Below are 56,752 nucleotides of genomic sequence, written 5' to 3'. Positions count from 1 at the left end.
CGTGTTACGTTTGACGATGTAGCCGGTGCCGACGAGGAAAAAGCGGAACTGGTTGAGGTGGTTGAGTTCCTGAAAGACCCTCGCAAGTTTGCTGCCGTGGGTGCCCGTATTCCTAAAGGGGTTCTTCTAGTCGGTCCTCCAGGAACAGGTAAAACTTTGCTTGCCCGTGCCGTAGCTGGGGAAGCGGGAGTACCATTCTTCAGTATCTCTGGTTCCGACTTCGTTGAAATGTTCGTGGGTGTGGGTGCGTCCCGTGTTCGCGATTTGTTCGAGAATGCCAAGAAAAATGCTCCGTGTATCATCTTTATTGACGAGATTGACGCCGTTGGTCGTCAGCGTGGAGCAGGTTTGGGTGGCGGACACGACGAGCGTGAGCAAACCTTGAACCAATTGCTTGTTGAAATGGACGGCTTTGGCGCTAATGAAGGAATCATCATGATAGCGGCAACCAACCGACCAGACATTCTGGACCCGGCGTTGCTTCGTCCAGGTCGCTTTGACCGTCAAATTACGGTTGATCGTCCGGATGTGAAGGGCCGTGAAGCCGTACTGAAAGTTCATGCGCGCAACAAACCGCTGGGCGACGATCTTAACTTGGACGTTATTGCCCGCCGTACACCTGGATTTACTGGTGCTGATTTGGAGAACCTGTTGAACGAAGCAGCACTCCTTACAGCTCGTAAGAATAAGAAACAAATCAACATGCTCGAAGTTGATGAGGCAATCGACCGCGTTATTGCAGGACCAGCGAAAAAGTCACGCGTGATTAGCGATGATGAGAAGAAATTGGTTGCTTATCACGAAGCAGGTCATACCATCGTAGGTTACCATTTGAAAAATGCGGATATGGTACACAAAGTAACCATCATCCCTCGTGGTCAAGCAGGCGGTTATACCGTCATGCTGCCAAAAGAAGATCGTTACTTCGCTACCAGCGGCGACTTGCTCGATAAGATCGTGGGACTGCTTGGTGGTCGTGTTGCGGAGGAATTGGTACTGGGCGATGTAAGTACAGGCGCTCATAACGACTTCCAACGCGCGACAGCGATTGCCCGCAGCATGATTACCGAATATGGAATGAGTCGTTTGGGTCCAATGCAATTTGGACGTACACAAGGGCAAGTATTCCTGGGCAGAGATATTGGTCACGAGCGTAACTACTCGGAACAAATCGCTTATGAGATTGACCAGGAAATGCAACGAATCATCACCGAGCAATATGATCGTTGTAAGGACTTGTTAACCAAACATCATGATCAATTGGCTTTGGTTGCTGAAACCTTGATGCGTGTGGAAACACTTGACGCTGAGCAAATCAGACAGTTGATTGAGAACGGTAAATTGGATAAAGAACCAACGAATGACGATGTTGTGATCAATATCCAACCAAAAATCGAACCAACAGAAACAAAACAAGACGATAACAAAGAAGTCTAATATTGACTTGATTAAACAAACATCCCGTGCCACTTTTGCCAGTGAATCGGGATGTTTTGTTCATGTGGAGGGAACTATGAGTCTTGCCAAAGTGAAGCTAGCAGCGTTTGACATGGATGGGACTTTACTCAATGAAGATTCACATATGACGGACGCCACGAAGGAAGCATGCGCGTTACTTCAACAACAAGGCTGTAAATTGGTGATTTCTACGGGCAGAACGTATTTATCGGCCAAGCGCCCAACCGATAATTACCCATTTGACGGGTACGTGTGCAGCAATGGCGCGACGATTTATGAACAGGATGGGACTCTTGTCCAAAGTGTATTGCTTCCAATCGAAGTCGTAATGGCGACCGTAGCAGAACTGCGCGGCAAAAAAATCTATTACGAATTGCATGACGCCGAGAGCAACCGTTGGATGGTAGCTGAAGATCGTGACGAAATTGAAGCGATATTGGAACAGGCCACCTGTCATGATGGATTGTCGCTACGGAAGTTCTCTTTTTACCATGTTTCTAAATCTGTGCCGGAGAAGGAATTAATGGAGAGTGTTATTTCGGGAGAGCGGCCCATCGTGAAAGTTTTTGTCTGGCATACCGATTCGGATGAGCTGATGGGTGTTCGACAAAAGCTGGCTCCTTGGGAACAATCGGCCACCTTCACATCATCAAGCTGCAATAATTTCGAAGTGATCGCAAGCGGTGTAAGCAAAGCGAGCGGATTAGCGTATTTCTTTGACAAGTGGGGCATTACCGCTGAAGAAACGGTAGCTTTTGGGGATTCGTTTAACGATACGGAGCTATTATCCGCCGTTGGGTATCCTGTCGTGATGGCCAATGCCGACGATTCAATTAAACCTCTAGGCAAATATACGGCTCCTGATCATCGGGAGAATGGGGTCGCCCAGTTTATTCATCAGCACTTGTTGTCAAACAAGTGATGCTGACTTTCTGACAACATATCCATAATTGACTTTACAATGATGCACAGCTTACAATGACCGTACAAACTGACTGTAAGAGTCACCAAGGAGGTTAATGAGATGGAAGCCTTGGCGTTGGAGAAGAAAGCTCAACGGAATGCTGAGCTGAAAGAACGACTCCTGCAATTGAAAAAAGAGCGAAACGCTATTATCCTCGCCCATTTTTATCAACGTCCAGAAATTCAAGAAGTAGCTGATTTTATTGGGGATTCGTTCGGTTTGGCTCAAAAGGCGAAGACGACGGATGCGGATGTTATTCTGTTCTGTGGCGTTCACTTTATGGGAGAAAGTGCAAAAATTCTCAATCCCCAAAAGACCGTCATTATTCCGGATGAGCGCGCTGGTTGCCCAATGGCTGACATGGTAAATGTAGAAGGTCTGCGTAAGATGAAGGCGCAACATCCGAACGCCAAAGTAGTCGCGTATATCAATACATCAGCTGAAGTGAAGGCGGAGACGTATATCTGCTGCACATCCTCTAATGCCAAGAAAGTTATTGAGTCGATCGATAGCGATGAGATCATCTGGGTACCGGATAAGAATCTAGGGCATTACGTGTCCCAGTTCACCGACAAAAAGATGATTATTTGGGAAGGCTACTGCAATACACATGACCAGCTTTCCGTTGAAGATATTGTTACCTTAAAGGCGCAACATCCTAACGCATTAGTGGTCGTTCACCCGGAATGCCGACCAGAGGTTGTTGCCTTGGCTGATTATGTAGGGTCCACTACCGGAATCCTGAAGTTCTGTCGTGAATCTGCCCATAAGGAATTTATTATCGGGACAGAGGACGGGGTACGTTTCATGCTGGAAAAAGACAGCCCGGACAAAACCTTTATCTTTGCATCCAAGTATTTGGTATGCCCGAACATGAAGGTCAACAACCTGAAAAAATGCGTAGAAGCATTGGAAAATATGAGCCCAGAAATTTATGTGCCTGAGCATGTGGCAGATGCGGCGCGCGCTTCATTGGAGCGCATGCTGGAAGTAGATCCTTCTTAGAAGGTAGCGAATCGCAAACTAGAAAAGAGCAGACCTTCCGCTAACCACGGAGTCTGCTCTTTTGAATTATTCGGGCATTGGAGTTGGGGTCGGCTTGGAATAGCCGGTTTTATATTGATCATCGATGGTGTTGCGAATTTCTTTGAGTGATTTGCCTTCTTGTTTCATCTTCGCCGAAATTGCGGCAATCTCCATACAAGTTCCGCAACGAGTGCCGTGATCATCCCAGACGACAGAACCGTCTGCTTGCACTTCTTTTACAAAACAGTGAGCGTTATGTTCATGACCGGCACTATCTGCGCAACCGCAGTAGCAAGGCATCCATTTCAACACGTCGAGATTATCGCCGGCGATTCGGTAAACCTCTTTAATTTGTGGATCAACTGTATTCAGGAAGTTTGGAAGCTGTTTGATGGAAGCGGTAGTTTCTTGCAGGTCACCATTCGGAGCGTGCTGCTGGTGGCCTGGTTGACTTGTGTTTTGATGAGTGTCATGGCTTGTACTCGATTGGTTTCCGGGAGTGCCACAACCCGCCAATATAAGGAATAGCGAGAAAAGGAATAGATAGAGTGGACGGACAGGCTTCATGTAAGATACCTCCTTTATGAGGAAAATTATAACATAGGAGGCGGACAAGTTGTTGTAAATCGTAATGAGTCTTATTTACTTCTTGGGCGCATATAGGTATAATGAGTGAGTCTCTTTTACACGTCCCATTTACTGGTCTGTAGATGAGGAGAACCTGGAAGATTATTCGGTTGGAGAAATGACTCAGATATAGATAGCTGGAAGGATGAATGGATTCATGAAACGATTATTTCCCGTAATGGTGAGTATACTTGTTGCTTTATCTACCGTCATGTTAACCGCTTGCGGCAATACCGCCACAACTTCGGGGCAATCAGCAAGCAACGGCAGTCAAAAATTAGTGGTCTATACCTCATTTTATCCCTTGTACTTTGTGGCGTCTCGCATTGGCGGGGACGAGGTTGAAGTGAAAAACGTAGTGCCGCCGGGTGTGGAGCCGCACGACTTTGAACCGACAACGAATGATATTGTGGAAATGTCAAAAGCTTCATTAGTCGTTTACAGCGGGACTTCATTTGATGCCTGGGTGGATAAAGCCATCAGTACGTTTGATACGTCCAAAATGAAAGTCGTCAAAACCACAGAAGGGCTGCCATTGCTCTCATCGCCTGTACATGAAGGAGATACAACCGGAGAAGAACACAACCAAGATGGTCTTGACCCGCATGTATGGCTCGATCCGACTCTCTTAAAAGCAGAGGCCAAAAAAGTTGAAGATGCGCTCATCCAGGCAGACCAAGCCCATCAAGCCATCTATCAACAAAACTTTGATAAGCTGTCGAAGGATTTGGATCAACTGGATCAGGAGTTTGCCGCAATGGTGAGCAAGTCTCCTCGCAAAGAATTTATGGTTTCACACGCCGCCTTTGGATACTTGGCCCATCGATACGGGCTGGAGCAGGTAGCCATCTCGGGAATCAATCCGTCAGATGAGCCATCTCCAGCGAGAATGAAGGAATTAATTGATCGTGTGAATGCGCATCACATTAAAACGATATTTTTTGAAACGCTAGCTTCTCCCAAAATTTCTGAAGTGATTGCCAAAGAAACAGGGGCACACACAGCAACGCTGAATCCACTGGAAGGCTTAACCGAAGAACAGCAAAAAGCTGGCATAGATTATTTGTCCGTCATGCGTGAGAATTTAACGGCGCTTCAAAGCGCTTTACAAGAATAAGGGGGATACCCCTACCAAAAGGGAAGTTGATCGTATGGAAGGAACTGAGCGTGAGATTATCCGCTTGTCCTCGTTATCATTCCAATATGAAAACGGGAAAAAAGTGTTGGAGGACATTAGTTTCTCTTTGTATGAGGGAGATTTTCTGGGGATTGTCGGTCCGAACGGCTCTGGTAAATCTACCTTGATGAAATTAATTCTGGGTTTGTTGTCGCCGACAGAAGGAAGCATTGAATTGTTTGGGCAACCCACCCAGAAGTTCCGCGATTGGGTAAAAATCGGGTATGTCGCTCAACAAGTTGCCCATGGTGCAGGTGGATTTCCGGCAACAGTCGAGGAAGTGGTCGCCTCTGGTCTAGTTGGCAAGGTTGGGTTGTTCCGTCGGTTAAAACATTCGCACTACCACAAAGTCCGAGATGTTGTTGAACGAGTAGGACTCTTGCCCAAATTGCACGAGAGGATTGGCAACTTGTCGGGTGGCCAGCTGCAGCGAGTATTCATCGCCAGAGCGCTAGTATCCGATCCGGAGTTGCTAATTCTGGATGAGCCAACGGTAGGTGTCGATCAGGAATCAATCGAGCAGTTTTATAGTCTGTTGCGTTCGCTTAAGGAAGACAACCGCATGACGATGCTGATTATCAGTCACGATGTGAGCGTCATGACACAATGGGTCAACAAAGTGGCTTGTTTGCAACGTCGCATCCATTTTCATGGGTCTACGGATGAGTTTGAGCATAATCAAGACAAGATTTTTCAAAGTATGTACGGAGAGTCAGTCCGTCTACTCGCCCACAACCATTAATTGAGTGAGAAGTTGGGAGTTGTGAGGAAGGAGATTATATGTTAGCAGATTGGTGGAATTACGAATTTTTGCGGTATGCCTTGTTTTCAGGGATTTTGATCGGGTTGATTTGTCCCATTTTAGGTACGTTCCTGGTCGTTCGCCGTTTGTCGATGATGGCGGATGGTCTTTCCCATGTGACGCTCTCGGGTGTAGCGGCAGGTTTGTTGCTCTCGAAGAAAGTTGCATTGTTCAGTAACGTGAATCCCCTGTATTTTGGGATGCTCTTTTCTGTGATTGGTTCTTTATTTATTGAGCGGCTTCGCAAGGTATTCAAGGCGTATCAGGATTTGGCGATCCCAATTATCTTATCAACGGGACTGGGATTGTTTACGGTATTGATCAGTATCGCCAAGGGATTTAACGCCGATTTATACTCCTATTTGTTTGGGAAAATTGTAACGGTGACGAAGGATGATCTATTAGCCTTGATTGGCGTAGCCTTCGTTGTCATGGCGACTTTTTTTCTCATTTACAAGGAATTGTTTGCTGTATCGTTTGATGAGGAGTTTGCCCGAGTATCGGGTGTCGCGCGAAAAGCGATTAATTTATGGTTTATGATTCTCGTTGCCTTAACGATTGCAGCTTCCATGCGGATTGTCGGGGTTCTGTTGATTTCTGCTCTCATTACATTGCCGGTAGCCGCAAGCTTACAGATTGCTCGAAGTTTTCGACAAGCGATTCTTTATGCCGTGCTGTTTGCCGAAACTGCTGTGCTTTCTGGACTGTACTTTGCCTATCTATGGGATTGGGCATCTGGCGGTACGATTGTTTTGATGGCTGTATTTATTCTCATCGTGGTGCTGACCGGCAAGAAACTGAAAGCGTCATTTCGGTAATGAGAGGAGGACGACCATGAATCTGGAAGAAGCTTTACGAATCATGAAAGATCGTGGTTTTAAATATACAGGAAAACGAGAAGAGATGATTCGGATTTGCGCGGCCGAGAAGCGCTACTTGTCGGCGAAGGAGATAATGGAGCAGATGAAGGAGAATTACCCGAATCTGAGTTTCGACACGGTATACCGGAATCTCTCTACTTTTGTGGAATTAGGGATTCTGGAGGAGACGGAACTGGAGGGCGAGGGCAAGTTTCGACTGGCCTGTTCACATGGACACCATCATCATCTGATATGCACGTCGTGTGGGAAAACGACTGAACTGGAAGCTTGTCCGATGCGTGAGGTCGGGGATTTGCCTTCGGACTTTCAAGTGACGGGGCATAAATTCGAGATCTATGGAAAATGTAATACATGTGGCTAACCGAACGGTCATGTCCGTTTTCCCCTCTCATCCCCCTAATCCCCTCTCATCGGGGGATCGAAGCGTCGGGGGACTGAAACGTGTTGAAATACAGATGATCCCAGCTTGACAGGAATAATATACACAAGTATCATATAAGAAACGACATATGTAAGCGCTTAATATAACGGCGTGTTACTGGATAAAACCGGGCATGAGCCAAGAATGATCTTTCCTATTGAAAAGATTTTTCTTGGCTTTTTTGATCGTGTAGGAAAGTTTAAGCGCTTTAAAGCGCTGGACTTTCCGGAACGGAAGGAAAGCATCCGCTAAAGAAGAATTCGACGACATCTCCGAGAGTGCTTCGTTAATAGCTTTTCTTATCGTCTGGAGACCTTAGATTTTATACTTTGCTTGGTGGTGAGATTCTGATGGCCTGTGATAATGCGTACAAAATTGAACGAGCTTTTAACAATAACGTGGTCCTGGCGAAAGAATCTCGGACGGATGTGGAGATCATTCTTCTCGGAAAAGGAGTCGGATTTGGAGCCAAGCCTGGTGACCAGCTGGAAGCCGATGATCACCGAATTGAAAAAAAGTTCCGTTTGGAAAATGAGAGCCATATCCAGCAATATCGTCACCTGATCAATCAAGTGGATGAATCGATTATTGGCCTTTCAGAGGAGATCATCGCCATGGTCGCCAAGGATTTAAGCCCTAATCTGAATGAACACGTTCATGTCGCTTTGCCAGACCATATCCAATTTGCGATTCAACGCTTGCAGAATGGAATGGAGATTACCAATCCGTTTCTGTATGAAATTCAGACCCTTTATCCCAAGGAATTTGCCTTGGCCCAGAAGGCATCGAGAATGATTGAAGAACGATTCTCTGTCACGATTCCGGAGAGTGAAACGGGCTTTTTGTCCCTACACATACATGCGGCAGCCAGTGCATATCCTGTCTCTAAAACCGTCAAAGTGACCAATCTGATCAAAGAGCTGGTGGAACGAGTTGAGAAACAGGTTGGCACACCCATTGAAAAAGAAAGCATGGATTATGTGCGATTAATTACGCATTTGCGATTCGCAGTGGAGCGTATTCGTCAAGGAAAAGCCGTCGTAAACCCTTTGCTGGATCGCATCAAGGAAATCAGCGGGTCTTCTTATAAACTGGCCGAATCATTGGCCAAGTTGATTGCCGAACGCTTGGAAGTGGATGTTCCGGAAGACGAAGTTGGGTATATCGCGATGCATCTTCACCGTTTAAATCAAGTGAAAAATACAGCTAAATAACAGGCGTGTTACTAGTTGGACTAGGCATGAGCCGAGAGCAGCAAAAGAAGGAGAATGGTATTCTTTTGTTATTCAAGGCTCATGCTTCTTTTATTTACCGACAAATCTGGGAGTTTTGACGAAGAGAGAGAATATAAAGAGTATTGGTGAGGAGGCGGTACAAAATGTTTGGCAAGTTGTTTTCCAAGGCGAAAGAGAAAGAAATAACGGTGTTCGCCCCATTAAGCGGTGAAGCGCGTTCACTCGAACAAGTGCCTGACCCGATGTTTGCCCAAAAAGTGATTGGCGATGGGGTAGCCATTCAACCCTCTGAAGGAATATTGGTCGCACCGGCAAAAGGGAAGATTGTCCATGTGGCAACCACCCTGCATGCGATTGGACTCGTAACCGACGAGGGACTGGAGATCCTCTGTCATATCGGGATAGATACCGTGAAAATGGATGGGCAAGGGTTTACGTCCTATGTAAAAGCTGGGGATACTGTTAACCTCGGGGATAAACTGATTTCGTTTGATTTGCAACTGATCGAAAGCGCAGGATACGCAACCATCACTCCCATCATTATTACGAATGGAGACAAGGTGGCGGCCAACAACCAAGTGACCCAAGGCAATGTTCAAGCAGGACGCGACCACATCATGAAAATCAATCTGAAATAGAGGGATCGATATGGGATACAAGCTGTATAAGGGAAAGGTAATTGCGGAAGATCGGATTATTGAACAGGGAGTTCTCGTTACTTCCGGTGGACAAATTCATTACGCGGGAGCCGAGAGCGGTTATACATTGCGAGGCGATGAAAAGGTCGTTGATTACTCGTCTTACTGGATTTCCCCTGGATTAATCGATATCCATGTACACGGTGGAGTAGGCTTCGATGTGATGGATGGGACAGAAGAAGCCTTGGTATCCATTAGCCGAGGTTTAGCCAGCTTTGGGGTTACCGGTTTCTTGCCCACGACTATGACGGCGCCGCTTTCCGATATCCAACAGGTCCTGGAACTGATTAAAGAGACGAAGGCCAAGCCGATTACAGGAGCGCAAATTCTCGGGGTGCATCTGGAAGGCCCATGGATTAGCGACCCATTCAAGGGGGCCCAAAACGAGAAGTATATCACGCATCCTACATCAGAGCAGGTTGCCGAGATCATGAATTGGCTGGGAGACTTGGCCACAGTGGTAACAATTGCTCCCGAGATACCAGGCGCGCTCGAAGCCATTCGAAAACTGACAGAGCATGGAATTATCTGTTCCATTGGTCATACCAACGCCACGCATGAGCAGGTGACACAAGCTGCTAAAGCGGGTGCTTCCCATTTTACCCATGCGTTTAACGCGATGAGGGGTCTGCATCATCGGGAACCCGGCGTGGTTGGAGCGTTAATGGGAATGCGCCATATGACATGTGACGTTATCGCTGATTTGGTTCACTCGCATGCTTGCATGCTGGATATTTTGTATCAGTTAAAAGGGCGGGACAAACTGCTCTTGATCAGTGACGGAATGCAAGCGGTTGGATTGCCGGATGGGGAGTATAGCTTGGGTGGTCAGGCGGTTTATGTCCGTCAATGTATCGCTCGACTAGCTGATCATACACTTGCAGGCAGCACCTTGTCATTAAATCGTGCTGTCCACAATATGGTGGAAGTGATTGGACTTGAATTGCAAGACGCTATCTATATGGCCTCTACCGCTCCAGCCAAGAAGCTAGGCATTGACCGAACGAAGGGCAGCCTTGTCGCTGGAAAAGACGCGGATATCACTGTGCTAACACCTGATTTCCAAGTCGTTGAAACGATTGTCAAAGGCATGACTGTTTACAAGGAGGCATAATAACGTGATTCGATTAATCGTGGCAGAGGACTACAACCAGTTAAGTCAGCAAGCTGCGCAAATAGTTGCCCAGCAAATTAAGCAAAACCCCGCCTCGGTTATTGGGTTTGCTACCGGAAGCACTCCGTTGGGGTTATATCAGGAACTGGTTGCGATGTATCAGAAAAAAGAACTTTCATTTGATCACATAACGAGCTTTAACCTGGATGAGTATATCGGGTTAGACCGCAATCATCCTCAAAGCTATTACCGTTTTATGTGGGATCACCTATTCTCCCATGTTGGAGTGGAAGATAGACGGATTAATTTTCCGCCGGGAATCTTTCAGAATGAGCAATCGATTTGTGAACGATACGAAGCAGAGATGGCCAAGTGCGGCGGAATCGACCTGCAAATCCTGGGGATCGGCGTCAACGGTCATATTGGATTTAATGAGCCAAGTGATTCATTCACACTTTCAACCCATATCGTAGAGCTGGCGGAAGAGACGATTCAAGCCAACGCTCGCTTCTTCGATAACGAAGAGGAAGTGCCTCGGTATGCGATTACCATGGGGGTCCGCAGTATCATGCAGGCCCGCTCCATTCTTTTGCTAGCCAGTGGCGAGAATAAAGCGGAAGCGATTCAGAAAATGTTTACGGATAAAGCAGATCCCCAAATACCTGCTTCCATCCTGCAGCTGCACGCCAATGTAACGTTAGTCGTTGATAAAGCAGCAGCCTCTTCATTGCCGGAAGGCTCACTTGCCTAGAAGCACGATCATATCGCAGATGAGTGTCTCTTCATTCAAGTAGAGATACTTACTGATAAAACAACTTAAGAGGAGGTCTTTCGTATGTTGGCTTTTCTTCAGAAGATTGGGAAGTCTCTGATGCTTCCCGTAGCAACCCTGCCTGCGGCTGCCTTATTGCTTCGCTTCGGTTCTATTGACTATGTGAAGGAAGTTCCGCTTGGTTCGTTCGGAGAATTTCTCAATCATTACATCGCCCCGTTCCTTGCAGCGGGTGGTGACGCCATTTTTTCTAATCTAGCACTTATTTTTGCTGTTGGTATCGCAATCGGTTTAGCAGGAGATGCAGTAGCGGCATTGGCGGCAGTCATTTCGTATCAGGTACTTATTGCTGTTTTATCTAAAGTTCCAGCTGCCATGCCGTGGATTGCTGACGACGCCAAACTGAACATGGGAGTACTAGGTGGTATCCTCGCAGGTAGCGTAGCAGCCTATATGTACAACCGTTACCACGATATCAAGCTTCCAGACTGGTTGGGCTTCTTCGGTGGCAAACGCTTCGTACCGATTGTTACTTCCGCATCGATGGTCGTGATCGGGTTGATATTTGGTCTGATCTGGGGTCCAATTCAAGTGGGTCTTGATACATTCGGTAACTGGATTGTGAGTTTGGGTGCTGTCGGTGCGGCGTTATTCGGCTTCTTTAACCGTTTGCTCATTCCATTTGGACTCCATCACGTATTAAATGCGATTGCCTGGTTCCAAATTGGAAGCTTCACAGATGCGACAGGCCATGTCGTGAACGGTGACTTGCATCGTTTCTTCGCTGGGGACAAAACTGCGGGTATGTTCATGACTGGATTCTTCCCGATCATGATGTTCGCTCTTCCAGCAGCGGCATTGGCGATTATTCACTCCGCCAAGCCAGAGAAACGCAAGATGGTTTCCTCCGTATTCGTTGGGTTAGCGCTTACCTCGTTCCTGACTGGTATTACAGAGCCAATTGAGTTTGCTTTTATGTTTGCCGCTCCGTTTCTCTATCTGGTTCACGCCATTTTGACTGGTGTGTCTGCTTATATCGTAACAGCGCTCAACATTAAGCTTGGATTTGGTTTTTCGGCTGGTCTGGTCGATTACTTGGTGAACTACAAACTTGCGACGAATCCGCTCTTGATGATTCCAATTGGTTTGATCTTTGCGGTAGTTTACTACTTCCTGTTCCGTTTCCTCATCACCAAATTCGATATCAAAACACCTGGTCGCGAAGATGATGACCTCACAGAGGATGAACAACAAGGCGGTGGCAGCTCTAGCTTGAAAGACAAAGCGGCAGGTGTTCTAGCAAGCATTGGCGGCAAAGATAACATCAAAGACATCGACGCCTGTATCACTCGTCTGCGGCTGGTGCTTAAGGACGATAAAGTTGTAGATGAAAAAGCGCTTCGCAATCTTGGGGCCGCCGGTATCATGAGGCTTGGTCAAGGCAGTGTCCAAATCGTGTTCGGTACTCAATCGGAAATGCTGAAGGACCAAATTAAAAAATTATAAAAGGGATGATTTCCATTTATGAAACGTTTACTGGATTGCAAAGCATCTGATTTTGCGCGAATGAATGGGCAAGAGCTGAAACAGTCGATCCGAGCGTCTGAAGGAAGGGTATTGCTCGCAGAAGTGATTTGTTCGGTTACCCCTTTATTGTCCGGCGTTACCAATGCAGAGATGGCGTCAGCATTTGGTGCGGATATGATCCTTCTCAACTTTTTCGATGTGTTTGATCCAATGATTGCGGGATTGGAAGTTGAGGATCCGCAGCAGACGATTCATCAATTGAAGCAATATGTGGGACGTCCAGTAGGATTGAACCTCGAACCGATTGATCCTCAAGCGAATCGGGTTGAGGAGTTAGTCAGTTTGCCAATTGGAAGAACTGCAACAGCGGAGACGTTCCGTGAAGCGAAGAAACTTGGGTTTGATTTTGTCTGCCTGACGGGGAACCCCAAAACGGGAGTTACCAATCCAGAGATCATAAAGGCAATCTCCACAGCACGCTCCGAGATGGGAGAAGAAACGTTGATTCTGGCTGGAAAAATGCACGCTGCCGGTGTCGCGGGAGAAGCCGGAGAGGATATCGTAAAGGAAAAGGATATTGTTTCCTTTATTGAGGCAGGAGCAGACGTAATCTTATTGCCTTCTCCAGGAACTGTTCCCGGGATTACTCTGAATAACTGTCAGAAACTTGTGAAAATGTCACATAAGCACGGAGCACTGACGATCCTCGCGACAGGAACGAGTCAGGAAGGGGCTGATGAAGCAACTATTCGTCAGATCGCCCTTTACAGCAAGATGGCTGGGACGGATCTATATCATATCGGGGATGCGGGATATGCGGGGATTGCGATTCCAGAGAATATTATGCAATATTCCATTGTGATTCGCGGCAAGCGCCATACGTATGTCCGAATGGCCTCCTCGGTTCGTCGATAGGTGTCCCAAACCCACTCAACCAAGCGTGCGCTTAAGGTTGAGTGGGTTTTCTTTTAGATTTGGGTCGCGATAGTATCGTGCAATTGTTCGCCCGATAACGGTTCCAACAAGAGCAGTTCCTCATACGGATTGATACAGGGAAGGCCGAAGTAGTGGGCAAAAGCTGGTTCTGTTTTGAGGCCGTCTTGCTTGAGCTGGCGAATTGCTGACCATGCTTGATTGCCCAATTCTAGCGTGTTCTTAGCCAATTCAAGTAGCCGAGCCTCGATCACCATATGGCGGTAGGCGTTTTGTTTCGTTACGGGAACGGCTTGACCGAATATCTCGATGGGCATGTTTTGATAAGTGAAATTGGCAATCACGGTAGGCTGTCCGCTGACCTCGACTTCTCGAAGGATTATATCCGGCATTTGCCCAAATTCGGTTTCCAGCGTCTTTGTGAACTGCTCAACATCATGCATCTCGCAAATGATATCAAGATCGCTGTTCTCTACCTGCAGCTGGAGGGGAAAAGTCCCGGTTAGAACAGGCGTGAATTCCTTAAGAACTTCAAGAATACGAAGTTCTTGCAGCACGTGATAAGCCCGTTGTTGACCGGAATCACCCGCAAGTAGATATGTAGGATCAAACCAGTTGGGAAGCATCGAGATCGTTCCTTTCGTTGGTCAAATGGCTGAATCTTTTTCACTTGGTGCTGATTTGCTATAATAATGGCAATTAACCCTATACCGGACAGAGAGAAGGTAAAAAGGATGATCCCTCGTTATATAGTCGATTTTGACCTGGATCACCTGCCGCGTATCAAGACAGATGTCGTGGTGGTTGGTGCGGGAATCGCTGGATTATATACGGCCTTACAGGTAAGTGAATTTGCGAACGTAGTCTTGATTAGCAAGAAGGGACTAGATGACAGCAATACTAGATGGGCACAGGGCGGGATCGCCGCAGTGACAGCCAAATCGGATTCACCGGAGCTCCACCGTCAGGATACATTGATCGCCGGAGCGGGTCTCTGTTCGTATGAAGCGGTAGATGTTTTGGTTCATGAGGGACCCGAGAGATTAAAGGAATTAATCGAGTACGGAACGCAATTTGACAAGGATTCACAAGGACATTATGAGCTTACCAAAGAAGGCGCTCATAGCCAACGGCGTATTTTGCATGCGCAAGGTGACGCAACGGGAGCCGAGATAGTCCGCGCCTTGTCACACCGAGTGCTCGAGACGAAGAATATTACGGTATTCGAGAATCACTTTACGGTCGATGTGGTCACCGCCAATGATGAGTGCGTCGGGGTTATTGTAATCAAACCAGATAACGAGATGGTTTTTATTGAGTCCTATGCGACGGTGTTGGCAACTGGTGGAGCGGGTCAGTTATATCGTTACACGACCAACCCAGATATCGCCACTGCTGATGGAATCGCGATGGCCTATCGGGCTGGAGCGGATATCAAGGATGTGGAGTTTATCCAGTTCCATCCGACCGCTTTATACTACCCAGGCGCACCGCGTTTTCTGATCTCGGAAGCTGTCCGTGGAGAGGGAGCGATCCTTCGAAATATGAACGGAGATCGGTTCATGCAGAAGTACCATCCGCAAAAAGAACTGGCACCACGAGACATTGTGGCAAGGGCGATTGTCGCAGAGATGGAGTTGACTAACTCTTCATTTGTTTATCTGGACATTACCCATGAATCGGAGGAGCTGATCAAGCATCGTTTTCCAACCATATATAAAACGTGTATTGAGTACGGATTGGATATGGTGACCGATTGGATTCCGGTTGCTCCCGCCTGTCACTACATTATGGGGGGCGTGGCTACTGATTTGCACGGGGAGACTTCCACGGCGAGATTGTTTGCGTGTGGAGAAGTATCTTGTACGGGTGTGCATGGAGCCAACCGTCTGGCGTCCAATTCGTTATCGGAGGCAGTCGTATTCGGACACCGAATCGTGGAGCGAATCAAAACGCTATCTCCGAAAATCTCCATTCCATCCTCCATCCCACATGAACCCCAAGCTCCAACGAATCGACCAGAGAAAAAAACACCAAGTACGATAGAAACGCGGGTCAAGCTTCAAAAGCTGATGCTTCGTCATGTGAGCTTGAAGCGCGAGGAAAAAGGCTTGTTAAAAGCGATCAGCGAACTGGAAAAAATGCAACGTTTTTACCACTATGATTATCACGACCGACAATCGCTGGAGTTTCTCAACCTGCTGACAGCTGCTACTCTAACCACACGCGCAGCTTTGAACAGGGAGGAGAGCCGTGGAGGACATTATCGCGCGGACTTCCCGAATCGGGATGATCTCGTCTGGCGTAAACATACGGTTCAGTCGATTCAATACGGAATACGAGAGGAAAGTGATTCTTCTGATGTTGAATAAACGAGAGCTTCGACGCAAAATCGAAGAATGGTTGGATGAAGATATTGGCTTTGGAGATGTTACAACGGCTAGCACGATTCCCGCAACGGAGCAGGGCAGAGGAATCCTTTATGCCAAGGAAGACGGCATTGTGGCTGGGTTGCCGATTGCCGAATTGGTATTCGAGGTAATCGATCCCACTTTGAAGTTTGCTCCCCAGGTAGAGGAAGGTGTAGCCGTTGCCAAAGGACAAGCGATTGCTGAAGTTAGCGGTTCGGTGCAGTCCATTTTAACAGGTGAACGCCTTGCCTTGAATCTGTTGCAGCGTTTATCCGGAATTGCGACGCGAACCAATGAATTCGCCAAGGCGATCGAGGGAACGAAGGCAAGAGTGGTGGATACGCGCAAAACCACACCGGGACTTCGAATGTTGGAAAAATACGCGGTTCGAGTTGGCGGGGGACATAATCATCGCTATGCGTTGTACGATGCCGTCATGATCAAGGATAACCATATCAAAGGCGCGGGGGGAATCACGCAGGCTGTTCAAGCGGCCCGTCAAGCCATTCCGCATACCATGAAGATCGAGGTTGAAACAGAATCCATGACGCAGGTAGAGGAAGCGCTGGCTGCGGGTGCGGATATTATCATGCTGGACAATATGTCTGTGGAGCTGATGAGAGAAGCGGTGCAGCTGATTGCAGGACGGGCAGTAGTGGAAGCGTCCGGCGGGGTCAATCTGGATACAATCCGTTCCATTGCCCAGACGGGTGTTGACGTCATCTCGGTTGGAGCGTTAACGCATTCTGTTCGCGCGCTTGATATAAGTCTGGATCTCAACCAGCGGAAGCGGTAAGTAAGAAGAAGGATTCGACAACACTATGAGAAGCTTCGATAAGGAGCTTTTCTGATAGAGTAGGGGTAGAGCCAATGCTACTGGTAATGGATATCGGGAATACCAATATCGTGCTCGGTATGTACGAAGGGGAATCGCTTCGGTTCCACTGGCGAGTCGCAACCGATCGTAACAAAACAGAAGACGAGTACGGGATGCTGATCCGCAGCCTGTTTATAAGCGCAGGCTTGGAATTCAAGCATGTTGAGGGAGTCATTATCTCTTCTGTTGTTCCTCCATTGAATTTTACTGTGGAGCGTATGTGTGTGAAGTATTTTCAGAAGAAACCATTAGTCATTGGCCCAGGCATCAAAACTGGCTTAAATATCAAATATGAATACCCAAGAGAGGTAGGAGCCGACCGGATCGTCAACGCCGTAGCGGCCATTCACGATTATGGGACACCGCTTATTATCGTGGACTTCGGGACAGCGACCACTTTTTGCTATGTAGATGAACAAGCTCAATATTGGGGTGGAGCTATTGCTCCGGGAATTAATATCTCAACCGAAGCGCTATACAGTCGAGCAGCCAAACTTCCACGGATCGAGATTGCCAAACCATCCAGCGTCGTAGGGCGAAATACCGTTGCCGCCATGCAATCGGGCATCTACTATGGCTTTGTTGGGCAAGTGGAAGGGATTGTTCGTCGAATGAAAGCGGAATCCAAAACCGAGCCTAAAGTAGTAGCCACTGGCGGTCTGGCCTCATTATTCTCGAATGAGACAAGCAGTATTGACGTAGTCGACCCTAACCTGACGCTAAAGGGACTCCGTTTAATCTACGAACGCAATAAATAACCAAACGACTTAAGAGTGATAGATTGTTGAATAATAAACGATTAAAGGGAGCTGAGGCTCTCTTTTTGTTATTTATAGAAAATAATGGTTGTTCAAATCTTGAAAAGAGGTATAAAATTACTATTAAATAAGGAAAATATACCCTTTACAGGTGCATTTCATTAAGGGACGGAGAGGAAGTTAATCGTGAAGACTAAAAGTATGGTGACTAAAATCATTCTATTATCAGCTATCATGATTCTCATCATGACGGTGATTAGCGGTCTCTTGTCGTACCGAAGCATGTTGGTAGCTGTGCAGAAGACCATTGCCAGCTCAGCGATCACCACTGCGCAAAATATTTCTAAAGGGATTGATCCCGATAAATACGAGAAGTTCCTGTCCAATCAGGTGGAAAGCAATGAATACTGGGAGATTCGGGATGTGTTGAATGACTACCGCCTAAAAAACGGTGTATTATATGTCTATACTGGCGAAGTAACAGCAGAAGGCAAGCTTCGCATTCTCGTTGACGGATCACCAAGGGATTCCAAAGAGGCTTCAGCCATTGGCGAAGTAAGCTCAGTTGATGCAAGTGGAAGTCTGGCACCAGTACTAAACGGAGAACCTATTAGCACCGAAATTGTAGAGGATCAACAATACGGTAAGTACTTATCCGGTTTTGCTCCGATTCACAATAAACAGGGAAAGGTAGTTGGAATCCTTGGTGTGGATATAAGCGCCAATGAGGTAGATGCCATCGGTAATCAAGTCATTGCAGGAAGCCTTCCGCTGATGATTGGCTTTATGTTAATCGCGACGCTCTTATACATCGTCGTGTTCAATTACATTCTAAAAAGAACCTTTAAACCATTGCGGGGCCTGCAGGAAACAGCTGAACGAATTGCCCAGGGTGAATTATCTGAAGAATTAATTCAGAAGGACCATGGCAGACGGGATGAAATTGGTACGCTTATTCATTCGTTTAACAAGATGATTATCGATTTGCGTATATTCATCATCAAGTCCAAGGATGCGTCCATGCAGGTCGCCGCCGCATCCGAAGAGTTGACCGCTAGTTCGGAAGAAAGCTCAAAGGTAACCGAGCAGATTGCTGCCTCAACAGAGCAGCTTGCAGCAGGTTCAGATCAACAACTGCGAAGCGTTAGTTATGCGGTTGACTGCATTCAGAACTTTTCGAATAATGCTAACCATATCATGAACAGCAGCGAGGAGATGTCCCAATTAGCAGACTCTGCTTCACACACCTCAAGTGAAGGAATTCACTCCGTTTCTGAAGTGTTGCATCAGATTAAGAAGATTAAAGCCGTGAGTGAAGAAACGAATCTCATGATTAGTAATCTGGGGGATCGCTCAGAAGAAATCGGCGCGATTGTCAACATGATTACCGATATCGCCAATCAGACCAATTTGCTTGCCCTGAACGCAGCCATTGAAGCAGCCAGAGCGGGAGAGCATGGCAGGGGGTTTGCGGTTGTAGCAGACGAAGTACGCAAGCTGGCGGAGCAATCTGCGAAGTCGGCTCATCAGATTAACGAATTGATCGGAATCATTCAGACGCAGGTGGAACAAGCTATTAGGGTTGGGAACCAAAATGCCGAAGAAGTGGCACACGGACTGGAGAAAACACATCAGGCCAACCAATCCTTCGTTCAAATCCAGGCAGCGATCAATAGCCTGACGGTGAAGGTGAAGGAAGTCTCGTCCGCTGTAGAGAAACTCAATTTGGGTAGCCAACAGCTTATATCATCGACCAATGAGATTACACAGTCGGCAGAGGAAGCGGCAAGTGCCACACACCAAAACGCAGCAGCAGCCGAACAGCAGCTTGCCTCCATGGAAGAGATTTCGTCATCGGCAACGTCGCTCTCACATTTGGCAGAGGAGCTGTCTGCAATGATTTTACATTATAAGGTGTAGAAGATTAAGAAAATTATGGACGAAGCTGGCCCTTATTTAGGGTCAGCTTCTTTACTTTTCGGAAGATAACTAATGTTTAGTTATTGTAAATAAATGTTTTGATGAACTTAAAAAGTGGTATTAAAAAACGGTAAGAAGGAAAAGGTCAATCCTTATATACCCTAAAAACAGTAAAGTAGTGGAGAGGAGTTCAACATGAAAACCAAGAGTATGGCGACCCAAATGATTCTACTATCAACCATCATGATTCTCATCATGGCGGTGATTAGCGGATTCTTGTCGTACCGAAGCATGTTGGTAGCCGTGCAGAAAACTGTCGCTAACTCAGCGATTAACACTGCGCAGAATATTTCCAAAGGGATTGATCCTGATAAATACGAGAAATTCCTGTCTAATCGGACTCAAAACGATGTGTACTGGGAGCTTAGGAGTTCGCTAAATGACTACCGCTTAAAAACCGGAGCGCTATTTGTTTATACAGCAAGTTTGGAATCAGATGGAACCCTACATATTCTCGTTGATGGACAACCAAAGGATTCTAAAGTGGCTACATCTATTGACTCACTTAGTTCTGGTACGACAGCCGAAATGATACAGCCAGTATTAAACGGGGGATCTACCAGTACCGATATTGTTGATGATCCAGAGTACGGAAAGTATTTATCCGGTTTTGTTCCGATCCACAATAAGCAGGGACAGGTAATCGGGATCCTTGGTGTAGATATAGGCGCTAAGAATGTAGATACCATTGAAAATAATGTAATCGCAGGGAGCCTTCCGCTCATGATTGGGTTTATGTTAATCGTTACTATTGTATCTATAGTCACCTTCAGTATCATTTTAAAGAGAACCATGCAACCTTTGAGAGACTTGCAAGAAACGGCTGAACGAATTGCCCAGGGTGAACTATCCGAAGAATTTATCCAGAAGGATCATGGAAGACGAGACGAGATTGGCGCCCTTATCAATTCGTTTAACAAGATGATCATCGATTTGCGCAGGTTTATCATCAAATCCAAGGATGCGTCCATGCAGGTTGCGGCTGCATCTGAAGAGTTAACGGCCAGCGCGGAAGAAAGTACGAAGGTAACCGAGCAGATTTCCGCCTCTACACAGCAGCTTGCAGCAGGTTCAGCTCAACAATTGCGAAGCGTCACTCATTCGGCCGATTGGATTCAGAACTTGTCCAATAACGCCAACCATATCATGAACAGCAGCGAAGAGATGTCCCAATTAGCGGACTCCGCTTCACACGCTTCAAGCGAGGGGATTCACTCTGTTTCTGAAGTGCTCCGTCAGATCGAGAAGATTAAAACGGTAAGTGAAGAGACGAACCACATGATCAGCAATTTGGGAGATCGCTCCCAAGAGATCGGGACAATCGTCAACATGATTACCGATATTGCCAATCAGACCAATTTGCTGGCCTTAAACGCAGCCATAGAAGCAGCAAGAGCAGGAGAGCATGGTCGTGGATTTGCGGTTGTAGCAGACGAAGTACGCAAGCTAGCCGAGCAGTCAGCGAAGTCGGCGCAACAGATTAGCGACTTGATCGCAATCATCCAGAATCAGGTGGAACAAGCCATTCAGGTTGGAAATCAAAATGCCGAAGAAGTGACACACGGACTGGAGAAAACAGATCAGGCCAACCAATCCTTCGTTCAAATTCAGGCAGCGATCAATAGCCTGACCGTGAAGGTGAAGGAAGTATCGTCCGCCGTCGAGAAACTCAATCTTGGTACGCAACAGCTTGCATCATCAACCGATGAAATTACACAGTCGGCAGAGGAAACGTCAAGCGCTACACATCAGAATGCGGCTGCCTCCGAACAGCAGTTGGCCTCCATGGAAGAGATATCTTCATCCGCAACGGCACTCTCCCATTTGGCAGAAGAATTGTCCGCAATGATTGCGCATTATAAGGTGTAGACGTTTTGAACTATAATAAACTTGATTCCATTATGTGATTCGAGCGATGAGACAGTGCCCCTTACTTTACCCAATTTAGTGAACAGTAAGCTTAAGGAGTGGTAGAAATGGCGCGTGTTTTATTTATTAACGGTGGATCCGAGGGACATATCAATCCAACTATTGGAGTTGTGCAAGAACTCATTTCGCGTGGGGAAGAGGTCGTGTACTTTTCGATAGAAGCTTTTCGGGAGCGTATTGAGAAGACGGGTGCTTCAGTACGAACATTTGACGATCAAAAATTTATAAAAGCCTTTATCTCAGGTGGAAGAAATTATTTACTTGAGAGAATCAACGGTCTTTTGCTTACGGCAGATATCGTCATACCAAGCGTTCTTGAACAGATCAAAGATGAGCATTTTGATTACATCATCCATGATTCCATGTTTGGTTGTGGACATTTACTTGCTCAAATTCTTAAGCTTCCCGCAATCAACTCTTGTACTTCTTTTGCGCAGACAAAAGAATCTTTCGATAAAATGTTGGAACAGCTTTCTAAAAAAATTCCTACAGAAATAGTTAAACCAATAGAAGATGAATTTCAAAGGCTGACGAAAATGGTCAAGGAAAAATATGGTGTGGAGATCCGTTCTCCTTACGAAGTGTTTTGTAATCCTGCACCACTTACAATCGTTTATACAACAAGGGAGTTCCAACCTGATGGAGAAGCATTCGACCAAACGTATAAATTTGTAGGTCCATCCATCACTTCACGATTCACTCAAGAAAACTTCGACTTTACTACGATCAAGGGAAAAAAACTAATTTACATTTCACTGGGGACAGTCCTTAACCAAGCAATCGATTTCTATAAGCTTTGTTTTGAGGCGTTTGAGAACACTGATCATACGATTGTCATGTCTATTGGGAATAAAACCCAAATTTCTGATTTGGGGGAAATCCCTAAAAACTTCATCGTAAAAAATTATGTTCCACAAACTGACGTACTGCAACATACTAGATTATTTATTACACATGGTGGAATGAACAGTACCAGTGAAGGCCTCTATTACGGGGTTCCGCTGATTGTACTTCCACAAAGCGCGGATCAGCCGATAATTGCGGGGCAAGTCGCTAATATTGGAGCAGGCATTCAATTACAAATGCAAAGCTTGACCGCAAATCAACTGCGTGAAGCCGTAGATCATGTGTTAAACCTTTCATCTTTCAAGAAAGCTGCTGCAAATATTGGGGAATCCTTTCGGAAATCAGGTGGGTATCATCAAGCTGTTGATGAGATACTCGGCAGCGTTGATGTGCTAAATGACCGGCAACAAGTCGATAGAATAAATGAATCCACTAACAAGAATCGAGAGTAAAGTAAAAGAGGTAATTCAGAAACAGTTGCTTTTGTTCCTGAATTACCTCTTTAATTCTAGTTAACTTTTCCGGTAAACTCCTGCACCCAATAGCCATTGTAATAGCCAATTCCAATGGTATCAAAGTTGGGGTTTAAGATATTTTCCCGATGTCCTTGACTGTTCATCCAATCATTCATTACCTGTTGGGCGCTTTGTTGACCCATGGCGATATTTTCACCAGCATAACTAGAGGAAATGCCATACTGCTTCATCATGTCAAAAGGACTACCATAGGTGGGGCTGTTGTGATCGAAATAATGGTTCGTTGACATATCAACCGCTTTATCATTGGCCACTTTAGAGAGAGTGCTGTCAAGCTGCAGTGGCTTCAGACCAGCTTTGGCACGCTCCTGATTCACGATAGTAAACACTTGTTGAGCATAGGTTCCAACTTCTGGTGTTTGCTGTACAGGCTGTTGTACAGGCTGTTGGTTTGTTTGTGGCTGGCTGACTACTGTATTGTTAACTGGCTGGCTATTCGATTGCTGTGGTACATTAAGAGTCATCCCCGCGAAGATCAGGTCGGGATTGCAGATCTGCGGATTTGCCCAAAGCAATTGATAGAACGGGACGCCTTGATTCTGGGCAATATTCGATAATGTGTCGTTAGGTTTCACCTGATAAGTAGCGGCGAATGCGGACGTCGTGATGCTTGACAACGCCAAACCTAATGCAATGGCCATGAGAGGTTTTCTGGAAAAACGCTTTTTCATGGTTCTACTCACTCCTTTTTGTTACCTACGAGGTTAGGTGTCGGATTCGGATTGAGGATACAAACCTACGCTGCGTGAGCGATTCACCCCTAGCAGATCGGTCTATCGGCCAAATCTGCAAAAATTCTTTCCCCCGCACTACTCGATTTTTAAGTAGTTTCGGTCATGACAAAAAGGATAACAGATAATATATTGGGAATAAACGTAATAATGTTGTCAATTGCGGTTGGTTTTTCCACTGGAAGAAATCAACCTTCCGTTGCTGCTTGCTCACTCAACTTATGCTCTTGAACCGCTTTTAACCCGCCTGTGATAAGGACAAACATACAGATATACATCAGAGAAACCAAAATTTCGAGAACTAGCGCCCACATGATTAAACTGTTTGAAGGATTGTCGTCTCTTAACAGCATTTGGTTCAAGTACCGATAGATCATCTGTCCGATGTAATAGAACGGGATGAGGTTTAGGAGGCGTTTTCCGTACATCTTTGTTTTGTCATCCATTTTGGTCAGGAATTTTGCCATGTCCGAGTAAACGGTCCATAACCCTATAAGATTATAGAGGGGAACGATGATGCGGGCTAAAGCATCCCCTGGGGTAACGGGATAGTTCCAAGCGATTTGGCGAAAATCCTTGTGAACATGATAAATCCAGAACAGAAAAAGGATAACCGTCAACCAACCAAGCACAAAGTTGAACACCCCCAAAGATGCGTCTATCCATCCTACATAATCAAAATAAAAGAGTTCATCCCACACCGCGATGACACTGCCGATGAGGCTTAAACAAGAACAAATTGCGCCTACAATCAATAATAAAAATAGAAATTTTCCAATTCGTTCGGACTTTGTTTCCATTAATCTACTTGCATCTCCTTTTTGCTCATGGCAAGTTTTTCAGAAAGGACAAGGCTTCTTCCAGTGTCTCGACTGGTATGATCTGCAAATGGAGACTGTGCTCCTTCGCATATTGCTCGGCTTCTTCCTGATTGCTTACTACCCCAAAGGGAAAACTCCCCTTGTCTTTTGGAACGAAAAAATAATCAACTCCACTTTGTGCCGCGGTCTCTACCTTTTCCCGAATACCTCCCACCGACCCGACGGTACCGTCTTGTTCCAGTGTGCCTGTGCCCGCGATGGTATATTTGCCACCTCGAGAAAAATCCTCAAGGCTCTCCTCTTCCACCAATCCGATTCCGGCCATCAAGCCAAAAGAATTTCCGACATATTGAGCAGACTTCTCCATAATGCTCGCATACTTGGAGTTGACTGATTGAGATGAATCTACCGAATAACCGGAAACTTGTAGCGCATTGGTAACCACCGTTTCCTTGGAAATCTCCTCTTCATTCTGTAACTCTTCGTTATTGCTTGACTCGTCTCGAGAAGCTGGCTCAAAGCTAACCTGTTCGCGATCATAGTGAAAGGTTATTAGAAGCTTTTCGAGGTAGTTTCTCGCCACTCCACCCTCCACATAGGTCATGTACACGTGGCCTTTAATTCCCAATTCTTCGATCTTCACAATATGCCCAGGAGCTATAAACTTCTCGTAATGTGGAAACATCAAGGTGATGGTCAAAGCCAGCGGGACAGCCAGCAAGGTAAAGGCCATCCACTTTTCTTTTTTGTTAAATCGCATGGTTTATACTTCCTTCAAGATGGAGTCGCACACCGTAAATACATACTACATTTATACAGGAATAGAAAATAATTGTAAATGAAGCTCTCGTGACTTAAAACTAAACACTCAAAATATTTACTTTAGGAGAGGTGTTGAATATAATTGTGTTAACGCATTTATATAATTGGTTAACATTTATGGAGGGAAGTATTTCATGAGTAATACAAGTCAGAGATTAAAGATGTCTATTTTATCCGCAATGTTTGCCGTCATTACAGGAATATTGGCTCAAATGGTCATTCCATTGCCGTTCATTCCGATCACTGGACAAACCTTAGCGGTGGGCTTGACTGGTACGATTTTAGGAAGCCGATATGGGGCTCTTTCTATGTTTCTTTATCTTTTACTAGGGGCAATCGGACTGCCTGTTTTCACAGAAGCTAGTGGAGGGTTTTCGATCATCGTAGGGAAATCTGGCGGATACATAATTGGGTTTATCTTTGCTGCTTATATTATTGGCTTTATTATTGAGAAAACTCGCGCTTCTTTTACAATCGCATTAGTGGCAAATGTGATAGGTATGCTGGTCACTCTGTTATTTGGAGTGGTTCAATTAAAATATGTCCTTGGTATCCCATGGGATAAGGCGATGGCATTTGGTGTTTATCCATTCTTACTCGTTGGTGTAGTGAAAGCTGCTTTAGCTTCCTATATAGGTATAGAGGTTCGGAAAAGAATAGTGAAATCATAACGAAGCCAAAAAGACTGCTTCCCTTATTCAATTGGGATGCAGTCTTTTTTTGTCCCACTTCCTCTTCGTATGCTAACAACAAACGTTTCATCAGGAATGGAGGGACACCAGATGAAGCTGCCAGCTATTCATCCAGTTCGGGCCATTGGTATCTTGCTGTTGGCGGGGACTGTGGCGTTGGGGTCTTATCAGGTTTGGAAGCCGTCAACGTTTACGTATATCAAGCTAAAAGAAGGAGTGACTGTAGAGGGGGGAAGCAAGCTTACAGAAGAGGTGGTTGAGCCCGCAACGATAACAACGCAGGAAGTCTGGCAAACCAATCGGAATCCCGTCAGCGGCTTCATTGCCTGGTCGGCAAGGGAACAAGCCATCGGAAGTACGACCACCAGAAGACTGATAGGGGGAGTGCCTTTATTAACGAACGACTTGAATCGGGAAGGGGAAGATGAGCTGAATTCCCACTTGGACAAATCCATGACAGGGATGAGCATTCCAGTTGATAACATTATCGGGGTCACGCCTTATTTAAGTGTGGGGGATAGGGTGCATGTATACGCGTCCTTTGAGGATGATCAAGGAGCTCACTCCGGTCTTCTTTTACGCTCGATGCCGATCCTGTCGTTACAACGTGAGGCACAATCGGAAACCCCCAAGCTGGTTGGCGTGACAATCGGACTTCGTTTGGAGCAAGCGGTTCTTCTGACGCACGCTCTCCACTACGGCAAAATTCGATTGGGAAAAGCCTCCGTCGATGAATCGCTCCTCCCCGGGATTGGAGATGTAGCCTTCGCAAATGCCTTGATGAAGACCAAGAAACGTTGGAGCTCACAGGAGGTGGAACAATGAACATCGGAATTGCTCGTAAACGACTGCTTATCATGAACGCTCATCCACATATGAATCGTGACTTGTACACGAATCTCGCAACCAATCCTAATTTCGAAATCATTCATGAAGCGACCAAAGTGGAAGAGGTGTACGCTTTAATCCAATCAGCTGATGTTCATCTCATTTTGGTCGAAGGACCTCTTGGAGCGGAGACGATCACCATGTGCCAACAGATTCGGGTCCAGTACCCGCATATTACCTGCGTGGCAGCCTGTGTTTCTTCTGATTTAAATTGGGAGCCTTTGTTGAGAGGCTTGGGGGTCTGGGTTCTGCCAAAGCCAATCCAGCTTCATCAATTGGAATGGCTTGCGAGCACTCTCCCACATCCTACCCAATCACAATCAGCAACTCAACAGCAGGCTTCATCCCTCAACCTTCCCGATCATCACTCCAAAACGAAGCAATTTATTACGGTCTACGGTCCCAAGGGTGGTGTGGGGAAAACCTTTTTGTCACGGGAGCTCGCCATGTTCTTTACACAGCAACAAGTCAATGGCAGGCCGTACAAGGTGCTTGCGGTTGATCTCAATCTCGATTTGGGGACATTCGCGACTACCTTGAATCTACCGCGCATCCCCAACATACACACCTGGGCGCAGGAGATTAACCAGCAGTTGCACAAGCTAGCGGCTCGAGATGGACGCCCCATTGATTTGGTAGGCCAAGAAGAGTGGCGGGAGTATAGCATGCGCGCCACGATTAACCCCGAAGATATTCAAAAACACGTTGTTCTGCATGAGGAGTCAGGGCTTCATATTCTAACCTCGCCTCGTGAGATTCGCGATAGTTTCGAGATAAAAGACTACCATCTCTATGTCATGCTGGAGACGTTAAAGCGAAGCGACTACGATGTGGTTCTGCTCGACACAGCCCCCGATACGACGGATGCGACGATTCAAGCGTTGTTTTTTGCTGAAAAAGTGATTATGGTTGGCAATCCTCTCGTGGATGCGATTGAAAATATTCACCGCATGTTAAAACTGCTCCGTGAAGCCAATTACCCGGAGGAACGCATTCAAATTTGCATTAACCGCATGCAGCGAAAGGAAATGTACACCTTAGAGGAGATTCGGGCTTACTTCCAGCTGCACCCCAGTAAGAAAATGTTTACCATTCCCGACGACGAAGAGGTGAAACGCTCCATTAACGCGGGAAAATCGTTAATGCTATCGACCGGAAAATCCCAAGCCAAAGATGCCTTGTTCACACTGGGACAATCCTTTCTTTTACAAGGCGAAGAGGATTCGAAGACACACGTGAAGTCCAAACAACCCTCCTGGTTCTCCAAGTGGGTCAAACCATTCAAGAGAGGTGGAGTTCATTGAATTATGGTCGCAGGGCATTACTTGGGACACCTGAAGCAAGTTCCACGTTGGGTTTGCGCCAATCGCTCAGCGCCAATGATCGAGCCCAACATAAATCAGCGGATTGGCTAACAGACACTCACTCCACCAATCAGGTTGAGCAAGCTAGTTACGTGTCGAGTGAGATGACCTCACAGATAAAAGTCAAAATAGTGGAGAAGTACGGAAGAAGGCTGTGGGAGGAGAAAGATCAGGTCGGCTTAATTGAAGAGGTGAAAAAAGACCTTAGGCTGTTGCTGGAAACCCATGCGGTTCTCTCAAACCTGCAAGCGGAAGCAGAAGTAAACCGATTGTTGCATGAATTGACCGGCTGGGGACCGCTTGACCATTTGCTAGAGGACGATGATATAACAGAGATTTTGTTACACCGCTATGATTTCGTGGTCGTGGAGCGTCGAAGTACGGGACGATTGGAAAAGTTATCGTATCCGTTGTTCCAAACGGAAGAACAGCTGCTTCATACGATTGAGCAGATTGCCGCCACGATGGGACGTGAATTTAATGAAACGAAGGCGGAGTTGCATACACAGTTGCCGGACGGATCTCGTATTGCTGCAACTCACCGAATTATCACGCCAGATGGCCATTCCTTAACCATTCGTAAACATCGCTCCTTATTGAAGGAAGCCGATTATTTGCGGTTGGGGTCGATTTGCGAGCCGTTGCTGCAATTCCTTCGTTGGGCAATCGGGCTAGGGAGAGCATCCGGGCTGGTCAGCGGAGGAACTGGTTCAGGTAAAACTCATTTGTTGAATCTGCTTTCTCAATTTATTTCAGAGGGGCTAAGTGTCATTACGATTGAGGATGTACTGGAGCTTCAGCTTGCTCATCCGTACGTCCGGAGATTTTTGGCCAAACCGATGAATCACGAAGGAAAAGGCGGTTTTTCGATTCGGGATTGCGTACGGCTCTCGCTTCGCAAACGACCCGATATCATCATTGTCGGCGAGACGCGGGGTGGAGAGATTGTCGATATCTTATGGGCGATGAACACCGATCATCCAGGAAGCTGGTCAACAGCGCATGCCAATTCGCCTCGAGCGTTAATTGATTCGACCCTGCCGATTTTGTTTGGAAAAGCAGACGAGTCGTACAACTCACAGGAGAGGAATCTAATGATCGGATCTGCGCTGGATTTGATTGTGCAAGTGAAACGCTTTGAGGAAGACGGCAGCCGCAAAGTAGTGGCCATCACAGAAGTCGTAGGTACTGGGGAATCCCATGAGGAGCTGATCAAGAGAACGTGTAATGTCAAGCAAGTGACTCCTAATCGAGTTTACCTGCAGGATATTTTCTTGTACGAACCACTGGGGATTGAGAACGGCAAGGTTATTGGACAGTATCGATGGACCGGTTACAAGCCGGAACGCTTAATCCGCAAGTGGCTCTCCCATGGGTTAACAGTTGAACAGATTGATCAAGTATTCTTTCCCGAGCCCATTCTCATGTAAGGGAGTGTTGACATGAACCAAGGACTCTTTCTATCCATCGCGGCGGGATTATGCAGCGCAGTATCTTTCTTTCCCACCCCTAAAATCCGCTGGGCCAGAACAACTCCAAGCCGCATACAAACCAAACTAAAACAACGACTCCAGCCTGAGCTGACTGGGATTGATGCGCAACATTATTTATTGGTGACCGGGGCGATTGGCGCCATTGCGGTTATTTTAAGTCATGCCATTCTGGATTCGTGGCTGCTTTCGCTGCTTTTCGGCGCCATTGGAATTCCTATAGCAGAGCGATTGGTGATGATCAAGAAAAGGCGGCAAAAGGAACGCTTTGAAGAGGGAAATATCCGCGCATTGAGAGTCATGGCTAGCTCCCTTCGAACCAATCCATCCTATATTCGTGGTTTTGAAGCGGTAGTAGATAGTCTCTTTGTTCCTGCACTTGTACGGAATGAGTACCAGCATGTTTTAAAGCTGCTCAGAGGACAGGTTCCATTGGAAACGGCACTCCAAGAGATGCACAACCGCACGAATTCCTCCGATATTTCGTATCTCTACACCATCTTGCTTGTTCAAAAAGAGTTAGGCGGAGATATGGCACGAACGCTTGATTCCGCAGCCTCCACTATTCTTCGACGAAAACAGACCCAGCGCAAACAAAAAGCGGCACTGTCTCAATTGCTTTCGCAAGTCAATCTATTAACTGTGATGCCATTTGTATTTGTGACGGCACTGGTTGTGAATAACCCTCATCACTTCGATCCGTTGACCGAGTCGCTTGGAGGCAGATTGCTGATTCTTGGAGCATTTCTCACAATCCTCGGGGGAGGAGAGCTCATCCGGTATTTAGCCTTGCGACCGATGAACAATCAGGGGGGAGTTCCCAAATGATCGTGAGTTTGCTCCTGTTTTTTGGCATCCTCCTTGTGTTCCTGCCATCCAGTTTTCTCGTCATTCACCAGAACAAGAACGATCTCTTCTCCAGGATTCATATTGAACAGCAGAAACAGCTTCAAGCCTCTTTTAGACTTCATGATCATTCCAAATTCCAGTTCTTAAGCTTGTTGAAGGACCCGGAGCGGATGAAAAAAATTGCCCGATATGTCGGATTTGATCAGCAAAAGATTTCGCTTTGTCTCACGCGTTTAGGTTGGAACATGACGGTGCAAGACTTGCTTTTGGCCAAGCTATTAGGATGTGTCTGTTTACTCCTATCCGTAGGCTATTCCATTGTCTCCGTATATGGAGGCAGTCATCTCGGGTACGGACATTTTTTGCTGATAGCGTTCTGTGTTCTTCTGTTTCTATTTCCTACACAAATGATAGAAATAGCGGATCGACAAGCGAAAAAGGAGATCAAGAACCAGACACCCATCTTTTTTGGCATCGTTCTTTCGCTGCTTGATGCGGGAATGCCCATACATTCGGCTATTCGGGCAACCGCCAAACGATTCGCAGGAAGGTTAGGTCAAGAGCTTATGGCCTTGGAAACAACAGAAAGAAGCTACGGCAATTGGCGGATTGCGTTGGAAGAGTTTGCGTTCCGCTGGGATGTGGATGAGCTGCTAACCATTGTCTCCGATATCAATCAGTCATTAACCAAGGGAACGACAGTGGCTCATCGGCTTTCCCTCCATATTGAAGAACAAATCAAACAGCAGGAAGACGAGGCGACCGAATATATCAACCGAATCAGTGTTCGCTTTATCCCGTTCGTCATTGTGTTCATGGGAGTACCGTTGCTTTTTCTTGTCATGGGCCCTTCGTTCAAAGGAATTTTGGGGCAGTTGTAAATAATTTTGCGGGAAGCTCTGTCTTTTGCGAAATTCGTAGTAGAGAGCAGTTAAATGACTTAGAGGAGGAATGTTTATGCAGGCAATTCGAGCGTATTGGCATCGTTTTATCCATGAGGAGGATGCTGTCACCATTGTGGAGATGGTCATCATCGTAGCAGTTATTTTGATTTTAGTGATTCCCACCTTGGGGGAATTAGGTACAGCGGAAGATACCAAATTAAAAGAGCTGAAAGACTCGATCAGTAAATGATTGAAGGTCATTTGGTAGTGCTGCTGGCAATCGCAGCATGGTGGGATTGGCGTTTTAGAAGAGTCCCTAATTTTCTCGTTGCGGTTTTGGGATTGAGTGGACTGTTGTTTCGCTGTCTGTCCGGCAGCGGATGGGTTGCATGCGAAGGAGCAGCCTTGGCTTTTGCTTTAACCATTGTACCTGTTTTATTGAAGCGAATGGGAATGGGAGATCAGAAGCTCTTGATGGCGGTTGGTACGTGGATTGGCGGACACTATGTTTATGTGTTGTTTCTGTTGTCCTTACTGGTTAGTCTCACGCCTCTACTAATCTTTCCTAACCGATGGAATGTACTCTATCAGAATATGTACAGTCTCGCGGTGGGATGGGTTGGACATAGGAGAGTGTGGTTACCGACTGTAAAACAATCGGCATGCTCTCTTCCCTTTGCGATCTCGATCGGCTTTTCCTACTGTCTATTGCTTATGGGGGAACGGTATTTATGAAGGGATTGAATCAGCTGAAGCAGGAGCAGGGAAGCCAGGTTTTGGAGTTTATTTTGGTAGCGCCGCTTGTCTGGCTGTTGTTTTTATTTGCTGTTGACCAATTTACGATTATGTACAACAAGCAACAAGCCTTATCTGCTGCCTATGAAGCGGGCAGAATTGCTTGCGTACAGCCTAACGCGGGATTAGCCAGGTATCATGGATCACAAAAAGGAAGAGAGCAACTTCAACAAGCGATTGGCATGGAATCAGGAGAGGTGACGATTTCCCCGAGGGGACAATGGCAGAAGGGAAGTCATTTAATCTCCAATGCGCAAATTCAGTTTCGCCTGCTTGCTTCCGGTCAACCCTACGTTGTCAAAGAGTCGTACTCGATGATGATTGAGAATGCGGAGGACAAATCACAATGATTCGAGTTGCATCTAAATATCGGATAGCGGAAGAGCGTGGTGCAACATTGATAACCATGCTTTTTTTCTTAACCGCATTGATTGGCCTTCTCTCGATTTTATTGCTTGCCGAGCAGGCCAGTCTTACAGAAATGAGAATGCAGCAAACGGCAGACCTTATTACCAAAGGTGCAAGAAGTGCAGGTGAATGGGAATACAAGACGCCTTCTGGAAGTTGGAAGAAAACACTGATTGCTACAACTGAAGAAGCGAATCAGGTACACGCTGACATCGTACGAGGAGCAAGAGAGGAAGCGGAAATCCTCTATCAGATGAACAAAGAATCGTTGCAACCTGATTTGCATACCGTTCGAATAACTCATCAGAATGGAGAAGAGAAGGGACTCTATTCACGCGGTATATATCGAGTTGCTATATCTGTCCAGAAAAAGATAGAACTGCTTACGTCCTCGATTGAAGTATTGTTCAAAAGGATTTCACAATCTGGCGTGTATGATAGTTAGCTGGCATTGGGTCCATTCTTTTTTGTCCTAAATCCCATGATAGCTTTGAAACAGGAAATTATTGGGATAGGAGAGGAAAGGATCATGCCTTCAACAGTCATTGAACGCTACAAGCGAATTTTACAAGGAGTACAAAAAAGATTCTCACCCTATGAATTCGATGATGTCCAATATCGCAAGAAGAAAGTGCAAATGGTCATTCGCTATGCGGTAGAGAACGTGTGTAAATGGACGCCGGAAGAGGCGAGGGAAATGCTGGATGTTCAGCAAGTGAAGAAATTAAAGCTGCATCTAGTAAAGGAGTTTGTTGAGCAACCAATTGAAGCGAAATCGGATGATATGTACTATTTGGTCGATTATGCGTACCCCTATTTGCCTAAACCAAGTGAGTACGAGAAAGTCATATGGGTATACCAAGAAGTTTTATCTGGCAAACGCAAACACTTTCCTCTTCTCTACTTTCAAAGCATAAAAGGTGAGGAGCGGGCCAAAATTTGTTTTGAGTATATGTGCAAGGAGCTGCTCCAAATCAAGGATATCTACTTAATACCACGGATTTTTGCCAAGACGGAGCAGGCGTACCGAATTTTGCGGACATACAAACTCAAGATTCTACTCGATTCCCTATATTTTTCACCTTTTGACCTGATTACAGATATATATCCAGAGTTAGCCCAGCCTTCCTTGTGGGAAGAAGCAAGCGCCATTTATTCTTGCTAAAAAAATTTGCAGCAGCGACTGTCTTTTTCTACCGTAAAGATAGTTTCATCCGCTTATAAGCAAATGAAACGGCCGTAGTTTATGGTGAGGAAGGAGGAGTTGCAAATGGCAACATCAGTTGAGGCTCACCAAACAAGTACTTCACTTGTGCAGGTGCTTTTGGAACGGCGAGTTCGGTATCAAAAGCACAAACCAGGCAAGCATCTTTCACTGGAAAGAATGCCTGAAGGAGTTTTTCAAATCGATTCGATCCATCAATTTGGCAATCGGATCGTAATCAATGACGGAATCATCGTCATGGAGGCTGCTCCTACCGTCATGATGCGTAGAGGAAGAATTGCTCTTCTTTTACCAACTGGAGAGGAACTCTATCTCGTCATCGAGTAGACCTCTTCATGCCCGCTTAGTGTTAATGAATGCTGGCGGGCATTCAAAATATTGCCAAATATTCAGAGAATAAGAAAATCACCATGTCAAAATATGTAATATAATGGGATAAATGTTAAAAATAGGGGGTTATTCATTGTGTTAGTAAAGGGAGCTGAGGAGCTAGTAGAACGTTGCTACGAAGATGTATCACAATTGCTAAGTTTGTCAGAGCTTAAGGAAGTTTTTATCAAATACGTATTTGAAGACTATCAGGATCTGGCGGTAGCCGAACTTGGACTGGATGGTTTTTACGATCACCTAGAAGATATTCAACTAGTTAATTGCCGTAAAGACTTTGATCATGTTGTCGAAGAATGGTACCTTAAACATTTCCAAGACTCTGGCGCAAAGGAATATGATGATTTTTTATTTCAACTAGCCAAGGAAGCAATTGCCACTTTCCGCTCCCAAACCAGGGAGGAGCTTGTTGAAGACCTTTCATGCCTTCTCACATCTTCCAATGGATTTATGTCTAGATGGAAAGTAGCCAATGAGCAGACTACGTCTATGTATTTCCGGTATTTACACCGACTTGGCATTAGAAGCTATCAAGATATTCAACTGTTTGTAGAGACATGGTTAATGGAGTATCCCGAAGCTTTTAATCAGGAGACTCAGCAGCTTTTTCAGAGAGAGGCGAGAAGAGGAAGGCCGAACAATCCGGGACTTTATAAACTGCTAGAGAGAATTCAGGAGTTGAAACCCAACTTGACCAAGAAAGAAAAGGAACGCATAAGAAAAATCTACTATTACCATCGAAAGTCATTAACCACCCAAGCAATGGTAGAGAAATTCAAGCAATATATGAGATTAAAGGCATCTGTAGAAAATAATTCAATTTCTTAACACAACAGACGTCAAATGAATAATGATCTTAATCGGTTTATACAAGTTTTCCGTGATCTGGAACACAAAGAGTTTATGCCATCGGTAGAAGAAGAAAAACAACTGGAAGCCTTAAAGCAAAAGCTTATCTATACCCAGCAAACGAGCTTATCCAATAGCTTTATTCAACGAACAATCGCAATTGCGAGCCTTTATCCTCAGACAGGATCAAGCTTTATAGCAAGTAATCTGGCCTACTACCATGCTTGCAGTCAGATTCAAACAACCCTGTGTGAACTCCCATCCATTTCTCCTTACTTTTACTTCGCATTAGATTTTGCTAAAAGAGGTCATTCAACTAAATCCGGAATGATTATTCCCTTGCAGCAAGGATTACTACGTGTGAAACCTACTCCGCCCTTATTACCACTACATAAACAATTATCTCAAGCTGAATTAACAAACTGGTTTGTCCAAAATCACAAGGGGTGCTCTTTCTTCATTATTGATATCTCAAACGCTTGGCAAAGTGAACAGGCAATCCAGATTGGGGAATGGGTTGATGAGGTATGGTTCGTTTTAGACGATAATATCCCGCGATTGGCTAGTGTGATTATGTCAGAAGAAGTACCAAACATCTGGGCTTTATATGGCGACAAGGTAAAACTTATTGTGAATAAATGGAACGACAAACTCAAGCGAGCAGGCGCCATCAAACAAGTCGAAGGCACATTGTCGCTATGGCATCAAGAGGGGAAGCGGCCTGGTATCGATATCGTCATGCCTTTAGTGGATCGGATGCAAATTAGCCATTGTTACTTGGAAGGCAGAATCTTTCTTGAGAAGTATCCAGACTCATTAGGAGTGTTTGAACCATTAGTTAATACGATCGGAATTGGAGGGGGGCTATGAAAAAGAGGACGTTGTTAATCATTAGCGTCACAGCACTCATACTTGCCTTGGGATGTTTCTATGGAGCAACTCGTTATCTTGATGACAAAATTCAACACAAACTTTACGCAAGTGTTGTAAAAGTGGCGCCGGGTAAGGAAATTCAAGCATTTGAACCAATATCCAGAGAGGATCTTATCGTGGTTCAAGAGCCAGTGGAAACCATACAAAAGGGTGCCTCAACAACCGTTGATGGCATCATTGGGAAATACCCTATTCAAACTATTTATGAAGGGGAACAAATCATTTCGCAAAAGGTAGAGGATACCTATCTTCTTCCGAAACCCAATGAGGCTCGGTATGAATTCTCGCTTACTTCCATTATGCCAATCACCGAGCTGAGAAAAGGGGATGGAATCAAGGTATGGGTACGCTACAAGCCAATTTCCGAATTGGAAAAGCTGCCGGAACCCACTTTCTTTAAAAAAGAGAACGCAACAGCTAGTTTGTTGTTCGATAGTCGGCTCGTAACCGTGAAAGATAGTAACGGTATCGAAATTTATACATTAAAGCCGCAACTTATTCCGCATAACAATCAGGTTGAGAATCCATTTTTCAATGCTTCTGAAGCGGCGAATCTCGTAGATACGGAACGGAGATTTCGAGATTATCGCGCTCAGCCATCTGCGGTTCCCGCTTATATTGGGCTTAATCTGACAGATAAGGAATATCAGGCGCTTTGTGAGGCCATGAATTACGGTCTCATTCAAATCGGACATGTAATGGTTGCTAAAGGAGAGAAATTGCCTTGAGAGTAATGGTATGTTATCCAATCAAATCACTCGTCCACATTTTTATGCCGAAAGAATGTGAAGTAGTTACGGTAGAAACCGTAGAAGAGATGGCTGCACAATCGTCTGCTTATAAACCGGAAGCTGTTGTATTTTTTTCTGAAGCGATGAATCAGCCTCCATGGGAGTGGATGGACTACGTATCTACTTTTCTGCCTCAGGAAGTTATGAAGGTCATTATTCCATTACATCGAGATGAGGAAATCATTAACCGAATTATCGAGACCAAGGGCCTCATGAACATGTTCGTTTTTCCAGCGCGGCTATCCAATGAAGAGATCAAGGAGAGGCTTCAATATCTGTTTGGTATAAAGCATTCTATTCTATTTACTGCGGAACCGAAGCCAAGTGGCAAAATCCATACCCTATTGAGCTATGGTGCTACTGGTGTTACTACTTTTTGCATCAACTACTCTGCGATGCTCGCTTCTCAACTACCCTCATCAACGATTGCCTTCATCGACTTTAATTTGGAAAAGCCGGATCTAACGGAATTTTTTCAACTATCCAATTCTCAACTGGCATTCCTTCGTCCTTATTTACTCAATACCAACAAGGCGGAACAACAAGACTGGAAAAGCGTATTTAAGCGAAGTGATCAGTTTCCCAACCTATATTTCTCAACGGGAGCCATACGATGGAAAGTATACGAAATATCATCGTTGTTACAATCCCTTCGAAAGCAATTCGATTATATCTTCATCGACTGGGGATTTTGTTTCCGTGAACAGGAAGTCCTCCAACAGCTCCTTATTCTGTCAGACACCGCTTATATGTTTGTTCGACCCGATCCGTTTAACCTGGAAAGCTCGCGCAAATGGCTAATGCGCTGGAAAGATGCCAAAATCCCTTTTCAGATCATTGTCAGCCACTACCAAAAAGACGATGTAAGTATTCCGCGCATTCAATCCATCATGAGAACCCCCATTGCGGGTATCGTTCCAAGGATATCGGGCAGTCGTGTGAGCTATTCTCTTCAAAGTAAGAGTGTGCTTGTAAAGGAAGCGTTTCCTCCCAGGCAGTATGTAGCCAGTCTAAAAGCCATTGCAACGGAGGAGGTGGATAAGATTGGAGAGGAGGTGGCCCCCACTTGAATCCCATGCATACAGTTGAAGAGTTGAAACAAGCCGCTCGGGACTACTTAAATCACTACGGTAAGACCAAAGAAGAGCGACTGGAGATTCAACGAGTTTTACTTCAGGCAGAGAACGGTGATTGGGAGAGTCAGAGTCATATTATTGTAAGACTGCAACACTATTTTGAGGAAGTTCTGCACAGACCGATTACGGAAGAGATTTACCCCTTCGTAAATGGATATGAGGCGATTGCGTTTGCGACTTATGGGTGGGGGATCCTTGACGTTTTGTTACACTTGTCGCCTTGGGTAGAGGAGGTACGGATATCGGCCGGAAAACAGGTGGCTTACCTGGAAAGAGGCGTGAAGAAGTTTCTTCCGTATCAACCAAGCTGGCAAGAGGTCGAGACCTTACAGCAGAAGTTGACCAACAGTGCGGGGCTTACCTTCAACGAGAAAAAACCGAGGCTAAGTGGATATCTGGAAAAATTAAAAGCCAGGCTTACGATGTTCACCTTTCCGTACTCTCGTGTTCCAACGATCATCGTACGAAGATTTACCACGAATGATTTTTCGTTAGAACAGCTTCGAAAGCAGGCGTTGCCAACGTTCGATGAGCGGGTACAGCTTTTACTTGAGCAACAAGTGTATGGTCGGGGAAACGTGCTGGTGATCGGGCCCATGGCAGCAGGTAAAACAACCCTCATGCTTTGTATGCTCAAACTTAAAAATCCGCATCTTGACTATATTACGATCTATGAAAGTGAACATGAGATGCGTCTTGGCGATATTTGGCCTGGCGAGGTTATCGAGCTTCAGAATGTAGAAGAAATCGGGATTGATTTATCCAGTTCGTTTAAAGATATTTATCGTTCAACGGCTAACACCGTTCTAATTGGAGAGATTCGGGAACCTATTGAAGCCTATCATTTTATTAATGCGGGCATTCGAGGAACCGATTCAACTATCGCGGCTCTCCACGAACGCTTTCCGAATCAAGCGTTGAACGACTTGACAGATCTTGTGTATCAGCATGGAGGAAGAAGCATCACTTTGATTCAAGAAAGAATTAGTCGTGCGGTTAACTTTATCAATTCTCTCAAATACAAGAATAATGGGCACCGCTTTATTGACGCGATAAATACAACAACCTGGAACTCTACATTTAACAGAGTGGAAACAGTCCCTCTTGTGCTTAGAAATATGACGAATGGGGAGTACGAGTGGACAGGAAAACACCTGCCGGGCGAGTTGGTGGAGTATATGTGCCATATGGGACAAGCTGATTTATCCGTTTTACGCGAGCTAGGGGTCACCGATATGGGGAGAGTCATATGAGTAAGCTGTTATTAATTCCTATGTTTGTTTGCTTGTTTATTGGATTTGTTTGTTCTCTTGCCTTAATCCTGCGCAGGTGGAACCGACCAAAGGTATTCTATCCCAAATCAATCTTTGCCTTACGGGAGAGAATTCTAAAGGATCGAAGTGCGCGTTTTCTTTATCAACGGTATACCCTTTGGTGCAGTCTGTTGGGAAGTAAGCTGTCTCCAGAAATGTATGTGCTCTGTTCGTTAATTACCGCTGTGATTGGATTTGCGGTGGGGTTACTATGTGGCAATCCGGTCATTTCACTCTGTCTGTTTCTCTTGTTCTTATTTACGCCGACTCTCGTACTGTTCGCACGATATACGATGAAACTCAATCGGATGATCGGGTCATTCACTCAGTTTATTGATTTGTTTTCCAGATATTACAGCAGCCGAAAAAACATTGTCCTTACTTTTCGGCAGATGGTTGAAGATTGTCCTAAGGAGCTTCAATCGGAATTAATTTTATTAAACAATCGCCTTGCTGACGGAGGGGATCAAGTAAGAGCAATTGAGCAGTTTGCCGAACGACTTAACCACGATTGGGCTCATGACTTTGCCATTTACATCATGAGTGGATTGGAGGGGGAGACAGAGGACATACAAGTATCTCTTAATCGGTTGACAAGCGAGATGTTTATTCAACAAGACGAAAAGGGAGAACGTCAGAGTGAAATATACAGCATCTGGATCAGTCTTATTATCGTCATTGTGATCTGCCTTTTACTAATTCCCTATAATCAAACCTTGTTGAAGGATTCCTTCCGTCTTTATTTCTTCACGCCAGATGGGCAATCATTGCTGGCCATTAGTGCAACAGTCTGGTGCTTTTCTATCCTGTTGGCGTTTATTTGGGGGCGGAGAGCCGGATGATTCGTTATGTATTTCTAATAGTTGCAGCTTCCTTTGTCTTTCTATCTGTTTTGACGTTCATTTTATTTCTCACCAAAGCATCTTCAAACATGCCTAAACAGAAACGTGGCACCAGGTTGTGGGTCCTCTGGAAAAGGTTGATCCCTTCGGAAGACGAAAAATGGTCTGCCTTTCTAAGCAAAGCTGGGAAACCATTCGGGTGGGGAAAAGCAGAGTGGTTGGGATTGCAAATTGGAGTTGGAGGTGTCCTTTTTCTCTTTACTGTTGGTTGGTTACAAATGACGGGTTTTTCTAATTTAGCGATGTTCTGGTTGATTCTCATTCCCAGCGGGGGATATTTCATGCCATACCTTGGACTAAGATGGTGGGCTAATTATCGAGAAGAAATACTCAGTGTGGATATCGCGCGATTTATTAATCGCTACGTTAATTTGCTCGAAAATCACGTTCCTCCGTATTTCGCCATGGTAAAAGCGGCGCGACCAACTAAGTTGCTGAAAAACTATATCCCATCCCTGTCTGAATGGAACCGCAACAAAATAGAAGTCTTAGATCAGTTTAGGAGGGATTTAGGAGTAGATGATGCGGTAATTCTGGTTTCCAACATGCGGACAGTAGAACAGCTTTCCTCGGATGTCATGGCCTTTACCATGCAACGATTAGAATTCATGGTGGATAAAAGAAGAATGTTTCGGCATCGAAAGAAGATCAAATCGCTTGGCATCGGTTACAGCTTGATCGTTTATCCCGCTTTTTATATCGGTTTGATCGTTGCTATGTTCCCTTGGTATAAGCTGTTGTCTGAAATCCTTGACAAATATCTCGTGTAGAAAGGAAATCTGATGTGACAAAGCTATTTGCCATTATTATGTGTATCGTCTTTACGCTGGGGATTGTGGTAGTCAGCGTCGGGAAAATCAATTACGCGATCGTGAAGCCATCGGGTCTACAGGACCGAACGATCTCTTGGATAGAAAATAGTGTTCCAAATCCATCAAATTAGGAGTGTGAATTGAATGTCCAAAATGTTTTTCATTTTCTTGGCGTGTGTCATGGTGTTGGGTATTGGTGTAAGTTCCTACGGCAACGAATTAAGTCCATCTGCGACCAATTCGGCTTCACATATCGATAACTCGGTCTCTTCGCTTAACTATGATACCAGCAATCAAGTAATTCGCTATACCACTCAAAATGGGACGACCTACAGCAGTCACTAACATGAGTCAGCAACTTTCTCTGCTAATTATCCTGGCTATGGTCGGCTCACTTTGCGGTTATGTGTGGTCCTTGTCTCCGGAAATGAAAGTGAAGCAGGCACAGGAAGTCAGAATCAAGGCAGCAACACACTTGATTTATCACTAAAGAAACCATCAGCTTTTCATAGGAACGAGATGAAGAACGATCGTTAAATTAAAGGTTTTTTTCATGTGTTTAGCTGTGATTCTCGCGATGTTTTCGATGATTGTCTGTATCGAGATGTATACGCTTGAGAGAGCGATCGCGAGAAGCTATTTTCAGGATCTGTTGGACGATATGCAAGATATTGGTTATCTCGACAATCAGTTAGCCAATTATTACAGAGATAAAATGGCGGAGGTTGGATGGGAGCCGATTGAGGGAGATTTCTTTGTCGGGTCAACTCCGCGTGATGAAGTTTTACGGGCTCATAAAGAACAAAATGAATTGATTCATTTAACGATGAGGATTAGGCCGTCTAAAATCTCTGAGTGGATGAACCTGTTATTTACCGGGGAGCCAGTCTTTCAGTTTTCGGGCAGACGGCCATCTGAGTATTTTAGTCCGGGGTGGTAAGATGAATAAGCTAATCAGTGTCTTGGCTTTACTGGTACTCGTGCTGCCGTTGTCTGTTACGGTTTTGTTCAGCGGGCAACACAATCTGTTAGCTGCAAGTAAGCAATTCTTTGTTCGTTTATTTGAACAAGTGGTGCGTTTTGGTATTACCTAATGAGTCAACTAATTACGACGATTCTAAGTGTACTCCTACTACTGGTCGTTCCGCTCGGGGTGACTCAGGTTCACACCGTTTTGCAAATGAAAAGTGAATGCTTGGAGCTTAGCTTTGCCGCAACCAAGTTCTTAAGTAATCATGGCGGAAAAAACGAAACCGAGGTCCTTCATGACTTAAAGCAATTCATTGCCGAGGAAGTGAAGGACAAAGCTTATCACGTGTCATCGGACGATATCACAATCAGCGCGACACGTATACACAATACCTTCCCATCGCTATGGAGTCATGAGGATGAATTTCGAATCTCGCTAAGAATGCCGTACCCAATTCTGACGAACATCTTCCCAAATTGGGAACGTCCGATTGAGTCACGGCGCATAGGTACGATTCAGGTGATGGACTATGATCTTTAGAGGAGGCGGTAAGGATGGGAATACAAATACTTACAATCTCTGCCGCCCTTCTCTTTCTCTTATTTGGTGTCACAGTCATCAATACGGACGTGACCATGCAAAAGAAACAAGAAGTGAAAGCGTTGCTGGAGCTTGCGAATCACGACGCTACTTTTGCGATTAATCAAACGCTTAAGACGGAAGGGATCATTGATTTAGTGGAGGATGAAGCGATTGGGCGCTTCGCCAAACGGATGAAGCAGAACGGGAAGTATGAGCTTCAAGGAGAACAATTCATTCCCAGTGCCCAGAGTGTGACGACGGAGCCGATCGCTTTTCTTCATTACTACGTAGATTTTGAACACTGGCAGAAGGATACATACATGGTTGTTTCGCAAGAGGGGAAGCAATTAAAGCTAAAACAAGTAACTCAGGGAATCCAATTGAATCCAGCAGGGGGGTATCTCTACATATCCCTGCAAGAAGAGAATGGACAAATGGTTTCACTATCGCCTAAACGAATGGTAGGGCCTTCATTAATTGCCGTAGCCTATATTCAAGATCATCCACTTGCCGTATTTCTGCCCACTCATCACTTCCCTGTCGTCAGTGTTGAAGAGTTGAAGTGGTAACGTCAAACGTCTCGGCAGCCTTTTCATAAAATTGAAGATAACCGCCTGGCGGTCAAAATACAGACATGACTGATTTATATTTCTTCTATATAATAAGGAGTAACACCGAATGCTTGGATGAACCTCCAGTTAAGGCGGTGTCCATCTTGTAAAGATTCCGTAAATCAGAAGGAATCAGGGTCTATTTGTCGAATTACGCTAATAAGAAATAACTGAATATTTCTATTTCCGGTGAATGCTCTTTCCGATTTCTATTTCCGATGAAGTGAGGGTTGCAAATGACTATGAGTCACTCCTCTTTTCAAGGTAGTCCCCGTCGTTGGCGGGAAGTTGAAATACAATTAGGGATTGTCGTCCCGAAATCACTTCGGACCGATACATCAGCTTTGTTGTTTCTGGAAAGTGTTGCTGCAACACCTATGCTAGACCGTGAAGATGAAATGCAATGCTTGATTCAATATAAACAAAACGGCGATTTACAGGCTCGTGAACGATTGGTTCAGGCCTATCTTAGATATGTGGTTAGTACGGCTCTCCGCCATTTGAAGAAAGGGATGCCGTTTCTAGATTTGATTCAGGAAGGTACATTTGGATTGTTTACGGCTATTGAGAAATTCGATATCAATCGGGCAGTACGGCTTTACCATTACTCTCACTGGTGGATTTCTCAGGCGATCACGCGAGCCATTAGTGACAAAGGTCGACTGATTCGGATCCCCGTTCATATGCATGAGCAAATTCGACAATATCAGAAGGAATTGGTCAAACTTTCTCAAAAGCTGGGGCGTTCTCCTGAGCGACATGAAATTGCGGAAGCCCTTGATATGACCGTTGAGAAAATCGAGATCATCCAATATGCCTTGATGATGAAGACAGAATCCTTTGACGAGCATCCGTTGGTAGAATGGCCAGAGTTCGGTCTGGATGAAGAATCACTAAGCTATGCAGAACTTGTCGACGATGGCGAATCTTCGCTCGATGATTGGATCGAGAAGGTGGACTTACGCCAACAAGTTTTTGACGCGCTTGGTCGATTGAATCCGCGAGCACAAGAAATTATTGCGATGCGATATGGTCTGTACAACGACCAAGTTTATACGCTGGAGGAAGTCGGTAAGATTTTTGGTCTTACGCGAGAGCGGATTCGTCAGATTGAAGCGACGACGATTGACCGTTTGCGTAAGCAGAAGAACTGCCGCTCCTTGATGGAATATCTGTCATGATATTCGACAACCTATAAATCCTAACCGTGTGAATTGTCGCACGGTTTTTTATTTGTGTTCTATTAGACGACAATTTCATTCGGTTGTGTTCATTTACCAAAACAGGTATGTTGGTAATGTACGTTTTTGAGTAGATTAGAATGTACGCGATACTACTTTACATAAGAGTTGGAAGGTCACTTGGCTGGTCAAGGGCTGTTTTTGGCCAAAGGATTAAGGATAGCCGAGTTTCCTAAAAGGAGGAAGGTTTATGAGTGATTATTTGATTCGAGCGACAGGTTTTGGAGGACAAGTCCGTGCGTTTGCTGCCCGTACGACTGACATAACAGAAGAACTTCGCCGTCGTCACGATACATGGAACACCGCTACTGCTGCCATGGGAAGAACTCTTACGGGAGCGATTATCATGGGAGCGATGCTGAAGGGTGACGATCAAATCTCCGTTAAAATCAAAGGCGGTGGCCCGATCGGACAAATCGTCGCGGAAGCTAATGCAGATGGCGAAGCGCGTGCGTACGTGACTAACCCGCATGTCCATTTTGAGTTGAATGAAAAAGGAAAATTGGACGTGACTCGCGCTGTGGGTACGGATGGCTTTTTATATGTAACCAAGGATTTAGGGCTTCGTGAACCATACCTGGGTAGTGTTCCGATTGTTTCCGGGGAGATTGGTGAAGATTTTGCCTATTACTTTACGGTTTCTGAACAAACTCCATCAGCTGTAGGCGTTGGTGTTCTGGTTCATCCTGATGAGCGTTATGTTATAGCTTCTGGGGGCTTTATTCTTCAGCTTCTGCCAGGAACAACTGACGAGGTGATTAGCCAAATCGAGCAGAGACTGAGCGGACTGCCACAAGTTTCTCGTATGATCGGTGAAGGTCTTACACCTGAGCAAATTCTGGAGAAGGTGTTGGATGAACCGAAGATTTTAAGCCGTACAGAAATCAACTTCACGTGCACGTGCTCCAAAGAAAAGGTCGAGACGATGCTGATCAGTTTGGGAACTGAGGAGATCGAGAGCATGATCGAGGAACAGGGTGAAGCGGAAGTACATTGCCATTTCTGCAATGAGCGCTACCATTTTGATAAAAACGATTTGGAGCAGGTTCTGGAAGAACTGAAGAACAACTGAGTAATGAACAACTAAATAACTGACTGACTATCTGATTAACAGGGAGAGTGAGTACGTGAACAATGTCCGGGTCTTATGGGCACTGATCGGGGGGCTGGTTCTACTATTGGCCGTCGTCAGTTGGTCTTGGTATAAACAGGCGGGCCATGTTCAAACGATGGCTGTCGTTGGCAAAGAATCCATCTCAGAATCGGCGTGGATGCAGACATTGAAACAAAAACACGGACAACAAGTGCTCTCAGAAATGATTAATCGGCAAGTAGTGAATCAGGAAGCGAAGCGTTTGGGTATTACCGTAGATGAGAAACGCGTTCAGGCTGAACTGGAAAATATGCAGGAAAGCGATGGTAGCGGTAGTCAGTTCCTGGATCTATCGGTTCATAAGGAAGCGGGAAGCGGGAATCAGGAATTAATGGATGAGATCCGTTACCGCCTGCTGTTGGAAGAAATCGCGATCAAAGACATTGAGGTAGATGAGGCGCGAATCAGAGATTACTATGAGTCCCATCGTGCGGAGTTTGGTCAGCCTGCTCGGGCGCAGCTGTCGATTATTACCGTAGCAACGGAGGCGGAAGCGGAGCAGGTACTTCAAGATTTGGAGCAGGGGGCCAACTTCGCTACTCTTGCCAAGGAGCGTTCCATTGATTCGTTGACAGCCCCCACTGGGGGAGAGATGGGCTGGATTTCACTTGCGAATGAAGCGATTCCTCGAGGTATACGCGAGACCGTTCCCACACTGAAGATCGGACAAGACAGTAAACCAATTCCCGTTGTTGAGGGGTTTGCCGTCATTCGGGTTCTCCAATCCAAGAAAGCCAATCAACTTTCCTACGGCGAAGCGAAAGACACCGTTCGTCGACAGATGGCCCTTGCCCAAGTTTCCTTAGAGGATGCACTGAAGAAATTAAAACTAGGCTTGGGCGTTACTGTCCAGTCTGAAAACGGCAATTGACGGGAATTTCTTTTATTTGCTATAATACCTATAAAACCTAGTATTTTACTCGGTTATATCAGGAGGCGGAACGAATGAGCGGTATCGCACAGTCCATTACAGATTTGATCGGTAATACTCCACTTGTGAAACTAAATCGTATTGTCAGCGAAGATAGCGCAGACATTTATTTAAAATTAGAATTTTTTAACCCGGGGTCAAGCGTCAAAGACCGTATTGCCCTTGCCATGATTGAAGATGCCGAGCGCAGCGGCAAACTGCAGCCTGGTAATATTATCGTAGAACCAACCAGTGGCAATACAGGGATTGGTCTCGCGATGGTCGCCGCGGCTAAAGGCTATCGGGCCATTCTTGTGATGCCAGAAACGATGAGTATCGAACGCCGCAACCTGCTTCGGGCTTACGGTGCAGAGATCGTTTTGACACCAGGAAGTGAAGGGATGGGTGGAGCGATTCGTAAAGCGGAAGAGATTGCAAGCGAAAGCCCGCAATACTTCATCCCGCAACAATTCAAAAACCCGGCAAACCCTCAGATTCACCGCGAGACTACTGGCCAAGAATTGTTAAAGCAAGCCAAAGAATTGGGCGGTATCGACGCGTTGGTCGCAGGCGTTGGTACTGGTGGAACCATTACCGGTGTAGGGCAAGTGTTGAAGGAGAAGTATCCTGATCTACGCGTCGTAGCGGTTGAGCCAAGTTCTTCTCCCGTTTTGTCAGGCGGTAAACCAGGCCCACACCAAATTCAAGGGATTGGCGCGGGGTTTGTACCGGCGATCCTAGATACAGAGATTTACGATGAAATTATTCAGGTAGCGAATGAAGAAGCGTTTGCGACATCTCGACAGGTGGCTCGCCAAGAAGGCATTTTGGGAGGTATCTCTTCAGGAGCGGCAATCTTTGCGGCGCAAAAAGTAGCGGAACAATTGGGAAAAGGGAAAAAAGTGGTTGTCATTATCCCAAGTAATGGCGAACGCTATCTCTCCACTCCTTTGTATCAGTTTGAAGAATAAGATCAGCGAGAGGACCCACCAATTCTCCAAGAGAGGCTTGGTGGGTTTTTCAATGGACTTCAGTATTTCCGTCTCAAATCGCGTGTGGTATGCTAGACGATAATTTACTTTAAGCGGAGCGTGAGAACTTTTGACCTCGACCAACTACCAAGACGTACAAGATTGTCTGGCCAACTATACCCACATCCCTGTCGCCATTCGTTCTGCATGGCCAGACACGATTGATCCTTTCGAAATCTTGAAAGCGTTGTCGACCGAGTTGACGGGATCCGTTATTTTGGAAAGCGGGAGGGCGGGCAGATATACGTATCTGGCGTATCACCCAAGTGCAATCATCTCCAGCAAAAATCGACAAACAACCATCATCCAAGACACCCAAAGAAATTCCAACCAACAGGAGCGCATCGACAATGAGAATCCACTACACGTTCTGCGCAACTACATGGGTCAGTTCCGAACGCCGCGTATAGAAGGGCTGCCTGATTATACTGGCGGAGCTATTGGGTATTTGAGCTATGATTTGAATCAAATCTTTGAGCCTGCAGCCGCTAACGATGCGGTGGACGACTTACAGCTTCCAGATCTCTATGTTATGATGTTTCATAACGTGATTGCCTTCGATCACGAGACTCGGGAGATCATCTGTATACGCCATGTCTCTGCCGGTGGACTCACATCAGAAGTGTATGAGCAAACTCTTCAGGAGCTTCGTACACTGCTCCAGTCCATTTCGCAAATGCACAGTTCGGCAGATGTGATCGATTGGGAAGAATTGCGCCGCCATCCGTTAACTTTGGAGCAGCCAGCAGCCGTGTCGTTTGCCAAGAAGGAGTTCGAGCAGGCGGTAGAGCGTGTCCAGCAGTACATTGCCCAAGGGGATGTGTTTCAGGTTAACTTATCCGTGCGCCAAACCAAACCTATCTCGGTAGAGCCACAAACGGTTTATTCCGTTTTGAGACGATTAAACCCCTCACCGTATATGGGGTATATGCATTTGCCGGATTTCCAGCTCGTTAGCGCGTCTCCAGAACTTCTGGTAAAAGTGAAAAATCGCGAAGTCAGCACAAGACCGATCGCAGGTACGCGCCCTCGCGGCAAAAACGAGGCGGAAGATTTTGCGCTTGCACAAGAGCTGATTAACAATGAAAAAGAGCGCGCTGAACACGTGATGCTGGTAGACCTGGAGCGCAATGATCTTGGGCGGGTATGCCGCTATGGAAGTGTCGATGTGAGCGAATTTATGGTCATTGAGAAATACTCACACGTCATGCATATCGTTTCCCACGTTAAAGGCGAATTGGCTGATGATAAAGATGCGTACGATGCGGTGGAAGCGGCTTTTCCGGGGGGAACCATAACGGGAGCTCCTAAAATCAGAACGATGCAAATTATCGGAGAGCTGGAGCCAGTCAAACGGGGAGTCTACACCGGATCGATCGGCTGGTTTGATTTTAACGGAGATGTAGAGCTGAACATTGCCATACGGACGATGGTGGTCAAAGATCAGCAGGCGCATGTGCAAGCCGGAGCGGGTATCGTCATTGATTCCAATCCCGAGGCAGAGTATCTTGAGTCGCTAAAGAAGGCGGAAGCGTTATGGAAAGCGTTGGAGCTGAGTCAGAACAGAGAGTTGAGTTTGGAGGAGAGCCGAGTATGATTTTGATGATTGATAATTATGATTCCTTTACCTACAACTTGGTGCAATTCGTTGGAGAGCTGGGAGAAGAGCTGCAAGTTTATCGGAATGACAAAATCACGGTCCCGGAGATTGAGCAGCTGGCCCCGGACTATTTGATGATTTCCCCTGGTCCTTGCACGCCGAATGAAGCGGGTGTAAGTATGGAGGTCATCCGTCATTTTGCCGGCAAAATTCCGATTTTGGGCGTTTGTTTGGGTCATCAGTCCATTGGGCAAGTGTTTGGCGGCCAAGTGATTCGAGCAGAACGGCTGATGCATGGCAAAACCTCAGAGGTATTCCATGATGGTCGAACTATTTTCCAAGGCATCCCTTCTCCTTTTACTGCGGCCCGCTACCATTCCTTGATTGTGCAGGAGGAGCAGCTGCCTGAAGAGCTGGAGATTACGGCTCGAACGGCTGAAGGAGAGATTATGGCCATCAGGCATAGGGAATATGCTATAGAGGGTGTACAATTCCACCCGGAGTCGATTATTACACAGCATGGGAAGCAATTGCTCCAAAACTTCCTGACCGCGTATGCGAAAGAGAAGACGAATTAGCTTGCCATACAACATAAACAGGCGTAAGCCACTCGATTAGCTCGGGTGGCTTTTCCAATAACCAGAACAATTTGGAGCCACGGTTTGTCTGCATTGCGTTATCCGTTAGGTTCCCAGTAAGGAGAGACTAGCATGATTGTATATGTCCACGGACAACTGGTACCGATTGAACAAGCCAGTGTCTCTGTCATGGATCATGGTTTTTTATATGGAGTCGGTTTGTTTGAGACGATGCGAGTTTATCAAGGCAACATCTTTTTGTGGGACGAACACTACCAGCGGCTTAGCTTGGGGCTGGCTGAATTGCGAATGGATTGTTCCGCTTGGAGTCAGAGCCAATTGCATGAAGTTATCCTGCAGACGGTTGCGGCTAATCAGTTAAAGGACGCTTATATTCGCTTAAGCGTGACAGGCGGGAATGAAGGCGTCGGATTGAATGGCAGTGGCTATAACGATCCTTGTTTGTTCATCTTTGCAAAAGAGGTGCCTCCACTTCAGATACCACCCAAGCCGAAAACATTGCAAACCATCTCATTCCCGCGTCAAACGGGAGAGGGCCACATGCGTTTCAAATCACATAATTATTTGAACAACACGTTGGCTAAACTTGAGGTAGGCAATGATCCGGGTGTAGAAGGTCTCTTTTTGACGCAAGAGGGGTATCTTTGTGAGGGAATCGTCAGTAATCTGTTTTGGGTATCTGATGGTGTCCTGCATACTCCTGCCTTATCGACGGGGATTCTCGGAGGCATTACCAGACAGCATGTGATGTCCTTGGCGAAAGATCTGGGAATCGCGTGCAAGGAAGGTCTCTACCACAAAGAAGAGCTGCTTGGGGCTGATGAAGCATTCCTCACGAACTCGATTCAAGAGATTGTTCCGGTATCTGCTATCGACAATCATCAGGTCGCACAAGTCTATGGTCCGATCACGCAAAAGCTCCACGCGTCATACAGGCAGTCCGTAGAATTGTCTGGGTGATTATGGTATGCTACTGACAATATGCACAAGGGGTATCGATATGAATAAGCATAAACCGTATGTCATTCATGCTTACGATCAGGCAAGCATTATCAAAGAAATGAATTTAATCGGGTCAGATCCCGGCGGCATCGCGCTCATGGCACCCAAAGGAGAAACCTTGCTTATTCGGGTATCCAATGTATCGCTGAAAGCGGCCAACATTCTCAAGCAGGAGATGCTGGCTAGAGGCGGGGATGCGGCCGTACATATGAAGGTGTCGATGCTGGCGATTGATGAATCGGATGTCCTGCTTGTAGGAACGAGAAGACAGTTTCGGGACGTTCTTCGCAAGCTTCGCGGTCAACCTTTTGGCTTGAAACGGCTAGGTCAGGAAGTAGAACAAATGCTGTACAAACATCAAGCGCTAGGCAAAAAAGCCGAGCTTACGTGCGGAGATTACACGCTTCCCGTCGGACAACGCACACTGGTAATGGGGATTCTTAATGCTACACCTGATTCGTTCTCCGATGGTGGCCGATACAATGATCTGGATCGGGCGGTCGAGCATGCCAAAGCCCTTGTCCAAGCGGGAGCGGATATCTTGGACATTGGCGGTGAATCGACTCGGCCAGGACATGAGGCTGTCGATGCGGAAGAAGAACTGAGACGAGTGCTTCCGATCATCCAGGCGATTTCGCGGGAATGCAAGGTTCCAATCTCGATTGATACCTACAAAGCGGAAGTGGCCAAGCAGGCGATTGAAGCGGGAGCGCACATCATTAACGACGTATGGGGTGCCAAAAAAGATCCTGATATGGCCCGAGTTGCCGCTGAGCTGGGTGTACCCATCATTTTGATGCACAATCGGGAGGATCGGGAGTATCAAGATTATTTCCGAGATTTTATTCATGATTTATATGAGTCAATCGACATTGCTATAGAAGCGGGAGTTAAACCGGAACAAATCATTCTGGACCCCGGAATTGGTTTTGCCAAATCGCTGGATCAAAACTTAGAGACCATGCGTCGACTAGATGACGTGGTTGCGCTAGGCTATCCGGTACTGTTGGGAACATCGCGCAAGTCCATGATTGGAAAAGTGCTCGATTTACCTGTAGAAGAACGAATGGAAGGAACGGCCGCAACCTGTGCTTTAGGTGTAGCCAAAGGTTGTCATATCGTCCGGGTACATGACGTGCGCGAAATGAAACGAACTGTACAGATGATGGATGCCATGCTGCGAGGAGGGATTGAACGTGGATAAACTCTATTTTAATCGAATGTCTTTTTACGGATATCATGGCGTGTTTGACGCTGAGGCCAAGCTAGGTCAGCGGTTTTTTATCGACTTGGAACTGCAACTCGATTTATCAAAAGCTGGAAAAAGTGATGATCTTCATGATACAGTTAACTACGCGGATATTTTTGAAAAAGTCAGACAGATCGTAGAAAGTGAACGCTACCAACTCATTGAAGCGTTGGCTGAGCGCATTGCGACTCAATTGCTGGAGGATTTCTCTTTCCATGAAGTCAAGGTAAAGGTGACGAAGCCTAATCCACCGATCAACGGTCATTATGACAGCGTCGCCATCGAGATTATTCGCACCGGGCAGAAAGGACAGAGCTAGATGGCTGTTCATGCATACCTTGCGCTTGGTTCTAATTTGGGAGAACGGCAGGATCATTTGCAACTTGCAATCAATGCGATCCATGCTGTGCCCGAGGTCACGGTCAATGCTCTTTCCAACGTCTATGAGACCGATCCGGTAGGTTTCGAGGATCAGCCCGCATTTTTAAATATGGTCATTCGGGTGGAAACAACCTTGCCGCCAGAAGAGCTGCTCAAAAGAACACTGGCCATCGAACAGGAATTGGGTCGAGTCCGTACGATTCGCTGGGGTCCTAGACTGATTGATATTGATATTTTATTCTACGACGATTGGCAGATTAGCTTGCCAGATTTGCAAATTCCGCACCCGGCAATGGTAGAGCGCGCTTTTGTTCTAATTCCGCTGCGTGATCTATGGGGAGATGCTCCACTACCTGTCTTTCATAAGCCAATCCATCATTATCTTGAAAATCTCGAGGAAAAGGGGGTTCGTCTATGGGGAACATTCGACTGGGGAACCGGATAAGAGCTTTCCGCAAGCTCAAGGGGTTCACTCAACAATCACTTGCTGAAGAAATGGGCGTTTCGCTCGCGTTTGTAGGATCTTTGGAACGAGGAACGAAGCTGCCAACTGAACCTGTCTTGCGCAAGGTCGCCAGTACTTTACAAGTTGAATATGACGAATTATGTGCTATAAATAATAAGTGACTGTTTGACCATTTTCGCGGAAGGAGGATTCAACAAAAGTGAAAATCGGCAACATTGAATTGAAAAACAACGTAGTCCTCGCACCGATGGCAGGCGTGTGTAACCCTGCATTTCGATTGATTGCCAAAGAATTTGGTACCGGATTGGTTTGTGCGGAGATGGTAAGCGATAAGGCAATTGTTCATGGCAACAAGAAGACGATGGACATGCTGTTTGTTGACGAACGTGAAAAACCACTCAGCTTGCAAATCTTTGGCGGCGACAGGGAAACGCTCGTGGAAGCTGCCAAGTACGTTGCTGCGAACACCAATGCTGACATTATAGATATCAATATGGGCTGCCCAGTACCCAAGATTGTAAGCTGTGACGCGGGGGCAAGATTGCTTTTGGACCCGAATAAAATTTACGAGGTCGTTTCAGCGGTAGTCGACGCTGTAGACAAACCTGTTACGGTAAAAATGCGTCTCGGTTGGGATGAGCAGCATTTATATGCGATTGAAAATGCGCAAGCGGTCGAACGCGCTGGAGCTCAAGCAGTCTCCGTGCACGGACGTACTCGCGTGCAGATGTATAAAGGCAAGGCGGATTGGGATTGGATTCGCCGCGTGAAGGAATCCGTCAATATTCCGGTTATCGGCAATGGAGACGTGGCGACGCCTGAAGACGCGCGCAGAATGCTCGATACGACAGGTTGCGACGGGGTTATGATTGGACGCGCAGCGTTGGGAAATCCATGGATGCTGTACCGTACCGTTCAGTATCTGACGACAGGTCAGCTCCCTGCAGAACCAACCGCTCGTGAGAAAATCGACATTTGCTTGCTTCATGCCAAGCGCCTGATTGATCTAAAAGGACCGCGTGTCGGTGTACTCGAGATGCGTAAACATGCCGCTTGGTATCTAAAAGGGCTGCCAGGATCAACGCACACTAAAAACATTATTAATACCGTGGAAACAGAAGATGATTTGCGTAAAGCCTTGCTTGAGTATGTGGATTGGTACGAAGTGCATGGAATGTCGATGGCTGTAGGAGCGGAAGAAGAAGCGGAAGAAATTGTCAGCTACTAATTAATACCCAAACATTGACAACCCAATCTGCATATCCTATAATACCTCATATTATTACCGCTAGTGAGCTGCCAGTAAGTCTGGCAGCTTTCCCTATGAATCTTGGTCTACGTGGGTCTCGTTTGTATAAAGAGCGAGATTTCTACATATAATCCTTTGTACTTTTGTGCCTGGGGTTACGAATTTATTTAACGGGGGAATTGAGATATGTCTGAAAAAGAAGTTATTCTCACGCCTGAAGGTTTGAAGAAGCTAGAGCAAGAGCTCGAAGATTTGAAAACGGTTAAACGTAAAGAAGTTGCTGCACGGATTAAAGAAGCCATCAGCTTTGGTGATATTAGCGAAAACTCCGAGTATGAAGAAGCGAAGAATGAGCAAGCATTTATCGAAGGTCGCATCCTGACGTTGGAAAAAATGCTTCGCAATGCTCGCATTATCACCAACGCAGAAGTAGACACGGGCAAAGTAAGTGTTGGTTCTACAGTGCGTTTGAAAGATCTCGAATTCGGTGACGAAATGGTATATACGATTGTCGGCTCCGCAGAATCTGACCCAATGAACAACAAGATCTCCAATGAATCCCCAGTTGGTCAGGCGTTGCTTGGCAAATCCAAAGGAACTGTAGTTGATGTAAACGTTCCTGCTGGTGTCATTCAATACGAGATTTTGGATATTAATCTGTAATCGAGAGACGAGTTGGCGTATCCGGATTCATTCGGGTACGCCCTAGTGCTATATAGAAACCATTTGGAAGAATTGATTAGTAAGAGCGATTTCTGGAATCTTTCAGAAACCACATAAGGAGTGAACGGTATCATGGCAAGCGAAGACAATCTTCAAGTAGAACAAGAACAACAAGAAAGTTTGCATGAGCTTGTGCAGGTTAGACACGACAAGATGGATCAAATTCGTGAGTGGGGATTCGATCCGTTTGGGCAAAAGTTTGAGCAGACTCATCACGCACAAGATGTAATCGCAAGCTTCTCTGAACAGACAAAAGAACAATTGGAAGAAGGAGCCCACGTTGTTGCTTTGGCTGGTCGCATTATGGCCAAGCGTGAAATGGGAAAAGCCAGCTTCGCCCAATTACTCGACAGAAGTGGCCAAATCCAGATTTACGTTCGATTAGACACTGTCGGAGAAGAGTCCTACAAAGTATTTGATCTCGCGGATATCGGGGACATGATTGGTGTTAAAGGTGTGGTGTTCAAAACCAAAACAGGTGAATTGAGCATTAAAGTAAAAGAATTTACATTCCTGACCAAATCACTTCGTCCGCTGCCTGACAAATACCATGGCCTCAAGGACGTAGAAACGCGTTACCGTAAACGTTATGTGGACTTGATTGTGAATCCAGAGGTTCGCGATACGTTTATCACTCGAAGCAAAATTCTTACTTCCATGCGTCGCTATTTGGACAGCTTAGGCTATTTGGAAGTTGAAACTCCTACACTTCACGCAATTGCCGGTGGTGCTGCGGCTCGTCCGTTCATTACCCACCACAATGCTTTGGATATGCAGCTGTACATGCGTATTGCGATTGAGCTTCATTTGAAGCGCCTGATTGTCGGCGGACTTGAAAAAGTATATGAAATTGGCCGCGTCTATCGTAATGAGGGGATTTCGACTCGTCACAATCCTGAGTTTACGATGATTGAGCTGTATGAAGCATACGCTGATTTTCAAGATATTATGAAGCTCACCGAAGAATTGGTTGCTCATGTTGCGCAAGACGTATTGGGTACGACCAAAATTCAATATCAAGGCCAAGAAATCGACCTTACACCGCAATGGCGCCGAGTTCACATGGTTGACTTGATTAAAGAACATGTGGGCGTGGATTTCTGGCGTGAAATGAGCGATGACGAAGCTCGCGCATTGGCGAAAGAACATGGAGTAACCGTTGAACCGCATCATACGTTTGGACATGTAGTCAATGAATTCTTCGAGCAAAAAATCGAAGAAACCTTGATTCAGCCAACTTTCGTTTACGGTCATCCGGTGGCTATTTCTCCGTTGGCGAAGAAAAATGAACAGGATCCTCGCTTTACGGATCGTTTTGAGTTGTTTATCGTTGCGCGTGAGCATGCCAACGCATTTACTGAATTAAATGACCCGATTGACCAACGTCAACGTTTCGAAGCCCAATTGCTTGAAAAAGCGGCAGGGAATGATGAAGCGCATGAGATGGATGACGATTTCATTGAAGCGTTGGAATACGGTATGCCTCCAACAGGTGGTTTAGGAATTGGGATCGACCGTCTGGTTATGCTACTGACCGATTCACCATCCATTCGCGATGTACTGCTCTTCCCGTTGATGAGAGATCGGGATTAATTGGGGATAAGGAAAAACCGACCAGTTATGGTCGGTTTTTCTGCTTGTTTCAATGGAACTTCCCGTGTTATATTAGTTCTCGTTCACTTCTTGTGTGAATTTGAAATAAAATTTAAAATCGCTCTTGATTTTTGATTTGAATGTGTGCTATATTAGTTAAGTCGCCGCTGAGGAAAAATAAACGGTTGACAAACGATTCTTAATTTAGTAAGATATAAGAGTTGTTGAAAAATGCTCTTTGAAAACTGAACAATAAACGTTTAGTGAAACAAACACTAGCCAAGCAAAACTGTTTTGAAGTTTAGTATCAACTCAACTTTATTGGAGA

64 protein-coding genes and 1 riboswitch (1 of these 65 cut by a window edge) are annotated in these 56,752 nt (G+C 45.8%); of the genes, 59 read left to right on the top strand and 5 right to left on the bottom strand.

Going from position 1 to position 56,752, the window contains the following annotated elements; translation table 11 throughout:
* From ftsH to nadA, 3 genes are all read left to right on the top strand, one after another.
* Window positions 1-1,437, top strand: partial view of an ATP-dependent zinc metalloprotease FtsH gene (gene ftsH / locus ACQCN2_RS21325; RefSeq protein ID WP_426930980.1) — the 3' portion only. It extends 489 nt beyond the left edge of the window; 1,437 of the gene's 1,926 nt are visible here — the last part of the coding sequence; its start codon lies beyond the left edge, outside the window; it ends in the stop codon at window positions 1,435-1,437.
* Between the two features lie 76 nt (window positions 1,438-1,513).
* The gene (locus ACQCN2_RS21320) at window positions 1,514-2,380 is read left to right on the top strand and encodes an HAD family hydrolase (protein WP_426930979.1); all 867 of its coding nucleotides are present in this window, start codon (window positions 1,514-1,516) and stop codon (window positions 2,378-2,380) included.
* A 102-nt stretch (window positions 2,381-2,482) separates the two neighbouring features.
* Complete coding sequence (gene nadA / locus ACQCN2_RS21315) at window positions 2,483-3,427, top strand: quinolinate synthase NadA (protein WP_426930978.1); 945 nt, start codon at window positions 2,483-2,485, stop codon at window positions 3,425-3,427.
* Window positions 3,428-3,493: 66 nt separating this feature from the next.
* Here the strand turns inward: nadA and ACQCN2_RS21310 are convergent, their stop codons facing one another.
* Window positions 3,494-4,015: a PCYCGC motif-containing (lipo)protein gene (locus ACQCN2_RS21310; protein ID WP_426930977.1), complete on the bottom strand. Its 522-nt coding sequence runs from the start codon at window positions 4,013-4,015 to the stop codon at window positions 3,494-3,496.
* Window positions 4,016-4,232: 217 nt separating this feature from the next.
* On the opposite strand from ACQCN2_RS21310, the gene ACQCN2_RS21305 reads away from it, so the two are divergent.
* The 10 genes from ACQCN2_RS21305 (at window position 4,233) to ACQCN2_RS21260 (ending at window position 13,617) form a co-directional block, all read left to right on the top strand.
* A complete protein-coding gene (locus tag ACQCN2_RS21305) occupies window positions 4,233-5,192 on the top strand; it encodes a metal ABC transporter substrate-binding protein (protein WP_426930976.1) in 960 nt (319 codons plus the stop codon).
* 34 nt (window positions 5,193-5,226) lie between these two features.
* Window positions 5,227-5,994: a metal ABC transporter ATP-binding protein gene (locus ACQCN2_RS21300; protein ID WP_426930975.1), complete on the top strand. Its 768-nt coding sequence runs from the start codon at window positions 5,227-5,229 to the stop codon at window positions 5,992-5,994.
* A 38-nt stretch (window positions 5,995-6,032) separates the two neighbouring features.
* Window positions 6,033-6,872, top strand: a complete 840-nt coding sequence (locus ACQCN2_RS21295) for a metal ABC transporter permease (protein ID WP_426930974.1) — start codon at window positions 6,033-6,035, stop codon at window positions 6,870-6,872.
* Window positions 6,873-6,888: 16 nt separating this feature from the next.
* Window positions 6,889-7,296 carry a Fur family transcriptional regulator gene (locus tag ACQCN2_RS21290; protein ID WP_426930973.1) on the top strand — a complete coding sequence of 136 codons (408 nt, stop codon included), beginning with the start codon at window positions 6,889-6,891 and terminating at the stop codon, window positions 7,294-7,296.
* A 410-nt stretch (window positions 7,297-7,706) separates the two neighbouring features.
* Entirely contained in the window at window positions 7,707-8,570 is an 864-nt protein-coding gene (glcT, locus tag ACQCN2_RS21285) for a glucose PTS transporter transcription antiterminator GlcT (protein WP_426930972.1), read from the top strand.
* 164 nt (window positions 8,571-8,734) lie between these two features.
* The gene (locus ACQCN2_RS21280; protein WP_426930971.1) at window positions 8,735-9,229 is read left to right on the top strand and encodes a PTS sugar transporter subunit IIA; all 495 of its coding nucleotides are present in this window, start codon (window positions 8,735-8,737) and stop codon (window positions 9,227-9,229) included.
* A 10-nt stretch (window positions 9,230-9,239) separates the two neighbouring features.
* A complete protein-coding gene (nagA, locus tag ACQCN2_RS21275) occupies window positions 9,240-10,403 on the top strand; it encodes an N-acetylglucosamine-6-phosphate deacetylase (RefSeq protein WP_426930970.1) in 1,164 nt (387 codons plus the stop codon).
* A gap of 4 nt (window positions 10,404-10,407) precedes the next feature.
* A complete protein-coding gene (nagB, locus tag ACQCN2_RS21270; protein WP_426930969.1) occupies window positions 10,408-11,154 on the top strand; it encodes a glucosamine-6-phosphate deaminase in 747 nt (248 codons plus the stop codon).
* An 84-nt stretch (window positions 11,155-11,238) separates the two neighbouring features.
* A complete protein-coding gene (gene nagE, locus ACQCN2_RS21265; protein ID WP_426930968.1) occupies window positions 11,239-12,681 on the top strand; it encodes an N-acetylglucosamine-specific PTS transporter subunit IIBC in 1,443 nt (480 codons plus the stop codon).
* A gap of 18 nt (window positions 12,682-12,699) precedes the next feature.
* Window positions 12,700-13,617 (top strand): DUF7916 family protein, encoded by a 918-nt coding sequence (locus ACQCN2_RS21260; RefSeq protein ID WP_426930967.1) that lies wholly within the window; start codon window positions 12,700-12,702, stop codon window positions 13,615-13,617.
* A gap of 53 nt (window positions 13,618-13,670) precedes the next feature.
* On the opposite strand, the gene ACQCN2_RS21255 is transcribed toward ACQCN2_RS21260, so the two are convergent.
* A complete protein-coding gene (locus ACQCN2_RS21255) occupies window positions 13,671-14,261 on the bottom strand; it encodes a DUF4269 domain-containing protein (RefSeq protein WP_426930966.1) in 591 nt (196 codons plus the stop codon).
* Window positions 14,262-14,369: 108 nt separating this feature from the next.
* Here ACQCN2_RS21255 and nadB point away from each other — a divergent pair, with 108 nt between their 5' ends.
* The 6 genes from nadB to ACQCN2_RS21225 all read left to right on the top strand — a co-directional run bounded on the left by nadB (window position 14,370) and on the right by ACQCN2_RS21225 (window position 22,888).
* Window positions 14,370-16,007, top strand: coding sequence for an L-aspartate oxidase (gene nadB, locus ACQCN2_RS21250; protein ID WP_426930965.1), 1,638 nt, complete (start codon window positions 14,370-14,372; stop codon window positions 16,005-16,007).
* Window positions 15,994-16,842, top strand: coding sequence for a carboxylating nicotinate-nucleotide diphosphorylase (gene nadC, locus ACQCN2_RS21245; RefSeq protein ID WP_426931062.1), 849 nt, complete (start codon window positions 15,994-15,996; stop codon window positions 16,840-16,842). Before nadB ends, nadC begins: the two co-directional genes overlap by 14 nt.
* 74 nt (window positions 16,843-16,916) lie before the next feature.
* Entirely contained in the window at window positions 16,917-17,681 is a 765-nt protein-coding gene (locus ACQCN2_RS21240) for a type III pantothenate kinase (protein ID WP_426930964.1), read from the top strand.
* A 186-nt stretch (window positions 17,682-17,867) separates the two neighbouring features.
* Entirely contained in the window at window positions 17,868-19,601 is a 1,734-nt protein-coding gene (locus tag ACQCN2_RS21235) for a methyl-accepting chemotaxis protein (RefSeq protein WP_426930963.1), read from the top strand.
* Between the two features lie 195 nt (window positions 19,602-19,796).
* On the top strand, window positions 19,797-21,530 hold the full coding sequence (locus ACQCN2_RS21230; RefSeq protein ID WP_426930962.1) for a methyl-accepting chemotaxis protein: 1,734 nt from the start codon (window positions 19,797-19,799) through the stop codon (window positions 21,528-21,530).
* Between the two features lie 107 nt (window positions 21,531-21,637).
* On the top strand, window positions 21,638-22,888 hold the full coding sequence (locus ACQCN2_RS21225; protein ID WP_426930961.1) for a macrolide family glycosyltransferase: 1,251 nt from the start codon (window positions 21,638-21,640) through the stop codon (window positions 22,886-22,888).
* A gap of 56 nt (window positions 22,889-22,944) precedes the next feature.
* Here ACQCN2_RS21225 and ACQCN2_RS21220 read toward each other — a convergent pair whose 3' ends face one another.
* The 3 genes from ACQCN2_RS21220 to ACQCN2_RS21210 form a co-directional block, all read right to left on the bottom strand.
* Complete coding sequence (locus ACQCN2_RS21220) at window positions 22,945-23,643, bottom strand: CAP domain-containing protein (protein ID WP_426930960.1); 699 nt, start codon at window positions 23,641-23,643, stop codon at window positions 22,945-22,947.
* A gap of 7 nt (window positions 23,644-23,650) precedes the next feature.
* Window positions 23,651-23,818: riboswitch (cyclic di-AMP (ydaO/yuaA leader) on the bottom strand.
* A 73-nt stretch (window positions 23,819-23,891) separates the two neighbouring features.
* A complete protein-coding gene (locus tag ACQCN2_RS21215) occupies window positions 23,892-24,503 on the bottom strand; it encodes a hypothetical protein (protein WP_426930959.1) in 612 nt (203 codons plus the stop codon).
* Between the two features lie 25 nt (window positions 24,504-24,528).
* Complete coding sequence (locus ACQCN2_RS21210) at window positions 24,529-25,284, bottom strand: S16 family serine protease (RefSeq protein ID WP_426930958.1); 756 nt, start codon at window positions 25,282-25,284, stop codon at window positions 24,529-24,531.
* A 196-nt stretch (window positions 25,285-25,480) separates the two neighbouring features.
* Here ACQCN2_RS21210 and ACQCN2_RS21205 point away from each other — a divergent pair, with 196 nt between their 5' ends.
* The 40 genes from ACQCN2_RS21205 (at window position 25,481) to lysS (ending at window position 56,424) form a co-directional block, all read left to right on the top strand.
* The gene (locus ACQCN2_RS21205) at window positions 25,481-26,017 is read left to right on the top strand and encodes a biotin transporter BioY (RefSeq protein ID WP_426930957.1); all 537 of its coding nucleotides are present in this window, start codon (window positions 25,481-25,483) and stop codon (window positions 26,015-26,017) included.
* Window positions 26,018-26,128: 111 nt separating this feature from the next.
* Window positions 26,129-26,863 (top strand): RcpC/CpaB family pilus assembly protein, encoded by a 735-nt coding sequence (locus ACQCN2_RS21200; RefSeq protein WP_426930956.1) that lies wholly within the window; start codon window positions 26,129-26,131, stop codon window positions 26,861-26,863.
* Window positions 26,860-28,230, top strand: coding sequence for a CpaE/TadZ family protein (locus ACQCN2_RS21195; protein WP_426930955.1), 1,371 nt, complete (start codon window positions 26,860-26,862; stop codon window positions 28,228-28,230). Before ACQCN2_RS21200 ends, ACQCN2_RS21195 begins: the two co-directional genes overlap by 4 nt.
* The gene (locus ACQCN2_RS21190) at window positions 28,227-29,720 is read left to right on the top strand and encodes a TadA family conjugal transfer-associated ATPase (protein ID WP_426930954.1); all 1,494 of its coding nucleotides are present in this window, start codon (window positions 28,227-28,229) and stop codon (window positions 29,718-29,720) included. Before ACQCN2_RS21195 ends, ACQCN2_RS21190 begins: the two co-directional genes overlap by 4 nt.
* Window positions 29,721-29,732: 12 nt before the next feature.
* Window positions 29,733-30,608, top strand: coding sequence for a type II secretion system F family protein (locus tag ACQCN2_RS21185; RefSeq protein WP_426930953.1), 876 nt, complete (start codon window positions 29,733-29,735; stop codon window positions 30,606-30,608).
* Window positions 30,605-31,510 (top strand): type II secretion system F family protein, encoded by a 906-nt coding sequence (locus ACQCN2_RS21180; RefSeq protein ID WP_426930952.1) that lies wholly within the window; start codon window positions 30,605-30,607, stop codon window positions 31,508-31,510. The genes ACQCN2_RS21185 and ACQCN2_RS21180 overlap by 4 nt, the downstream gene beginning before the upstream one ends.
* 76 nt (window positions 31,511-31,586) lie before the next feature.
* Window positions 31,587-31,763: a Flp family type IVb pilin gene (locus ACQCN2_RS21175; RefSeq protein WP_426930951.1), complete on the top strand. Its 177-nt coding sequence runs from the start codon at window positions 31,587-31,589 to the stop codon at window positions 31,761-31,763.
* A complete protein-coding gene (locus ACQCN2_RS21170) occupies window positions 31,760-32,248 on the top strand; it encodes a prepilin peptidase (protein ID WP_426930950.1) in 489 nt (162 codons plus the stop codon). The genes ACQCN2_RS21175 and ACQCN2_RS21170 overlap by 4 nt, the downstream gene beginning before the upstream one ends.
* Window positions 32,245-32,658, top strand: a complete 414-nt coding sequence (locus ACQCN2_RS21165; protein WP_426930949.1) for a TadE/TadG family type IV pilus assembly protein — start codon at window positions 32,245-32,247, stop codon at window positions 32,656-32,658. The genes ACQCN2_RS21170 and ACQCN2_RS21165 overlap by 4 nt, the downstream gene beginning before the upstream one ends.
* Window positions 32,655-33,161 carry a hypothetical protein gene (locus ACQCN2_RS21160; RefSeq protein ID WP_426930948.1) on the top strand — a complete coding sequence of 169 codons (507 nt, stop codon included), beginning with the start codon at window positions 32,655-32,657 and terminating at the stop codon, window positions 33,159-33,161. Before ACQCN2_RS21165 ends, ACQCN2_RS21160 begins: the two co-directional genes overlap by 4 nt.
* Before the next feature lie 84 nt (window positions 33,162-33,245).
* Window positions 33,246-33,881, top strand: coding sequence for a DUF4046 domain-containing protein (locus ACQCN2_RS21155; protein ID WP_426930947.1), 636 nt, complete (start codon window positions 33,246-33,248; stop codon window positions 33,879-33,881).
* A 105-nt stretch (window positions 33,882-33,986) separates the two neighbouring features.
* The gene (locus tag ACQCN2_RS21150) at window positions 33,987-34,268 is read left to right on the top strand and encodes a hypothetical protein (RefSeq protein WP_426930946.1); all 282 of its coding nucleotides are present in this window, start codon (window positions 33,987-33,989) and stop codon (window positions 34,266-34,268) included.
* A gap of 138 nt (window positions 34,269-34,406) precedes the next feature.
* Window positions 34,407-35,156, top strand: a complete 750-nt coding sequence (locus tag ACQCN2_RS21145; protein WP_426930945.1) for a hypothetical protein — start codon at window positions 34,407-34,409, stop codon at window positions 35,154-35,156.
* 15 nt (window positions 35,157-35,171) lie between these two features.
* A complete protein-coding gene (locus tag ACQCN2_RS21140) occupies window positions 35,172-36,047 on the top strand; it encodes a hypothetical protein (protein WP_426930944.1) in 876 nt (291 codons plus the stop codon).
* Window positions 36,044-36,838, top strand: coding sequence for a CpaB family protein (locus ACQCN2_RS21135; RefSeq protein WP_426930943.1), 795 nt, complete (start codon window positions 36,044-36,046; stop codon window positions 36,836-36,838). Before ACQCN2_RS21140 ends, ACQCN2_RS21135 begins: the two co-directional genes overlap by 4 nt.
* Entirely contained in the window at window positions 36,835-37,971 is a 1,137-nt protein-coding gene (locus ACQCN2_RS21130; protein ID WP_426930942.1) for a P-loop NTPase family protein, read from the top strand. Before ACQCN2_RS21135 ends, ACQCN2_RS21130 begins: the two co-directional genes overlap by 4 nt.
* Before the next feature lie 5 nt (window positions 37,972-37,976).
* Window positions 37,977-39,290, top strand: coding sequence for an ATPase, T2SS/T4P/T4SS family (locus ACQCN2_RS21125; RefSeq protein ID WP_426931061.1), 1,314 nt, complete (start codon window positions 37,977-37,979; stop codon window positions 39,288-39,290).
* Window positions 39,287-40,192, top strand: coding sequence for a type II secretion system F family protein (locus ACQCN2_RS21120; RefSeq protein WP_426930941.1), 906 nt, complete (start codon window positions 39,287-39,289; stop codon window positions 40,190-40,192). The genes ACQCN2_RS21125 and ACQCN2_RS21120 overlap by 4 nt, the downstream gene beginning before the upstream one ends.
* The gene (locus ACQCN2_RS21115) at window positions 40,189-41,022 is read left to right on the top strand and encodes a hypothetical protein (protein ID WP_426930940.1); all 834 of its coding nucleotides are present in this window, start codon (window positions 40,189-40,191) and stop codon (window positions 41,020-41,022) included. Before ACQCN2_RS21120 ends, ACQCN2_RS21115 begins: the two co-directional genes overlap by 4 nt.
* A 14-nt stretch (window positions 41,023-41,036) precedes the next feature.
* Window positions 41,037-41,195, top strand: coding sequence for a hypothetical protein (locus ACQCN2_RS21110; RefSeq protein WP_426930939.1), 159 nt, complete (start codon window positions 41,037-41,039; stop codon window positions 41,193-41,195).
* Window positions 41,196-41,208: 13 nt separating this feature from the next.
* The gene (locus tag ACQCN2_RS21105; RefSeq protein WP_426930938.1) at window positions 41,209-41,409 is read left to right on the top strand and encodes a hypothetical protein; all 201 of its coding nucleotides are present in this window, start codon (window positions 41,209-41,211) and stop codon (window positions 41,407-41,409) included.
* Between the two features lies 1 nt (window position 41,410).
* Window positions 41,411-41,554, top strand: a complete 144-nt coding sequence (locus tag ACQCN2_RS21100; RefSeq protein WP_426930937.1) for a hypothetical protein — start codon at window positions 41,411-41,413, stop codon at window positions 41,552-41,554.
* Window positions 41,555-41,617: 63 nt separating this feature from the next.
* Complete coding sequence (locus ACQCN2_RS21095; protein WP_426930936.1) at window positions 41,618-42,004, top strand: hypothetical protein; 387 nt, start codon at window positions 41,618-41,620, stop codon at window positions 42,002-42,004.
* 1 nt (window position 42,005) lies between these two features.
* The gene (locus ACQCN2_RS21090) at window positions 42,006-42,158 is read left to right on the top strand and encodes a hypothetical protein (protein ID WP_426930935.1); all 153 of its coding nucleotides are present in this window, start codon (window positions 42,006-42,008) and stop codon (window positions 42,156-42,158) included.
* Entirely contained in the window at window positions 42,158-42,574 is a 417-nt protein-coding gene (locus ACQCN2_RS21085; protein ID WP_426930934.1) for a hypothetical protein, read from the top strand. The genes ACQCN2_RS21090 and ACQCN2_RS21085 overlap by 1 nt, the downstream gene beginning before the upstream one ends.
* A gap of 14 nt (window positions 42,575-42,588) precedes the next feature.
* Window positions 42,589-43,185 carry a hypothetical protein gene (locus tag ACQCN2_RS21080; protein ID WP_426930933.1) on the top strand — a complete coding sequence of 199 codons (597 nt, stop codon included), beginning with the start codon at window positions 42,589-42,591 and terminating at the stop codon, window positions 43,183-43,185.
* 278 nt (window positions 43,186-43,463) lie between these two features.
* Window positions 43,464-44,408: a sigma-70 family RNA polymerase sigma factor gene (locus ACQCN2_RS21075; protein WP_426930932.1), complete on the top strand. Its 945-nt coding sequence runs from the start codon at window positions 43,464-43,466 to the stop codon at window positions 44,406-44,408.
* 250 nt (window positions 44,409-44,658) lie between these two features.
* Window positions 44,659-45,540, top strand: coding sequence for an Hsp33 family molecular chaperone HslO (hslO, locus tag ACQCN2_RS21070; protein ID WP_426930931.1), 882 nt, complete (start codon window positions 44,659-44,661; stop codon window positions 45,538-45,540).
* A 55-nt stretch (window positions 45,541-45,595) separates the two neighbouring features.
* On the top strand, window positions 45,596-46,492 hold the full coding sequence (locus ACQCN2_RS21065; protein WP_426930930.1) for a peptidyl-prolyl cis-trans isomerase: 897 nt from the start codon (window positions 45,596-45,598) through the stop codon (window positions 46,490-46,492).
* 74 nt (window positions 46,493-46,566) lie between these two features.
* Complete coding sequence (gene cysK, locus ACQCN2_RS21060) at window positions 46,567-47,502, top strand: cysteine synthase A (protein ID WP_426930929.1); 936 nt, start codon at window positions 46,567-46,569, stop codon at window positions 47,500-47,502.
* A gap of 130 nt (window positions 47,503-47,632) precedes the next feature.
* Entirely contained in the window at window positions 47,633-49,159 is a 1,527-nt protein-coding gene (locus tag ACQCN2_RS21055; RefSeq protein WP_426930928.1) for an anthranilate synthase component I family protein, read from the top strand.
* Entirely contained in the window at window positions 49,156-49,740 is a 585-nt protein-coding gene (pabA, locus tag ACQCN2_RS21050) for an aminodeoxychorismate/anthranilate synthase component II (protein ID WP_426930927.1), read from the top strand. Before ACQCN2_RS21055 ends, pabA begins: the two co-directional genes overlap by 4 nt.
* Window positions 49,741-49,872: 132 nt before the next feature.
* Complete coding sequence (gene pabC, locus ACQCN2_RS21045; RefSeq protein ID WP_426930926.1) at window positions 49,873-50,721, top strand: aminodeoxychorismate lyase; 849 nt, start codon at window positions 49,873-49,875, stop codon at window positions 50,719-50,721.
* 40 nt (window positions 50,722-50,761) lie between these two features.
* Complete coding sequence (folP, locus tag ACQCN2_RS21040) at window positions 50,762-51,967, top strand: dihydropteroate synthase (RefSeq protein ID WP_426930925.1); 1,206 nt, start codon at window positions 50,762-50,764, stop codon at window positions 51,965-51,967.
* Complete coding sequence (gene folB / locus ACQCN2_RS21035; protein ID WP_426930924.1) at window positions 51,960-52,331, top strand: dihydroneopterin aldolase; 372 nt, start codon at window positions 51,960-51,962, stop codon at window positions 52,329-52,331. The genes folP and folB overlap by 8 nt, the downstream gene beginning before the upstream one ends.
* On the top strand, window positions 52,332-52,838 hold the full coding sequence (folK, locus tag ACQCN2_RS21030; RefSeq protein WP_426930923.1) for a 2-amino-4-hydroxy-6-hydroxymethyldihydropteridine diphosphokinase: 507 nt from the start codon (window positions 52,332-52,334) through the stop codon (window positions 52,836-52,838). It begins immediately after the preceding gene.
* Complete coding sequence (locus ACQCN2_RS21025; protein ID WP_426930922.1) at window positions 52,808-53,020, top strand: helix-turn-helix domain-containing protein; 213 nt, start codon at window positions 52,808-52,810, stop codon at window positions 53,018-53,020. The genes folK and ACQCN2_RS21025 overlap by 31 nt, the downstream gene beginning before the upstream one ends.
* An 86-nt stretch (window positions 53,021-53,106) precedes the next feature.
* Window positions 53,107-54,087 (top strand): tRNA dihydrouridine synthase DusB, encoded by a 981-nt coding sequence (dusB, locus tag ACQCN2_RS21020; protein WP_426931060.1) that lies wholly within the window; start codon window positions 53,107-53,109, stop codon window positions 54,085-54,087.
* Window positions 54,088-54,294: 207 nt separating this feature from the next.
* A complete protein-coding gene (gene greA, locus ACQCN2_RS21015) occupies window positions 54,295-54,771 on the top strand; it encodes a transcription elongation factor GreA (RefSeq protein ID WP_426930921.1) in 477 nt (158 codons plus the stop codon).
* A 132-nt stretch (window positions 54,772-54,903) separates the two neighbouring features.
* Entirely contained in the window at window positions 54,904-56,424 is a 1,521-nt protein-coding gene (gene lysS, locus ACQCN2_RS21010) for a lysine--tRNA ligase (protein WP_426930920.1), read from the top strand.
* Window positions 56,425-56,752 lie beyond the last annotated feature (328 nt).

This window comes from Brevibacillus ginsengisoli (genome assembly GCF_050113715.1).
Lineage (GTDB): Bacteria > Bacillota > Bacilli > Brevibacillales > Brevibacillaceae > Brevibacillus_H > Brevibacillus_H ginsengisoli.
The sequence above is the reverse complement of the archived record's forward strand: the minus strand, read 5'-3'. Positions and strand labels throughout refer to the sequence as shown.

Excerpts from the sequence above, each read along its gene's own strand:
- ACQCN2_RS21025 (WP_426930922.1), top strand. The coding sequence starts at position 52,808 with ATGGGGAACATTCGACTGGGGAACCGGATAAGAGCTTTCCGCAAGCTC.
- ACQCN2_RS21165 (WP_426930949.1), top strand. The coding sequence starts at position 32,245 with ATGAAGGGATTGAATCAGCTGAAGCAGGAGCAGGGAAGCCAGGTTTTG.
- ACQCN2_RS21150 (WP_426930946.1), top strand. The coding sequence starts at position 33,987 with ATGGCAACATCAGTTGAGGCTCACCAAACAAGTACTTCACTTGTGCAG.
- ACQCN2_RS21305 (WP_426930976.1), top strand. The coding sequence starts at position 4,233 with ATGAAACGATTATTTCCCGTAATGGTGAGTATACTTGTTGCTTTATCT.
- ACQCN2_RS21205 (WP_426930957.1), top strand. The coding sequence starts at position 25,481 with ATGAGTAATACAAGTCAGAGATTAAAGATGTCTATTTTATCCGCAATG.
- ACQCN2_RS21240 (WP_426930964.1), top strand. The coding sequence starts at position 16,917 with ATGCTACTGGTAATGGATATCGGGAATACCAATATCGTGCTCGGTATG.
- ACQCN2_RS21140 (WP_426930944.1), top strand. The coding sequence starts at position 35,172 with ATGAATAATGATCTTAATCGGTTTATACAAGTTTTCCGTGATCTGGAA.
- ACQCN2_RS21185 (WP_426930953.1), top strand. The coding sequence starts at position 29,733 with ATGAACCAAGGACTCTTTCTATCCATCGCGGCGGGATTATGCAGCGCA.
- nagA (WP_426930970.1), top strand. The coding sequence starts at position 9,240 with ATGGGATACAAGCTGTATAAGGGAAAGGTAATTGCGGAAGATCGGATT.
- hslO (WP_426930931.1), top strand. The coding sequence starts at position 44,659 with ATGAGTGATTATTTGATTCGAGCGACAGGTTTTGGAGGACAAGTCCGT.
- ACQCN2_RS21085 (WP_426930934.1), top strand. The coding sequence starts at position 42,158 with ATGAGTCAACTAATTACGACGATTCTAAGTGTACTCCTACTACTGGTC.
- ACQCN2_RS21100 (WP_426930937.1), top strand. The coding sequence starts at position 41,411 with ATGAGTCAGCAACTTTCTCTGCTAATTATCCTGGCTATGGTCGGCTCA.
- ACQCN2_RS21125 (WP_426931061.1), top strand. The coding sequence starts at position 37,977 with ATGCATACAGTTGAAGAGTTGAAACAAGCCGCTCGGGACTACTTAAAT.
- ACQCN2_RS21170 (WP_426930950.1), top strand. The coding sequence starts at position 31,760 with ATGATTGAAGGTCATTTGGTAGTGCTGCTGGCAATCGCAGCATGGTGG.
- ACQCN2_RS21255 (WP_426930966.1), bottom strand. The coding sequence starts at position 14,261 with ATGCTTCCCAACTGGTTTGATCCTACATATCTACTTGCGGGTGATTCC.
- ACQCN2_RS21260 (WP_426930967.1), top strand. The coding sequence starts at position 12,700 with ATGAAACGTTTACTGGATTGCAAAGCATCTGATTTTGCGCGAATGAAT.
- greA (WP_426930921.1), top strand. The coding sequence starts at position 54,295 with ATGTCTGAAAAAGAAGTTATTCTCACGCCTGAAGGTTTGAAGAAGCTA.
- ACQCN2_RS21295 (WP_426930974.1), top strand. The coding sequence starts at position 6,033 with ATGTTAGCAGATTGGTGGAATTACGAATTTTTGCGGTATGCCTTGTTT.
- nadA (WP_426930978.1), top strand. The coding sequence starts at position 2,483 with ATGGAAGCCTTGGCGTTGGAGAAGAAAGCTCAACGGAATGCTGAGCTG.
- ACQCN2_RS21195 (WP_426930955.1), top strand. The coding sequence starts at position 26,860 with ATGAACATCGGAATTGCTCGTAAACGACTGCTTATCATGAACGCTCAT.
- ACQCN2_RS21230 (WP_426930962.1), top strand. The coding sequence starts at position 19,797 with ATGAAAACCAAGAGTATGGCGACCCAAATGATTCTACTATCAACCATC.
- ACQCN2_RS21210 (WP_426930958.1), bottom strand. The coding sequence starts at position 25,284 with ATGCGATTTAACAAAAAAGAAAAGTGGATGGCCTTTACCTTGCTGGCT.
- ACQCN2_RS21120 (WP_426930941.1), top strand. The coding sequence starts at position 39,287 with ATGAGTAAGCTGTTATTAATTCCTATGTTTGTTTGCTTGTTTATTGGA.
- lysS (WP_426930920.1), top strand. The coding sequence starts at position 54,904 with ATGGCAAGCGAAGACAATCTTCAAGTAGAACAAGAACAACAAGAAAGT.
- ACQCN2_RS21300 (WP_426930975.1), top strand. The coding sequence starts at position 5,227 with ATGGAAGGAACTGAGCGTGAGATTATCCGCTTGTCCTCGTTATCATTC.
- ACQCN2_RS21135 (WP_426930943.1), top strand. The coding sequence starts at position 36,044 with ATGAAAAAGAGGACGTTGTTAATCATTAGCGTCACAGCACTCATACTT.
- ACQCN2_RS21080 (WP_426930933.1), top strand. The coding sequence starts at position 42,589 with ATGGGAATACAAATACTTACAATCTCTGCCGCCCTTCTCTTTCTCTTA.
- ACQCN2_RS21180 (WP_426930952.1), top strand. The coding sequence starts at position 30,605 with ATGATCGTGAGTTTGCTCCTGTTTTTTGGCATCCTCCTTGTGTTCCTG.
- dusB (WP_426931060.1), top strand. The coding sequence starts at position 53,107 with ATGGCAGGCGTGTGTAACCCTGCATTTCGATTGATTGCCAAAGAATTT.
- ACQCN2_RS21105 (WP_426930938.1), top strand. The coding sequence starts at position 41,209 with ATGTCCAAAATGTTTTTCATTTTCTTGGCGTGTGTCATGGTGTTGGGT.
- ACQCN2_RS21225 (WP_426930961.1), top strand. The coding sequence starts at position 21,638 with ATGGCGCGTGTTTTATTTATTAACGGTGGATCCGAGGGACATATCAAT.
- pabA (WP_426930927.1), top strand. The coding sequence starts at position 49,156 with ATGATTTTGATGATTGATAATTATGATTCCTTTACCTACAACTTGGTG.
- folK (WP_426930923.1), top strand. The coding sequence starts at position 52,332 with ATGGCTGTTCATGCATACCTTGCGCTTGGTTCTAATTTGGGAGAACGG.
- ACQCN2_RS21280 (WP_426930971.1), top strand. The coding sequence starts at position 8,735 with ATGTTTGGCAAGTTGTTTTCCAAGGCGAAAGAGAAAGAAATAACGGTG.
- ACQCN2_RS21200 (WP_426930956.1), top strand. The coding sequence starts at position 26,129 with ATGAAGCTGCCAGCTATTCATCCAGTTCGGGCCATTGGTATCTTGCTG.
- nadB (WP_426930965.1), top strand. The coding sequence starts at position 14,370 with ATGATCCCTCGTTATATAGTCGATTTTGACCTGGATCACCTGCCGCGT.
- ACQCN2_RS21115 (WP_426930940.1), top strand. The coding sequence starts at position 40,189 with ATGATTCGTTATGTATTTCTAATAGTTGCAGCTTCCTTTGTCTTTCTA.
- pabC (WP_426930926.1), top strand. The coding sequence starts at position 49,873 with ATGATTGTATATGTCCACGGACAACTGGTACCGATTGAACAAGCCAGT.
- ACQCN2_RS21095 (WP_426930936.1), top strand. The coding sequence starts at position 41,618 with ATGTGTTTAGCTGTGATTCTCGCGATGTTTTCGATGATTGTCTGTATC.
- ACQCN2_RS21220 (WP_426930960.1), bottom strand. The coding sequence starts at position 23,643 with ATGAAAAAGCGTTTTTCCAGAAAACCTCTCATGGCCATTGCATTAGGT.
- ACQCN2_RS21160 (WP_426930948.1), top strand. The coding sequence starts at position 32,655 with ATGATTCGAGTTGCATCTAAATATCGGATAGCGGAAGAGCGTGGTGCA.
- glcT (WP_426930972.1), top strand. The coding sequence starts at position 7,707 with ATGGCCTGTGATAATGCGTACAAAATTGAACGAGCTTTTAACAATAAC.
- cysK (WP_426930929.1), top strand. The coding sequence starts at position 46,567 with ATGAGCGGTATCGCACAGTCCATTACAGATTTGATCGGTAATACTCCA.
- ACQCN2_RS21215 (WP_426930959.1), bottom strand. The coding sequence starts at position 24,503 with ATGGAAACAAAGTCCGAACGAATTGGAAAATTTCTATTTTTATTATTG.
- ACQCN2_RS21155 (WP_426930947.1), top strand. The coding sequence starts at position 33,246 with ATGCCTTCAACAGTCATTGAACGCTACAAGCGAATTTTACAAGGAGTA.
- ACQCN2_RS21175 (WP_426930951.1), top strand. The coding sequence starts at position 31,587 with ATGCAGGCAATTCGAGCGTATTGGCATCGTTTTATCCATGAGGAGGAT.
- ACQCN2_RS21290 (WP_426930973.1), top strand. The coding sequence starts at position 6,889 with ATGAATCTGGAAGAAGCTTTACGAATCATGAAAGATCGTGGTTTTAAA.
- ACQCN2_RS21320 (WP_426930979.1), top strand. The coding sequence starts at position 1,514 with ATGAGTCTTGCCAAAGTGAAGCTAGCAGCGTTTGACATGGATGGGACT.
- ACQCN2_RS21075 (WP_426930932.1), top strand. The coding sequence starts at position 43,464 with ATGACTATGAGTCACTCCTCTTTTCAAGGTAGTCCCCGTCGTTGGCGG.
- ACQCN2_RS21310 (WP_426930977.1), bottom strand. The coding sequence starts at position 4,015 with ATGAAGCCTGTCCGTCCACTCTATCTATTCCTTTTCTCGCTATTCCTT.
- nagE (WP_426930968.1), top strand. The coding sequence starts at position 11,239 with ATGTTGGCTTTTCTTCAGAAGATTGGGAAGTCTCTGATGCTTCCCGTA.
- folP (WP_426930925.1), top strand. The coding sequence starts at position 50,762 with ATGAATAAGCATAAACCGTATGTCATTCATGCTTACGATCAGGCAAGC.
- ACQCN2_RS21090 (WP_426930935.1), top strand. The coding sequence starts at position 42,006 with ATGAATAAGCTAATCAGTGTCTTGGCTTTACTGGTACTCGTGCTGCCG.